Origin of the sequence: Micromonospora sp. GCM10011542 (genome assembly GCF_042650685.1) — a bacterium.
In the GTDB taxonomy this organism is placed as follows: domain Bacteria; phylum Actinomycetota; class Actinomycetes; order Mycobacteriales; family Micromonosporaceae; genus Micromonospora.
On record NZ_JBHSBO010000058.1, the window covers coordinates 739,170 to 795,498 of the forward strand.

At 73.0% G+C, this 56,329-nt stretch carries 53 protein-coding genes and 1 riboswitch (2 of these 54 only partly in view); of the genes, 20 read left to right on the plus strand and 33 right to left on the minus strand.

The genetic code is table 11. From position 1 onward, the window contains the following. From ACFOW4_RS24255 to ACFOW4_RS24265, 3 genes are all read left to right on the plus strand, one after another. Positions 1–721, plus strand: the 3' portion of a protein-coding gene (locus ACFOW4_RS24255) for an ABC transporter ATP-binding protein (RefSeq protein WP_377531535.1). It extends 206 nt beyond the left edge of the window; 721 of the gene's 927 nt are visible here — the last part of the coding sequence; its start codon lies off the left edge, out of view; it ends in the stop codon at positions 719–721. A gap of 13 nt (positions 722–734) precedes the next feature. Then, entirely contained in the window at positions 735–1,472 is a 738-nt protein-coding gene (locus ACFOW4_RS24260) for an ABC transporter permease (protein WP_377531537.1), read from the plus strand. A gap of 94 nt (positions 1,473–1,566) precedes the next feature. Further along, positions 1,567–2,331, plus strand: coding sequence for a VOC family protein (locus ACFOW4_RS24265; protein ID WP_377531539.1), 765 nt, complete (start codon positions 1,567–1,569; stop codon positions 2,329–2,331). 8 nt (positions 2,332–2,339) lie between these two features. Here the strand turns inward: ACFOW4_RS24265 and ACFOW4_RS24270 are convergent, their stop codons facing one another. The 4 genes from ACFOW4_RS24270 to ACFOW4_RS24285 form a co-directional block, all read right to left on the minus strand. Continuing rightward, entirely contained in the window at positions 2,340–3,149 is an 810-nt protein-coding gene (locus ACFOW4_RS24270; protein ID WP_377531540.1) for an ABC transporter ATP-binding protein, read from the minus strand. After that, the gene (locus ACFOW4_RS24275; RefSeq protein WP_377531740.1) at positions 3,146–4,207 is read right to left on the minus strand and encodes a FecCD family ABC transporter permease; all 1,062 of its coding nucleotides are present in this window, start codon (positions 4,205–4,207) and stop codon (positions 3,146–3,148) included. The genes ACFOW4_RS24270 and ACFOW4_RS24275 overlap by 4 nt, the downstream gene beginning before the upstream one ends. Before the next feature lie 94 nt (positions 4,208–4,301). Continuing rightward, positions 4,302–5,237 (minus strand): ABC transporter substrate-binding protein, encoded by a 936-nt coding sequence (locus ACFOW4_RS24280; RefSeq protein ID WP_377531542.1) that lies wholly within the window; start codon positions 5,235–5,237, stop codon positions 4,302–4,304. A gap of 110 nt (positions 5,238–5,347) precedes the next feature. Further along, a riboswitch (cobalamin riboswitch) is annotated at positions 5,348–5,431 on the minus strand. 166 nt (positions 5,432–5,597) lie between these two features. After that, positions 5,598–7,469 carry a M14 family zinc carboxypeptidase gene (locus tag ACFOW4_RS24285; protein WP_377531543.1) on the minus strand — a complete coding sequence of 624 codons (1,872 nt, stop codon included), beginning with the start codon at positions 7,467–7,469 and terminating at the stop codon, positions 5,598–5,600. Positions 7,470–7,682: 213 nt separating this feature from the next. Between ACFOW4_RS24285 and ACFOW4_RS24290 the strand changes: the two genes are divergently transcribed. After that, the gene (locus ACFOW4_RS24290; RefSeq protein WP_377531545.1) at positions 7,683–9,020 is read left to right on the plus strand and encodes a peptidase C39 family protein; all 1,338 of its coding nucleotides are present in this window, start codon (positions 7,683–7,685) and stop codon (positions 9,018–9,020) included. A 58-nt stretch (positions 9,021–9,078) separates the two neighbouring features. Here the strand turns inward: ACFOW4_RS24290 and ACFOW4_RS24295 are convergent, their stop codons facing one another. The 4 genes from ACFOW4_RS24295 to mqnE all read right to left on the minus strand — a co-directional run bounded on the left by ACFOW4_RS24295 (position 9,079) and on the right by mqnE (position 11,632). Then, a complete protein-coding gene (locus ACFOW4_RS24295; protein WP_377531547.1) occupies positions 9,079–9,555 on the minus strand; it encodes a hypothetical protein in 477 nt (158 codons plus the stop codon). A gap of 57 nt (positions 9,556–9,612) precedes the next feature. Next, a complete protein-coding gene (locus tag ACFOW4_RS24300) occupies positions 9,613–9,888 on the minus strand; it encodes a DUF4229 domain-containing protein (protein WP_377531549.1) in 276 nt (91 codons plus the stop codon). Between the two features lie 72 nt (positions 9,889–9,960). After that, entirely contained in the window at positions 9,961–10,398 is a 438-nt protein-coding gene (locus ACFOW4_RS24305) for a hypothetical protein (protein ID WP_377531551.1), read from the minus strand. Between the two features lie 64 nt (positions 10,399–10,462). Further along, complete coding sequence (gene mqnE, locus ACFOW4_RS24310) at positions 10,463–11,632, minus strand: aminofutalosine synthase MqnE (protein WP_363750427.1); 1,170 nt, start codon at positions 11,630–11,632, stop codon at positions 10,463–10,465. A 234-nt stretch (positions 11,633–11,866) separates the two neighbouring features. Here mqnE and ACFOW4_RS24315 point away from each other — a divergent pair, with 234 nt between their 5' ends. From ACFOW4_RS24315 to ACFOW4_RS24330, 4 genes are all read left to right on the plus strand, one after another. Beyond that, positions 11,867–13,486: an NlpC/P60 family protein gene (locus tag ACFOW4_RS24315; protein WP_377531554.1), complete on the plus strand. Its 1,620-nt coding sequence runs from the start codon at positions 11,867–11,869 to the stop codon at positions 13,484–13,486. A gap of 114 nt (positions 13,487–13,600) precedes the next feature. Continuing rightward, positions 13,601–14,953 (plus strand): hypothetical protein, encoded by a 1,353-nt coding sequence (locus ACFOW4_RS24320; protein WP_377531555.1) that lies wholly within the window; start codon positions 13,601–13,603, stop codon positions 14,951–14,953. A gap of 205 nt (positions 14,954–15,158) precedes the next feature. Next, positions 15,159–17,090, plus strand: a complete 1,932-nt coding sequence (locus ACFOW4_RS24325; RefSeq protein WP_377531558.1) for a DEAD/DEAH box helicase — start codon at positions 15,159–15,161, stop codon at positions 17,088–17,090. 107 nt (positions 17,091–17,197) lie between these two features. Beyond that, complete coding sequence (locus ACFOW4_RS24330; protein ID WP_377531742.1) at positions 17,198–17,818, plus strand: putative glycolipid-binding domain-containing protein; 621 nt, start codon at positions 17,198–17,200, stop codon at positions 17,816–17,818. A 10-nt stretch (positions 17,819–17,828) separates the two neighbouring features. Here the strand turns inward: ACFOW4_RS24330 and ACFOW4_RS24335 are convergent, their stop codons facing one another. From ACFOW4_RS24335 to ACFOW4_RS24345, 3 genes are all read right to left on the minus strand, one after another. Further along, entirely contained in the window at positions 17,829–18,920 is a 1,092-nt protein-coding gene (locus ACFOW4_RS24335; RefSeq protein ID WP_377531560.1) for a PLP-dependent cysteine synthase family protein, read from the minus strand. A 31-nt stretch (positions 18,921–18,951) separates the two neighbouring features. Then, the gene (locus ACFOW4_RS24340) at positions 18,952–19,782 is read right to left on the minus strand and encodes an SDR family oxidoreductase (protein WP_377531562.1); all 831 of its coding nucleotides are present in this window, start codon (positions 19,780–19,782) and stop codon (positions 18,952–18,954) included. A 61-nt stretch (positions 19,783–19,843) separates the two neighbouring features. After that, the gene (locus tag ACFOW4_RS24345) at positions 19,844–20,305 is read right to left on the minus strand and encodes an Lrp/AsnC family transcriptional regulator (protein WP_377531563.1); all 462 of its coding nucleotides are present in this window, start codon (positions 20,303–20,305) and stop codon (positions 19,844–19,846) included. Positions 20,306–20,572: 267 nt separating this feature from the next. On the opposite strand from ACFOW4_RS24345, the gene ACFOW4_RS24350 reads away from it, so the two are divergent. Then, the gene (locus ACFOW4_RS24350; protein ID WP_007454516.1) at positions 20,573–20,839 is read left to right on the plus strand and encodes a BldC family transcriptional regulator; all 267 of its coding nucleotides are present in this window, start codon (positions 20,573–20,575) and stop codon (positions 20,837–20,839) included. A 78-nt stretch (positions 20,840–20,917) separates the two neighbouring features. On the opposite strand, the gene ACFOW4_RS24355 is transcribed toward ACFOW4_RS24350, so the two are convergent. Continuing rightward, on the minus strand, positions 20,918–21,547 hold the full coding sequence (locus tag ACFOW4_RS24355) for a UbiX family flavin prenyltransferase (protein WP_377531566.1): 630 nt from the start codon (positions 21,545–21,547) through the stop codon (positions 20,918–20,920). Positions 21,548–21,708: 161 nt separating this feature from the next. On the opposite strand from ACFOW4_RS24355, the gene ACFOW4_RS24360 reads away from it, so the two are divergent. Next, positions 21,709–22,719 (plus strand): terpene synthase, encoded by a 1,011-nt coding sequence (locus tag ACFOW4_RS24360; RefSeq protein ID WP_377531567.1) that lies wholly within the window; start codon positions 21,709–21,711, stop codon positions 22,717–22,719. 42 nt (positions 22,720–22,761) lie between these two features. Here the strand turns inward: ACFOW4_RS24360 and mqnP are convergent, their stop codons facing one another. Together mqnP and ACFOW4_RS24370 are read right to left on the minus strand one after the other, a co-directional pair. Continuing rightward, complete coding sequence (gene mqnP, locus ACFOW4_RS24365; protein WP_377531569.1) at positions 22,762–23,673, minus strand: menaquinone biosynthesis prenyltransferase MqnP; 912 nt, start codon at positions 23,671–23,673, stop codon at positions 22,762–22,764. Continuing rightward, complete coding sequence (locus tag ACFOW4_RS24370; protein WP_377531571.1) at positions 23,673–25,133, minus strand: menaquinone biosynthesis decarboxylase; 1,461 nt, start codon at positions 25,131–25,133, stop codon at positions 23,673–23,675. The genes mqnP and ACFOW4_RS24370 overlap by 1 nt, the downstream gene beginning before the upstream one ends. A gap of 132 nt (positions 25,134–25,265) precedes the next feature. Here ACFOW4_RS24370 and ACFOW4_RS24375 point away from each other — a divergent pair, with 132 nt between their 5' ends. Further along, the gene (locus tag ACFOW4_RS24375; protein ID WP_377531574.1) at positions 25,266–26,141 is read left to right on the plus strand and encodes an alpha/beta fold hydrolase; all 876 of its coding nucleotides are present in this window, start codon (positions 25,266–25,268) and stop codon (positions 26,139–26,141) included. A gap of 14 nt (positions 26,142–26,155) precedes the next feature. On the opposite strand, the gene ACFOW4_RS24380 is transcribed toward ACFOW4_RS24375, so the two are convergent. After that, positions 26,156–26,710: a carboxymuconolactone decarboxylase family protein gene (locus ACFOW4_RS24380; protein WP_377531575.1), complete on the minus strand. Its 555-nt coding sequence runs from the start codon at positions 26,708–26,710 to the stop codon at positions 26,156–26,158. Positions 26,711–26,824: 114 nt separating this feature from the next. Here ACFOW4_RS24380 and ACFOW4_RS24385 point away from each other — a divergent pair, with 114 nt between their 5' ends. Together ACFOW4_RS24385 and ACFOW4_RS24390 are read left to right on the plus strand one after the other, a co-directional pair. Continuing rightward, complete coding sequence (locus ACFOW4_RS24385) at positions 26,825–27,301, plus strand: MarR family winged helix-turn-helix transcriptional regulator (RefSeq protein ID WP_377531577.1); 477 nt, start codon at positions 26,825–26,827, stop codon at positions 27,299–27,301. 52 nt (positions 27,302–27,353) lie between these two features. Further along, positions 27,354–27,557: a hypothetical protein gene (locus ACFOW4_RS24390; RefSeq protein WP_377531579.1), complete on the plus strand. Its 204-nt coding sequence runs from the start codon at positions 27,354–27,356 to the stop codon at positions 27,555–27,557. Between the two features lie 16 nt (positions 27,558–27,573). On the opposite strand, the gene ccsB is transcribed toward ACFOW4_RS24390, so the two are convergent. From ccsB to hemL, 6 genes are read right to left on the minus strand one after another with little or no spacing between them, the layout of a single operon-like run. Further along, a complete protein-coding gene (gene ccsB, locus ACFOW4_RS24395) occupies positions 27,574–28,554 on the minus strand; it encodes a c-type cytochrome biogenesis protein CcsB (RefSeq protein ID WP_377531582.1) in 981 nt (326 codons plus the stop codon). Beyond that, the gene (locus tag ACFOW4_RS24400) at positions 28,554–30,209 is read right to left on the minus strand and encodes a cytochrome c biogenesis protein ResB (RefSeq protein WP_377531583.1); all 1,656 of its coding nucleotides are present in this window, start codon (positions 30,207–30,209) and stop codon (positions 28,554–28,556) included. The genes ccsB and ACFOW4_RS24400 overlap by 1 nt, the downstream gene beginning before the upstream one ends. Then, positions 30,206–31,072, minus strand: coding sequence for a cytochrome c biogenesis CcdA family protein (locus ACFOW4_RS24405; RefSeq protein WP_377531586.1), 867 nt, complete (start codon positions 31,070–31,072; stop codon positions 30,206–30,208). The genes ACFOW4_RS24400 and ACFOW4_RS24405 overlap by 4 nt, the downstream gene beginning before the upstream one ends. After that, the gene (locus tag ACFOW4_RS24410) at positions 31,072–31,638 is read right to left on the minus strand and encodes a TlpA family protein disulfide reductase (protein ID WP_377531587.1); all 567 of its coding nucleotides are present in this window, start codon (positions 31,636–31,638) and stop codon (positions 31,072–31,074) included. Before ACFOW4_RS24410 ends, ACFOW4_RS24405 begins: the two co-directional genes overlap by 1 nt. Further along, positions 31,638–32,285, minus strand: coding sequence for a histidine phosphatase family protein (locus tag ACFOW4_RS24415; RefSeq protein WP_377531589.1), 648 nt, complete (start codon positions 32,283–32,285; stop codon positions 31,638–31,640). The genes ACFOW4_RS24410 and ACFOW4_RS24415 overlap by 1 nt, the downstream gene beginning before the upstream one ends. A gap of 6 nt (positions 32,286–32,291) precedes the next feature. Continuing rightward, entirely contained in the window at positions 32,292–33,629 is a 1,338-nt protein-coding gene (hemL, locus tag ACFOW4_RS24420) for a glutamate-1-semialdehyde 2,1-aminomutase (RefSeq protein ID WP_377531590.1), read from the minus strand. 142 nt (positions 33,630–33,771) lie between these two features. Here hemL and ACFOW4_RS24425 point away from each other — a divergent pair, with 142 nt between their 5' ends. After that, positions 33,772–34,107: an STAS domain-containing protein gene (locus tag ACFOW4_RS24425; RefSeq protein WP_377531593.1), complete on the plus strand. Its 336-nt coding sequence runs from the start codon at positions 33,772–33,774 to the stop codon at positions 34,105–34,107. Between the two features lie 21 nt (positions 34,108–34,128). On the opposite strand, the gene ACFOW4_RS24430 is transcribed toward ACFOW4_RS24425, so the two are convergent. Together ACFOW4_RS24430 and ACFOW4_RS24435 are read right to left on the minus strand one after the other, a co-directional pair. Then, the gene (locus tag ACFOW4_RS24430; protein WP_377531594.1) at positions 34,129–35,733 is read right to left on the minus strand and encodes an ABC transporter permease; all 1,605 of its coding nucleotides are present in this window, start codon (positions 35,731–35,733) and stop codon (positions 34,129–34,131) included. Beyond that, a complete protein-coding gene (locus ACFOW4_RS24435) occupies positions 35,730–36,632 on the minus strand; it encodes an ATP-binding cassette domain-containing protein (protein ID WP_377531597.1) in 903 nt (300 codons plus the stop codon). The genes ACFOW4_RS24430 and ACFOW4_RS24435 overlap by 4 nt, the downstream gene beginning before the upstream one ends. Before the next feature lie 90 nt (positions 36,633–36,722). Here ACFOW4_RS24435 and ACFOW4_RS24440 point away from each other — a divergent pair, with 90 nt between their 5' ends. Beyond that, complete coding sequence (locus ACFOW4_RS24440; protein ID WP_377531598.1) at positions 36,723–37,232, plus strand: GbsR/MarR family transcriptional regulator; 510 nt, start codon at positions 36,723–36,725, stop codon at positions 37,230–37,232. Positions 37,233–37,246: 14 nt separating this feature from the next. Here ACFOW4_RS24440 and ACFOW4_RS24445 read toward each other — a convergent pair whose 3' ends face one another. Both ACFOW4_RS24445 and ACFOW4_RS24450 read right to left on the minus strand, forming a co-directional pair. Continuing rightward, the gene (locus ACFOW4_RS24445; protein WP_377531600.1) at positions 37,247–37,801 is read right to left on the minus strand and encodes a two-component system response regulator; all 555 of its coding nucleotides are present in this window, start codon (positions 37,799–37,801) and stop codon (positions 37,247–37,249) included. Then, positions 37,798–42,165: a HAMP domain-containing protein gene (locus ACFOW4_RS24450; RefSeq protein WP_377531602.1), complete on the minus strand. Its 4,368-nt coding sequence runs from the start codon at positions 42,163–42,165 to the stop codon at positions 37,798–37,800. The genes ACFOW4_RS24445 and ACFOW4_RS24450 overlap by 4 nt, the downstream gene beginning before the upstream one ends. A 257-nt stretch (positions 42,166–42,422) precedes the next feature. Here ACFOW4_RS24450 and ACFOW4_RS24455 point away from each other — a divergent pair, with 257 nt between their 5' ends. After that, positions 42,423–44,495: a SpoIIE family protein phosphatase gene (locus tag ACFOW4_RS24455; RefSeq protein WP_377531604.1), complete on the plus strand. Its 2,073-nt coding sequence runs from the start codon at positions 42,423–42,425 to the stop codon at positions 44,493–44,495. Between the two features lie 55 nt (positions 44,496–44,550). Next, the gene (locus ACFOW4_RS24460; RefSeq protein WP_377531605.1) at positions 44,551–44,982 is read left to right on the plus strand and encodes a hypothetical protein; all 432 of its coding nucleotides are present in this window, start codon (positions 44,551–44,553) and stop codon (positions 44,980–44,982) included. 34 nt (positions 44,983–45,016) lie between these two features. Here the strand turns inward: ACFOW4_RS24460 and ACFOW4_RS24465 are convergent, their stop codons facing one another. After that, complete coding sequence (locus ACFOW4_RS24465; protein ID WP_377531608.1) at positions 45,017–46,375, minus strand: FAD-binding oxidoreductase; 1,359 nt, start codon at positions 46,373–46,375, stop codon at positions 45,017–45,019. Between the two features lie 95 nt (positions 46,376–46,470). On the opposite strand from ACFOW4_RS24465, the gene ACFOW4_RS24470 reads away from it, so the two are divergent. Continuing rightward, positions 46,471–48,567, plus strand: a complete 2,097-nt coding sequence (locus ACFOW4_RS24470) for a S9 family peptidase (protein WP_377531610.1) — start codon at positions 46,471–46,473, stop codon at positions 48,565–48,567. Between the two features lie 118 nt (positions 48,568–48,685). Continuing rightward, on the plus strand, positions 48,686–48,859 hold the full coding sequence (locus tag ACFOW4_RS24475; protein ID WP_377531613.1) for a hypothetical protein: 174 nt from the start codon (positions 48,686–48,688) through the stop codon (positions 48,857–48,859). A gap of 13 nt (positions 48,860–48,872) precedes the next feature. Here ACFOW4_RS24475 and ACFOW4_RS24480 read toward each other — a convergent pair whose 3' ends face one another. From ACFOW4_RS24480 to ACFOW4_RS24505, 6 genes are all read right to left on the minus strand, one after another. Continuing rightward, entirely contained in the window at positions 48,873–51,029 is a 2,157-nt protein-coding gene (locus ACFOW4_RS24480; RefSeq protein WP_377531615.1) for a bifunctional polysaccharide deacetylase/glycosyltransferase family 2 protein, read from the minus strand. Positions 51,030–51,031: 2 nt separating this feature from the next. After that, a complete protein-coding gene (locus ACFOW4_RS24485) occupies positions 51,032–51,457 on the minus strand; it encodes a hypothetical protein (protein WP_377531618.1) in 426 nt (141 codons plus the stop codon). Positions 51,458–51,569: 112 nt separating this feature from the next. Next, positions 51,570–53,093 (minus strand): FtsX-like permease family protein, encoded by a 1,524-nt coding sequence (locus tag ACFOW4_RS24490; RefSeq protein ID WP_377531620.1) that lies wholly within the window; start codon positions 53,091–53,093, stop codon positions 51,570–51,572. Next, positions 53,090–53,791: an ABC transporter ATP-binding protein gene (locus tag ACFOW4_RS24495; RefSeq protein ID WP_377531623.1), complete on the minus strand. Its 702-nt coding sequence runs from the start codon at positions 53,789–53,791 to the stop codon at positions 53,090–53,092. Before ACFOW4_RS24495 ends, ACFOW4_RS24490 begins: the two co-directional genes overlap by 4 nt. Further along, positions 53,788–54,324 carry a PadR family transcriptional regulator gene (locus tag ACFOW4_RS24500; protein WP_377531625.1) on the minus strand — a complete coding sequence of 179 codons (537 nt, stop codon included), beginning with the start codon at positions 54,322–54,324 and terminating at the stop codon, positions 53,788–53,790. The genes ACFOW4_RS24495 and ACFOW4_RS24500 overlap by 4 nt, the downstream gene beginning before the upstream one ends. Before the next feature lie 49 nt (positions 54,325–54,373). After that, complete coding sequence (locus ACFOW4_RS24505; RefSeq protein ID WP_377531627.1) at positions 54,374–54,943, minus strand: TIGR03086 family metal-binding protein; 570 nt, start codon at positions 54,941–54,943, stop codon at positions 54,374–54,376. 31 nt (positions 54,944–54,974) lie between these two features. Between ACFOW4_RS24505 and ACFOW4_RS24510 the strand changes: the two genes are divergently transcribed. Then, entirely contained in the window at positions 54,975–55,772 is a 798-nt protein-coding gene (locus ACFOW4_RS24510; protein WP_377531629.1) for a DUF6597 domain-containing transcriptional factor, read from the plus strand. Positions 55,773–55,786: 14 nt separating this feature from the next. On the opposite strand, the gene ACFOW4_RS24515 is transcribed toward ACFOW4_RS24510, so the two are convergent. Then, positions 55,787–56,329, minus strand: the final stretch of a protein-coding gene (locus tag ACFOW4_RS24515; protein WP_377531632.1) for a SpoIIE family protein phosphatase. 996 nt of this gene lie beyond the right edge of the window; 543 of the gene's 1,539 nt are visible here — the last part of the coding sequence; its start codon lies off the right edge, out of view; it ends in the stop codon at positions 55,787–55,789.

The window sequence follows — 56,329 nt, forward strand, 5'->3', positions numbered from 1 at the left end:
CCCGGCGTCCCGGCGACAGGTCGGGGTCACTCCACAGGAGACCGGCCTGCCGGGCACCCTGCGCGTCGGCGAGGTCGTCGACTTCGTCTCGGCGCACTACCCGGACCCGGCGCCCCGGGGAGAACTGCTTGACCGCTTCGGCCTGGGCGATCTCGCCCGGCGGCAGACCGGCGGCCTCTCCGGCGGGCAGCGCCGTCGGCTGGCAGTGGCGCTGGCGTTCGTCGGCCGGCCCCGCCTGGTCCTGCTCGACGAGCCGACCACCGGCCTGGACGTGGCCGCCCGGCGCACGTTGTGGGACGCGATCCGGGCGTTCCACGACGACGGCGGAACGGTTCTGCTGAGCAGCCACTACCTGGAGGAGCTGGAGGCGCTGGCCCGCCGGGTGGTGGTGATCGGGCGCGGTCGGGTGCTCGCCGACGACACCGTGGACGCGGTGCGCGGCATCGTCGGCGTACGCCGGGTCAGCCTGGTCGCCGACCAGCTGCCCGAGCTGCCCGGCGTGGTCCGTACGGAACGGATCGACGGCCGGCTGCACCTGCTCACCACCGACGCCGACCAGCTGGTCCGGGCGCTGGTCAACGCCGGGACCGCCTTCGCCGATCTGGAGGTCCGGCCCACCTCGCTGGAGGAGGCGTTCCTCGCCATCACGACCGGGGAGCCGCCCGTCACCGGGGAGCAACCCGTCACCGCCACCGCCGGCGACCGACCCACCACCGTCTGAGGAGGCGACCCCCGTGCAGCTCGCCCTGGTCCACGCGCGCTACCAGCTCCTGGAGATCATCCGGATTCCGGTGGCCGTGTTCGGAAGCGCCTTCTTCCCGGCCGCCGCCATGATCTTTTTCGTGGTGCCGTTCGCCGGTGACGACCCGGCCGGCGCCACCCTCGCCACCGCGTCGATGGTCACCTTCTCGGTCATGAGCGCCAACATCTTCCAGTACGGCGTCGGCGTCGCCGAGGACCGCGACCAGCCGTGGAGCCCGTACACCCGGACCCTGCCGGCCGGGCCCGCGCCCCGGTTCGCCGGCCGGGTGCTGGCCGGCCTCGCGCTGACCTACCTCTCGCTGATCCCGGTCGTGGTGATCGGCGCGACGCTGACCGCAGCCCGGCTCAGCCCGGCGGCGTTCCTGCTGGCCGCCGGCACGGTGGCCGTCATCTCGGTGCCGTTCACGCTGATGGGGCTCGCCATCGGCTACTCGCTGCCGAGCAAGGCGGCGATCGTGGTGGCGCAGGTGGTCTTCCTACCGCTCGCCTTCGGTGGCGGCCTGCTCTCCGCACCGGGTCAGGCGCCCGGGTTCATCGAGACGATCGCACCGTTCCTGCCCACGCGGGGCGCGGCCGAACTGATCTGGGCAGCGGTCGGTGACTACCCGGTCCAGCCGCTGTCGCTGATCATGCTCGGCGTCTGGGTCGTGCTGCTCGCCGCGCTCGCCGGCTGGGCGTACCGGCGCGACGAGGGTCGCCGGTTCAGCTGACGATTCGTCCGTTTCCGCCCCGGGCCGCGGCCGGACGGTGCCAGGATTCCGGCAGGGGGCCGTGGTGGCCGCCCCGGCCGAGAGGGGTCTTGACGTGAGCACCGTCCCGCCGGGCACGCCCTGCTGGGCCGACCTGGCCACCCCGGACCTGGCCGACGCGCGGCGCTTCTACCCGGAGCTGTTCGGCTGGACCGGCCGGGTGGCGCCCGAGCCGGAGGCCGGCGGCTACACCGTCTTCCTCCTCGACGGCCGGTCGGTGGCCGGCGTCGGGCCGCCGGCCATCCCGGACCAGGTGCCGATCTGGTCGACGTACGTCGCCACCGACGACGCGGACCTGGTCGCCAGGCGGGTCGATCGGGCCGGCGGGCAGGTCGTGGTGCCGCCGTTCGAGGTTTTCGACCAGGGCCGGATGGCGGTCTTCGCCGACCCGGCGGGTGCCACGTTCAGCGTCTGGCAGCCGATGGCGATGCCCGGGGCCGAGGTGTTCAACGTGCCGGGCGCGATGAGCTGGAACGAGCTGGTCACTCCGGACCCGGAGGGCGCGAAGGTCTTCTACGAGCTGGTCTTCGGCTGGCAGCCGGACGACCAGCCGGTCGGCGGGATGACCTACACCGGCTGGCGGCTCGGGGAGCGGATCGTCGCCGGGATGATGCCGCCGCTGGCCGACGACTTCCCGGCGGACCTGCCGGCGTACTGGACGGTCTACTTCGCGGTGGCCGACGCGGACGCCGCCGCGGCCCGTGCCACCGAGCTGGGCGGGACCATCCTGGTGCCGCCTCGGAACATCCCCGCCGGCCGGTTCGCCTCGTTGCGCGATCCGCAGGGCGCGCTGTTCTCCATCATCGACCTCCCGGACTGAGCCGCCGGTCAGCGGGGGCGGACCGGGACGACCAGGGGACCGTGCTCGCCGTCGACCACCCGGACGCTGGCCCGGTAGTGGGTGGCCAGCAGGTGTTCGGTGAGCACCTCGCGGGGGGTCCCGGCGGCCACCACCCGGCCCTCGGCGAGCAGCACCATCCGGTCGGCGTACTCGCCGGCGACGGAGAGGTCGTGCATGGTGGCCAGCACGGTCAGCCCGTGCTCGCGGCGCAACTGGTCGACCAGCTCCAGCACCTCCTGCTGGTGGCCGATGTCCAGCGCGCTGGTCGGCTCGTCCAGCAGCAGCAGGGTGGCGCCCTGGGCGAGCGCCCGGGCGAGGAACACGCGCTGCCGTTCGCCGCCGGAGAGGGTGGCCAGCTCGCGCCGGTGGAACCCGGTGAGGTCCAGCCGGGTCAGCACCTCGTGCACCGCCTCCACGTCGGCGGCGGACTCCCGGCCGAGCGGCGCGATGTACGGGGTACGGCCGAGCAGCACGTAGTCCAGCACCGACATGCCGGGCGGCACCACCGGGGACTGTGCCACCGTGGCCACCACCCGGGCCCGGTCGCGGCGGCGCAGTGCGGCGCTCGGCGTACCGAACAGGGAGATGGCTCCCGGCGCGGGCAGCAGGCCACCGACGGCGCGCAACAGGGTCGACTTGCCGGCGCCGTTCGGGCCGATCACGGTAACCCACTCGCCGGCGGCGACGGTGAGGTCGACGCCGGTGAGGATCGGCGCGCCGTCCAGGCGGACGTGCAGCCCCCGGACCTCGACGGCGGGTCCGGCGGTGCGGTCCGGGTGAGCGGCGGCGGGGCTCACGTGAGCACCCGGCGGGCGGTACGCAGCACCAGCACGAAGAACGGGCCGCCGAGCAGCGCGGTGACCACGCCGATCGGGATCTCGGCCGGGGCGGCGGCGGTCCGGGCCACCACGTCGGTCAGCGCCAGGAACGCGGCGCCGAAGAGCAGCGACAGCGGCAGGATGACCCGGTAGCTCGACCCGGCGAGCAGCCGGACGGTGTGCGGCACGATGATGCCCACGAAGCCGATCAGGCCGGTGGCGGAGACCGCCGCGGCGGTGCCCAGCGAGGCGGCGGCGATCAGCAGATAGCGGGACCGCTGCGGGTGCAGGCCGAGGCTGGTTGCCTCGTCGTCGCCGACGGCGAGCACGTCCAACTCGCGGCGGTGCAGCAGCACCACCACGGTGGTCACCGCGGCGTACGGCAGCACCAGCAGCACGTCGTGCCAGCCGGCGGTGGCCAGCCGGCCGAGCAGCCACGAGTAGACCGGCTGGATGCTGTCCGAGTGCCGTTGCAGCAGGTACGTCTGGCCGGCGGAGAGGAACGCGGAGACCGCCACCCCGGCCAGGATCAGCATCGCCGGGGAGCGGCTCCGGCCGCCGGCGGCGCCGAGCAGGTAGGTCATCGTCACGGCGAGCAGCGAACCGGCGAAGGCCGCCAGCGGGATGGTCAGCGGTAGCCCGCTGATCGCGCCCGCCACGCCGACGCCGCCGAGGGCGATGACCGCGGTGACCGCGAGGCCCGCGCCGGCCGCCACGCCGAGCAGGTACGGGTCGGCCAGCGGGTTGCGGAACACCCCCTGATAGCAGCCTCCGGCCAGGGCCAGCAGCCCGCCGACCAGCAGGCCGAGCACCACCCGGGGCAGTCGCAGCTCGGTGACGATGGCGGTCTCCCGCTCGGTCAGCCCGCTGTCCAGGTGCACGCCGGGGATGAGGTTGAGCAGCTCGGCGGCGACACTGCCCGGGGGCAGGCTGACCGGGCCGAGGGACACCCCGGCGATCAGCGCGACGAACACGGCGAGCACGCCGGCGACGAGCCAGCGCTTGCGCAGCCCGGCGGGCCGGGCTGGGGACGGCAGCCCGCCGGCCCGGGCCGCCGATGGCGTCCCGGCCGGACGGGTGGCTGGTGCCGGGGCGGCCACGTGCGGCACCCCGGTCACCGACGGCCGATCGTCACGCCGGCACCTTGGCGACGGCGTCCACGATGGCCCGGAGCAGGTCGACAACGCGCGGGCCCCAGCGGGAGGCGATGTCGTCGTCCAGCGCGACCACCTGGTTGTTCTTCACCGCGGTCAGGCCGGCCCAGCCGCTGCGCGCCTTGACCGAGTCGGCGCTCTGCTGGCAGCACTTGGTGTCGGCCAGGAAGACGAAGTCCGGGTCGGCCTTGACGATGACCTCCTGGGACAGCTGCGGGTAGCCGCCGTTCTTGCCGTCCGCGTCGGCCGGGTCGGCGATGTTGGTGAGACCGACCTGGCCGTAGAGCGAGCCGATGAAGGTCCTGCTGGTCGCGCTGTACAGCTCCGGGCCCAGCTCGTGGTAGTAGGTGAGCTTCTCGGCGCGCTGCGGCAGGTCCTTGACCAGCTTGGCGATTTCGTCCTTCATCCGGGTGGTGACGTCGGTCGCCTGGTCGGCGTGTCCGGTCAGCGTGCCCAGCTCGGTGATCTGCCGGTACGAGTCGTCCAGCGTGGTGGCCGCCGGAGTCAGGTAGACCGGGATCTTGAGCTTGCCGAGCTGGTCGACGATCTTGTTGGTGTCGTTGGAGAGCACCACCAGGTCCGGGCTCTTGGCGGCGATCGCCTCGGCGTTCGGCTGGAAGCCGGAGAGGTCGCTCTTGGGCGCCTCGGCGGGGTAGTTGGAGTTGTCGTCGGCCGCGGTCACCTGCGGGCCGGCGCCGATCGAGAAGAGCATCTCGGTCGCCGTGGGCGAGAGGGAGACGATCTTCTCGGGGCGCTTGTCGAGGGTGAGCTTGCCGACCGTGACCGGGTAGGCGGCGGCCGCCGAGCTGGCGCCGGCGGTCGGCTGGTCGGCGCTCTTCTCGGCGCAGGCGCCGAGGGCGAGCGCGGCGACCGCGAGGGTCGCGGCGAAGAGCCGGGGAGTACGTCTGGACATGGGTCCTCCTGTCGGTCGAGGAGTGTGGTGCTTCGCCGACAGGATCTGGGTGCGCCCGCCCGCGAGGCGCCCTTCCTCGAGAGCGCGTGTCGCGACCGCGCCGCAGGCGACCTGGCTCGTCCCCACCCGTCACGCCGGCAGGCGCTCGTCGGTGGGGCATCACAGTTGCGGGACAGCGCCGGTTTCGCACCGGCTTCGCTGCGGAGTGGTCGGTAAGACGGTAGCGCACCCCTCGCGACCACCTCGTTGATCAAGGACACATCGCCGCACGACGATCGTCGGGTACGGCGATATGCCCCGGATCGACGCGGACTGGTAGGTGGTGGGGCCCCGTCGGGGGCGGGACGGGGCCCCACCCGATCAGGAGGCGGTGATGGTGACGTTGTCCACAGCGGCCTCCACCAGGCTCGCGCCGGAGGCGTCCGCCGCCTCGACGAGAATGCGGACCGACTGGCCGGCGTACGGGGTGAGGTTGAGGTTCGCCAGCGCCCAACCGCCGTTGCGGTTGGTCGCCGCGCCGGCCTGCGTGAGCAGGGCGGTGGTACCGCCGTTGTGCACCACGCTGACCCGCAGGTAGTCGGCGGACGAGGCGTTCGAGCCGTGCGCCAGGTACCAGGCCAGCGAGAGGGTGAGCGTGCCGGCCGACGGCAGGGTCACCGCCGGGGACCGTGCGCTGGTCACGCCGCCGTCGACGTCGTGGTCACCGGCCGCGGAGCCGGCGAGCCGGCCGGTGACCAGGTCGTTGGCGCCGGCGTACGGGGTGAGCTGCTTGGCGCCGGAGGACGTGGTCGCCTGGGCGGCACCCCGCTCCCACGCGCCGAGGGTAGCGGTGTCGGTGCCGGCCGGGTTGGTGGTCCAGCCGGTGGCGGTCTCGAAGGTGTCCGACCAGACCGTGGTGCCGCCACCGCCGCCGCAGTACTGCGCCTGCTTGCCGATGGCCCGGTACGGGCAGTCGGCGTACTCGCTGAGCAGCAGCACGGCTTCGCGGTTGCGGGTGGTCTGCGCGGGGATCACCTCGTCGGGCGGGTAGAAGCCGCCGCCGGTCGCCGAGCCCGGGTACATCTCGAAGGTGTACGCCCAGATGCCGTGGGTGGCCCACATCCAGTCGATGCTGGTGCCGTCGGCGACGTAGAGGTCGCTGGACTGCTCCGGCGTGTAGTTGTTGGTGGCCGCCATCTGCTGCCCGATGGTGGCGAAGGTGCTGTACTGGTCGGCGCTCATCCCGGCGGGGTTGTTCGCGGTGGTGTAGCCGAACGGCCAGAGCACCAGCTGCGAGTACGTGTGGAAGTCGATGTTCGCCTTGATCTGCTGGGCGCCGCCGACCACGCGACTGTTGACGAAGGTGCGCAACGCCTGCGTCTCCGGCGCGGAGAAGGCCGACGGGCCGCGGTAGGTGTCCGATGAGGTGGTGCCGGACGAGCCGCCGCAGCAGCCCCACTGGTAGGACCAGTTGCGGTTGAGGTCGGTGCCGACCGCCGACGAGCCGCTGTTGGGCTGCCGGTTCTTGCGCCAGGAGCGGTAGGAGCCCGTGGCGATGTCGTACTCGCTGCCGTCCGGGTTGACGGTCGGCACGATCCAGATCTCCCGGCTGTTGACGATGTTGGTGATCCGGGAGTCGCTGCCGTAGCTGTCGGTGAAGAGGTTGAGCAGGTAGATCGCCATCTCGACGGTCAGGTGCTCGCGGGCGTGCTGCTGGGCGTTGAACAGGATCTCCGGCTCGCTCTCGTCGGTGCCGACGTTGTCGGAGATCTTCACCGCCATCAGGTCACGGCCCTCGTACGACGTACCGATGCTGAGCTTGCGGGCGATCCCCGGGTGGTCGGCCACGGCCTGGTTCACCACGGCGGTCAGCTCCGCGTAGTCGTGGTAGTTGGAGTCGACCGGCGGGAAGGCGAGGGTGCCGACGTCGCCGGTGTCCGGCGCGGCCGGCGGGGTGAGCGGCTCCAGCCGGAAGCCGAGCCGGGTGATCGCGGCCGCCTCGGCCCGGGTGGCCGACACGTGCAGGACGCCGTGCTCCGAATAGTCGATGGCGGCCCCCGTCCGGGCCACCGCGCTGCGGTCGGTGGAGGTCCGGGGTCCGAGCACCCGGTAGCCGGCGGCGGCCGGCTCGGCGTTGCGGTCCGGTGCCGGTCGGGCGGAGACCGGACCGGTGGCGACGGTGAGGAGCCCCAACCCGGTGATAACGGCGAGCACCAGGACGCGGCGGAGAGGGGTGAGCGTGCGGAGGGCCATGGACAACCTCCTCGATGGGCGGGAGATCCCGCTCGGTGGGGGACACTTCACCATCCGTCACATGGTCATATCAACATTAATCGCTGCATTCTCCATCCCAGGTGGACCATCACTCCGGCAACGATTTTCCATGCGTGAACATCTGGCGAAATTTCCTTCCGGGCGCGACACTGACCAGCGACGATGCCTCCCCTTCGACACCGCGGAGCACCCATGGCCAGATCCCGCCTGCGCGCGGCCGCCCTCGCCGGCGTCACCGCGCTCACCCTGCTCGCCACCGCCCACCCCGTCGTCGCCGCACCGGCCCTCGCCACCGCGACGGTCGTCCACGACGAACAGATCACCTTCCACGACTGGGCCGGCGCGACCGACTGGCAGTCCGGCGCCGCCGCCGGCACCGTGGTCACCCCCGCCGGCCTGACCCTCGGCACGCCGGTCGGCACCACCGCCTACAAGGACCCGTACAACAAGACCAAGCGGACCTGGGCGTACGGCACCTGGACCTCGCCGGTCACCAACGTCGGCTTCGACGCCAGCGAGCTGATCGCGTCCTGGAACGCCGACACCCCCGCCGGCACCTGGATCCAGGTCGAGATGCAGGGCAGCTACACCTCCGGTCAGCAGACCCCCTGGTACGTCATGAGTCGCTGGGCCTCCGGCGACGGCGACATCAAGCGCACCAGCGTCAACAAGCAGGGCGACAAGTGGTCGACCATCTGGACCGACACCTTCTCGATCAACGACGCGACGGCCGGCGTACTGCTGCAGGCGTACCAGCTCCGGGTGACCCTCTACCGCGACCCGGCGCAGACCGCGTCGCCGGTCCTCCGGATGCTCGGGGCGATGTCCTCGAACGTTCCGGACCGGTTCACCGTCCCGGCCAGCACCGGCGGAATCGCCTGGGGCACCGAACTCGCCGTTCCGCGCCACTCGCAGAACATCCACGCCGGCCACTACCCGGAGTACGACGGCGGAGGCCAGGCCTGGTGCTCGCCCACCTCGACGACGATGGTGATCGAGTACTGGGGACGGCAGCCGTCCGCGGAGGACACCGCCTGGGTGGACCCGACCTACCCGGATCCGACGGTCAACCACGCCGCCCGGATGGTCTACGACTACGCGTACGAAGGTGCCGGGAACTGGCCGTTCAACACCGCGTACGCGGCCAGCTTCCCCGGGCTGGAGGCGCGGGTGACCCGGCTGCACTCGCTCGACGAGGTGGAGCGCTTCATCGCCGCCGGCATTCCCGTGGTGACCAGCCAGTCGTTCCTCGCCAGCGAGTTGGACGGCGCGAACTACGGCACCTCGGGGCACCTGTTCGTGGTGGTCGGCTTCACCGCCGACGGCGACGTGATCGTCAACGATCCCGCCACGTCCAGCAACGACGTGGTGCGCAACGTCTACCCGCGTGAGCAGTTCGAGCAGATCTGGTTGCGCACCAAGCGGATCACCGCCAGCGGTGGTACCGCCAGCGGCCCCGGCGGTGTCGTCTACCTGATCAAGCCCACCGACGTCGCCTGGCCTCAGGTCGCCGGCTCCACCAACTGGTGACAGCGGACGAGCCCGGCGCGGTCGAGATCGACCGTGCCGGGCTCGTCGGTGGATGGATTCAGCTCGCGAGCGATGCGGAGGAGAGCTCGTCCGAGTTCTCCTCGCGACGCCGGCGGACCGTTCGCAGGATGACGGCCACCCAGGCCACCCCGGCGATCACGCCGGCGAGGGTGAGCGCGGTGACGAGCAGCCAGGTCTTCCCACCGGCGGCGGAGAAGACCCCCTTGCGGGCGCCGGTGTCCCGGGCCGCAGCCGTGTCGCCCTCGGAGAGGCTGCGCGGCGCGTCGTAGAGGATCACGTCGGTCCGCTTGGCGCCGTCGTCGGCCACGAAGTTCCCGTGCCAGGTGCAGTTGCGCCGGGAGCACTCCTCGGACACGGCCGTGAAGGTGCCCGCCGTGCCGCCGCCACCCTTGGCCTGCCAGGCCGGCACGAGATCGCCGACGCCCAGCATCAACCCGATGCCGGCGATGACAGGCAGACCGATCCAGACGAACACCTTCGCGCGCCAGTCGCTGATCTTGCTCAAGATTCCCACGGCGGCAGACCATAACGGCCGAACGCCGATCCCGCTGCCCCGCTCGTGGCGTGCCCCTCAGGGCTCCCGTCGCTCACCCTCACCGGGCTGGTCCTCGCCGGCCAGGGCGGAACGGAGGCGCTCCTTCTCGGCCCGGCGGCGCTCGGCCGCGCCGGCCATCTCCTCGGCCATCTCGTCCCGCCAGCCCTTGAGCAGGAAGAACGAGAGCGCCGCGGAGAAGACCAGCGCCAGCATCAGCTTCAAGAACGGGTTCATGTCGATCAGCCAGAGGGCCGCCAGCACGGCGACGAACAGCCCGATCCGGCCCAGCGTGTACTTGACCGCCGCGCTCACCCGCACCACTCCGTTCTTTCCGTCACCCGCCGGTGCCGGCGGAAGGTTGACCCGCCCGACGGGCGGTCGGGGTCAGCCGGTCCGGCGGGCCAGCCAGCGCACGCCGGGAAACCACACCGTCGCGTACCCGACGGTGAACGCCGCCGCCCCCAACGCGCCGGAGAGCAGCGGCGGCAGCCCGGTGCCCAGGCCGGACACCAGCAGCCCCACGAACACCCCGACGGCGGCCGCGACCAGCGCCGCCACCACCCGGGCGGCGCCGAACTCCCAGGCCTTGAAGTCGTCCCAGAACAGCCAGGCCGGCAGGATCACCGCCAACCAGCCGTTGGTGTGCCCGAAGTCCCCGGCGCCGATCGAGGCGAACGCCCAGTCGAAGAGCACCAGCGCGAGCACGCCGATGACCAGGCCGGCCAGGCTCACGCCGAGCAGGTCGCCCAGGGTACGGATGCGCCCCTCGGCGTCCCGACGGGGAAAGCCGTTCGGCTGCTCGGACCCACGCTGCTCGGTCATCGACTACGAGGGTACGTGCCGGCAGAGCGGGTGTCGGGAGGCCCCGGGGCCTCCCGACCGCGGCTCAGGCCCAGACCTGCTGCGGCTCGGCGCGCCGCTCGGCCAGCGACGGCGCCTTGTCGTACTCCCGGACCACGTTGTAGCGGGTGTCCCGCTCGACCGGCTGGAAACCGGCGTCCCAGATCAGGTGCAGCAGGTCGTCGCGGTGCATGGTGTTCGGGGTGCCGTACGAGTCGGCGTCGTGGGTGATCTTGTATTCGACCACCGAGCCGTCCAGGTCGTCCACGCCGAAGTTCAGCGAGAGCTGGGCCACCGACAGCCCGTGCATCACCCAGAAGTTCTTCAGGTGCGGGATGTTGTCGAAGAGCAGCCGGGAGACGGCGAAGGTCTTCAGCGACTCGGCCGGCGAGGCCATCGTGGTGCGCGCCTGGATCCGGTTACGGATCTTGCCGTCCGCCGAGTCGACGAAGTCGTGCTGGTAGCGCAGCGGGATGAAGACCGCGAAGCCGCCGGTCTCGTCCTGCAGCTCGCGCAGCCGCAACACGTGGTCCACCCGGTGCCGGGGCTCCTCGATGTGGCCGTACAGCATCGTCGCCGGGGTCTTCATGCCCTTGCTGTGCGCCAGGGCGTGGATCCGCGACCAGTCCTCCCAGTGGCAGGCGTGGTCGACGATGTGCTGGCGGACCTCCCAGTCGAAGATCTCCGCGCCGCCACCGGTCAGCGACTCCAGGCCCGCGTCCATCAGCTCGTCGAGGATCTCGTCGGCGCTCAGGCCGCTGATCTTCTCGAACCACTGCACCTCGGTCGCCGTGAAGCACTTGAGCTTGACGTTCGGCAGCGCCGCCTTCAGCTCGCGCAGCACCTTCGGGTAGTAGCGCCAGGGCAGCGTCGGGTGCAGGCCGTTGACGATGTGCAGCTCGGTGAGCTGCTCGTCCTCCATCTCCTTGGCCTTGCGGACCGCCTCGTCGATGCGCATCGTGTACGCGTCCTTCTCGCCGGGCTTGCGCTGGAAGGAGCAGTACGCGCAGGACGCCGAGCAGACGTTGGTCAGGTTGAGGTGCCGGTTGACGTTGAACATCACCCGGTCCCCGTTGAGCTCGGTGCGCTTGTGGTGGGCCAACCGCCCCAGCCAGGCCAGGTCGTCGCTGTCGTAGAGGGCGATCCCGTCCTCCCGGGTCAGCCGCTCACCGGCGTACACCTTCGCTTCGAGCTCACGCTTGAGTCCGGCGTCCATGGCACGTCCCTTCCACCTGCGGTCCCGGTCGAGCGTACGTCGGTGGGCCGACGCGTCGGGCGGCACGGTCGGCGGCAGCGACCCACTTCACCGGACTCTCAGCCTCCTGTTACCCGACGACACATCGACATCGCTGTCCGCGTGCGGTAAGACAGGGTGGGGCGGAACACACACTGGTACCGTCCGCACGGCCGCGCCCACCAAGCGCGGCGACGGCAACGGGTGGGGAGCAACATGGTCCACAGCGGGCGCGGGCGACGGCAGCGACGACGGAGCCCGGTGATCTCGCCGGTGCTGCGTCCGAGGCTCTGGGCCGCCCTGCTCGGCGCGGTCGCCGCCGCGGTGCTGGCCACCCCCGCGTACGCCGAGCCCGGGCTGCCCAACACGGTGCCGGACGCCGGGCTGCGCCCCGCGGTGGCCGGTGCGCTCCACCTGCCCGGCGGTGCGCCCGTCACCGGTCTCCCGGGCACGCCCGGCGCGCCGGTGGCGAACCTCGGCACCGGCCCGCTGGCCGCCCAGATCGCCGCCGGCGAAACGCAGGTCGGCACGCTCGGCGAGACGCTGCTCCAGCTCCGCCAGAAACGCACCGATGCGCAGACCCGGCTCGACGCGGCCGGCAAGGCTCTCGCGACCGCACGGGACACACTGCTCCGGGCCCAGCAGGGCGCGGACGTGGCCGCCGCCGACGCGATCAAGGCGGCCGCCGCGCTGCCGCCCGGCGAGTTCGCCGACGACCTCGAGGGGCTGAGCCGCCTCCAGCGATTCACCCGCGGCGAGAAGGTCGAGGGGGCCACCACCGGGGTGGCCGGCGACCTGGCCCGGGCCCGCGCCGGGGAGCAGGCGGCCTATCAGGAGTACGCCGACGCCAAGACCGCTGTCGACACCGTCGGTGCCGAGTTCACCGCCGGCGAGAAGGCGCTGCGTACGGCCGAGGCCAGCCTGCTCAAGCTGCGCCAGGACAACGCCGCCCAGCTGATCGAGATCGAGCGCCAGCAGGAGGCCGTCGAGCAGCAGCTCGGCGCCGGCTACGTGGCCGGCCAGGACGTCACCGGGATGAGCGCGCACCCGCGGGCGCTGGCCGCGGTGCGGTATGCGCTGGCCCAGCTCGGCGACCCGTACAAGTGGTCCGAGGAGGGCCCCGACGAGTTCGACTGCTCGGGCCTGATGTGGGCCGCGTACCGGTCGAAGGGCGCCGACTACTTCGAGCTGCCCCGGGTCTCCCGCGACCAGTACTACGCCACCCGGCAACGGACCGTGTCGCGTGCCGCGCTGCTCCCCGGCGACCTGCTCTTCTTCGCCTCCGGCGCGAGCTGGACGTCGATCCACCACGTCGGGATGTACATCGGCAACGGCAAGATGGTGCAGGCGCCCACCACCGGCGACGTCGTCAAGGTCTCGACGGTCGCGTGGTCCCGGCTGTACGCCGCCACCCGGGTGATCGGCGCGGTGCCCGCCCCGGCCCTGCCCACCCCGACCGTGCCCGCTCCGCCGACCAGTCCCACGCCGAAGCCGACCGGATCGGCCACCCCGAAGCCCACCGGCAGCGCGACGCCGACGCCGACCGGCAGCGCGACGCCCAAGCCGACGGGCACCGCGACACCGACGCCGACGGGCACCGCGACACCGACGCCGACGGGCACCGCGACACCGACGCCGACCGCCAGCGCGACGCCCAGCCCGACGGCCAGCCCCAGCAAGACGCCGAGCACCCAGCCCGCGCCGCCCACCACCGCGCCGAGCACCTCGGCGCCGAACACCTCGGCGCCGGCCACCACGTCGAAGGCGAGCGAGAGCGGCGCGGCCAGCACCAGCCCGACGGGGAGCACGTCGGCCAGCCCGAGCACCGACGGTTGAGCGGCCAGCATCCACTCCGGCTGTGCGGCCGGGCCGGAATGTGGCACCGTGACATCCAGGCACATCCGGTCCGACGTCACGGATCCGGGTGCGAGCGTGGCGCGGAGGGCGGACATGGCCGAGCAGAGAGATCCGGCGGAGAAAATCGATTCCGTCGCCGCCGACCCGCCGGCGCCCGGCACCGCTGAGCCGGCATCGACCGCCGGCTCCACGAGCGCCCCCGCCGGCGCCCGCGGCACCGCCGACCCCGGCCCCGAGGACGCCGCCTGCGCTGACGGCGCCGATCCGGCGAGCGGCCGGCAGCCAGCAGTGGACGACGCCCGTCCGGAAGCGGACCCGGCACCGGTACGCGCCCGGGCGAGTGTGGCCACCGCCGCCGCTCCGCCCGGCTCGGTGCCCTCCACCGGTCCGGCCGCCGCCACCACGTACCGGGCGACCGGCTCGGCCAGCCCGCACCTGCCGGTGCAGCGGGACGGTGCGGTGTCCTCGGCCCGGGCCAGTGCCGCGGTGCCCGGAAGCAGCCGGGTTGCGGCCGGCAGCCCGCTGTCCCGGGCGAGCGCACCCGGCGTCTACCGCTCGGGCCCGGTCAACCCGGAGCCACCCGACCCGGCGCAGCCGCCGGAGCCGATGCAGCCCCCCACACCGCCGACCCCCGAGCCCGAACCGGCGCCGTCCCCCACCCCACCGCTGCCCGGCCCGCCGGCGCCCGAGCCGACGCCGAGCCCCGGGCCCTACCCGCCCGGGCCGATGCCGCCGCCGGATCCCGGACCCACGCCGCCACCCGGGCCGATGCCGCCGGTGCCCGGCCCACCCACGCCGCCCCCCTCGCCGGTGCCGCCCGTCCCGGGCCCGCCCGCACCGCCGCCCGGGCCGCCGCTGCCCGGGCCGCCGCCCGGCCCGGTGCCGAGCCCGCCGTTCCCGCCTCCGCCGGCGACGCCCACGGCGTCCGTACGCGCCTCCGCCTCCGTCTCCGCACCGCCCGCCGGCCGGGTCGACCCGCCGGCGGTGTTGCCCGCGCCGGCACTGCCCGGCTGGCCGCCGTCCACGACAACGGGCGGCCCACCGTCGAGTGAGGGTCCCGCCGGGAGTGTCTGGTCGGCCGGCGGCACGCCGGCGGGCGCCAGGTCGCGGCGCGACACGCCGGGGATCCCTCCGGCCGCGACGGCCGGAGGCCGGGCCGGCCGGTACGACGGCGGCCCCGACCTCGCCGGCACCGTCTACGGCGGGACGGGCGGGGACGGGCCGGGCTTCGCCACCGTCGCGCTTCCCGCGAACCCGGTGGAGACCTCCGGCTCGCTGACCGGGCACATCCTGGCCCAAGGGTGGGCGGACGGCCCGGCGGAGCGCTCCCGCAACACCCGGGTGGTGATCGTCCTGGCCGCTGCCCTGGGGCTGCTGGTGGCGATCAGCGTGCTCGTCGTCCTGCTCGCCAACGACGCGTTGGACGGCCTCATGGGCGGCGCGTGAACGGCTGAACCGGGCCGCCGGGTCGAGGGTGAGCCCGCCCACTACCGTCGCGCACTTCGGTGGCGGGTTCGCCCGTTCGCCGTACACTTGTTGAGATCACTGACCTGGCGCGCGTGGTGCGCGCCCATGGGCGATCTTGCGGGCGATCCGGCGGCACAGCCGCGGCAGGCCATCGCGAAGATGCGCCCCGCTCGAAAGGCATTTGTTGACCATCTCTGCTGACTCCAGCACCATTTCGTCCGTTTTCGACTCCGCTCCGGAGCAGTCCGGCGTGGCCGCGCCGCGCTCCGACGCCGCCCCGGTGGAGCCGGGCACCGCGCCGGCAGCGACCGATCAGGTCGAGGCCACCGCCGCGCCGGCCGAGCCGGCCGTGACCTTCGGCGACCTCGGGCTGCCCGAGCCGCTGGTCCGCGCTCTGGCCCGGCAGGACATCACCCTTCCGTTCGAGATCCAGCGGGCCACCGTCCCCGACGCGCTCGCCGGGCGGGACGTGCTCGGCCGCGGCCAGACCGGCTCCGGCAAGACGCTCGCCTTCGGTCTGCCGCTGATCGCTCGGCTGGCCGACCGCAACCGGGCCCGTCCGCTGCACCCCCGCGCCCTGGTGCTGGTCCCGACCCGGGAACTCGCCATGCAGGTAAACGACGCCCTGATGCCGCTCGGCAAGGCCGTCGGCATCTTCCTCAAGACCGCCGTCGGCGGGGTGCCGTACGACCGGCAGATCGACGCGCTACGCCGCGGCGTGGAGATCATCGTGGCCACCCCGGGCCGACTCGGCGACCTGATCGAGCGGGGCGTCTGCCGGCTCGACGACGTCGAGGTGACCGTGCTCGACGAGGCCGACCAGATGGCCGACATGGGCTTCCTGCCCGAGGTCACCCAACTGCTGGCGAAGACGCCCGCGGGCGGTCAGCGGCTGCTCTTCTCGGCCACGCTGGACGGTGACGTCGACGCGCTGGTCAAGCGGTTCATGACCGACCCGGTGACCCACTCCACGGCGCCGTCGACCGCCTCGGTGTCGACGATGGACCACCACATGCTGCTGATCCCACCGCACGACAAGTTCCCGGTGGCCGCCTCGATCGCGGCGCGCGACGGCCGGACCATGGTCTTCGCCCGCACCCAGCTGGGCGTGGACCGGCTGGTCGAGCAGCTCGCCGCGGTCGGCGTACGGGCCGGTGGGCTGCACGGCGGCAAGACGCAGCGGATGCGCACCAAGACGCTCGCCGAGTTCCGCGAGGGCCGGATGAACGTCCTGGTCGCCACGGACGTGGCGGCCCGGGGCATCCACGTCGACGGGGTCACCCTGGTGCTGCACGTCGACCCGCCGAAGGACCCGAAGGACTACCTGCACCGCGCCGGGCGTACCGCCCGGGCCGGTGAGTCGGGCGCCGTGGCGACGCTGGTGCTGCCGAAGCAGCGGCGTACCACCCTGGCGATGCTGGAGAAGGCCGGCGTGGCTCCGGCGGAGGCCCGCGTCCGCGCCGGCGACCCGGTGCTGGCCGAGCTGACCGGCGCCCGCGAGCCGAGCGGCGTCCCTGTTCGGGAGGAGCCGGAGCCGCGCCGCTTCGGCGACCGCTCCGGTGGCTCGCGGCGCTTCGACGACCGCTCCGGCGGCCCCCGCCGCTTCGGCGACCGCGAGGAGCGGGGCCGCTACGGCGACCGCCCGACCGGCGAGCGGCGCTACGGCGACCGCCCGCAGGGCGACCGGCAGTACGGCGACCGTCCGACCGGCGAGCGGCGCTTCGGCGACCGGCCGCAGGGCGAGCGGCGCTACGGCGACCGCCCGCAGACCGACCGGCAGTACGGCGACCGCCCGACCGGCGAGCGGCGCTTCGAGGACCGCTCCGCGCGGCCCGAGCGGCGCACGGAGGACCGGCCGCAGGGCGAGCGGCGCTACGGCGACCGGGACGACCGGCGCTTCGGTGACCGGCCGACCGGTGCCGAGCGGTTCGGCGACCGACCGCAGGGCGAGCGCCGGTTCGGCGACCGACCGCAGGGCGACCGACCGCAGGGCGAGCGCCGCTACGCCGACCGGGACGGCCGGGGTGGCTTCCGATCCGAGGGACGCGGTCGCGACGACCGGCCGCGCGACGAGCAGCGCGGCTTCGGCGGGCGACCGCCGGCGCGTACCCACTGATCCGACCGCTGGAACGGACGCCGCCGCGGAGCCCACGCTCCGCGGCGGCGTTTCCGCATGCGCTGTCCGCGTAGGCCGGTTCGCGTAACGTCCGGCTCATGCCGACGATGCCGAAGTCGCTCTTCTGGTCCCGGACGGACACCGCCGGCGGCGAGCACGTGGTGCTCGACGACGGCAACGGGCTGACCGCCCGGGGCACCCTGCTCGCCGTGGATCCCATCCCCTGGACCGCCCGCTACCAGGTCACCACCGCCCCGGACTGGAGCACCGGCCGGGTCGAGGTGGAGGTCGAGGGAGCGGGCTGGCTGCGCAGCGTACGGCTGGAACGGAAGGCGGACCGGTGGCGGGTGACCACCGCCGAGCAGGGTGACCTCGACGCGGCGCTGGTCGCCGCCGGGCATCCGCGGGCGGGCCTGCCCGGCACCGACGACCCCGACCGGCTGGCCGACGCGCTCGACGTCGACGTCAGCGGCTCACCGCTGTTCAATGCCCTGCCGGTACGCCGGCTCGGGCTGGCCGCCGAACCGGCCGACCTGCCGCACCGGATCACCGTGGCGTGGGTGCTGCTGCCCAGCCTGGAGGTGGTGGCGGCGGAGCAGGTCTACAGCGGGCAGGGCCCGGGGCGGGTGCGGTTCGCCAGCGGCACCTTCACCGCCGACATCGACCTGGACGCCGACGGCTACGTGGTGCGCTATCCCGGGCTGGCCGAACGCATCGACCCACGCTGAGGCCGCCGGCTCAGGCCGGCCAGGCGCCGCTGGTGAGGAAGCGCTCGACGGTCGCCAGGTGCGGTGCCAGGTCGAGCCCCTGCGCGGCGACCCACTCGTCGGCGTAGTACGTGTCGGCGTACCGGTCGCCGGCGTCGCAGATCAGGGTGACCACCGAGCCGGCCCGGCCGGCGGCGAGCATCCCGGCGATCAGCCCGAACGCCCCCCACAGGTTGGTGCCGGTGGAGCCGCCGACCCGGCGGCCGAGCACGGCCGAGCCGGCCCGCATCGCGGCCAGCGACGCCGCGTCCGGCACCTGCATCATCCGGTCCACGACCGAGGGCAGGAAGGACGGCTCCACGCTCGGGCGGCCGATGCCCTCGATGCGCGACCCCCGCCCGGTGCGTACCGACCAGTCGGCGGCCAGCCAGGCCGGATAGAACGCCGAGTTCTCCGGGTCGACCACGCAGAGCTTGGTGGGCAGCCGGCGGTAGCGGGCGTACCGGCCGATGGTGGCGCTGGTGCCGCCGGTGCCGGCGCCCACCACGATCCAGGCCGGGATGGGGTGCCGCTCCAGGGAGAGCTGCGCGTAGATCGACTCGGCGATGTTGTTGTTGCCCCGCCAGTCGGTGGCCCGCTCCGCGTAGGTGAACTGGTCCATGTAGTGGCCGCCGGAGTCCTCGGCCAGCCAGCGGGCCTCGATGACCACCTTCGCCGGGTCGTCCACCAGGTGGCACCGGCCGCCCTGGAACTCGATCTGGGCGATCTTCTCAGGCGACGTGGAGGCCGGCATCACGGCGATGAACGGCAACCCCAGCATCCGGGCGAAGTACGCCTCGGAGACCGCGGTGGAGCCGGAGGACGCCTCGACGATCGTGGTCTGCGGCCCGATCCAGCCGTTGCAGAGCCCGTAGAGGAACAGCGACCGGGCCAGCCGGTGTTTGAGCGAGCCGGTCGGGTGCACCGACTCGTCCTTGAGGTAGAGGTCGATCCCCCATTCCCGGGGCAGCGGGAACGGCAGCAGGTGGGTGTCGGCCGAGCGGTTCGCGTCGGCCTCGACGGTGGCGATCGCCTCGGTCACCCAGAGTCGGCTGGCCTCGTCGCACCGGTCGAGATGAGTCACGCCGGAAACGTAGCAAGCGGGCCCGCGGGCCTCAGCCCCGGTCCGCTCGGGCGGCCCGACGCCGCTGGCGGCGCTGCCCGGCCCGGCCGACGGCGCGGACCAGCGGCGTCAGTCCGATGGCCAGCCGGGGCAGGGTGTCCAGCAGCCGCACCTGCGCGCCACGCCAGCGGGGCAGGCTGACCACCGGGCGCGGTCGGCGGGCCAGCCGGACCGCCCGGGCGGCCACCCGCTCGGGGGTGAGCATCGACCCGGTGAACGAGGCGAGCGCCCCGGGGTCGTCGAGCCGGTCGTGCAGCATCGGGGTCCAGATGCCGTCCGGGCAGAGGCAGGAGACGTGCACCCCACGCTGCCCGGCCATCCGCAGGTCGGACAGGGTGCCGAGGCTGAACGCCAGCAGCGCGTGCTTACTGGCCGCGTAGACCGTCTCGCCGGGCGCGGCGACCAGCCCGGCCAGCGAGACGACGTTCAGCACGTGGCCGTACCCCTGGTCGCGCATCACGGCCAGCGCGGCGAGGGTGCCGTTCATCGCGCCGAGCGTGTTCACGTCGAGCACCCGGCGGCGGATCGGCCCGTCGTGCTCCCAGGCCGGACCGGTGACCAGGATGCCGGCGTTGTTGACCCACAGGCCGAGGCCACCCGAGGCGGCGGCGGTCGCGGCCACCTCGGCGCAGGCGTCCTCGTCCCGCACGTCCAGCGTCCTGGACCAGCCGCCCAGCGGTGCCGCGGCGGCCGCCACGGCCTCCGCGTCGAGGTCGGTGAGCAGCACCGGCCAGCCGTCGGCGTGCAGCGCGGCGGCGATGGCCCGGCCCAGGCCGCCGGCGGCCCCGGTCACCACGGCCACTCCGCGTCCCGGCGAGGTCATCGGCGCACGTTACCGCCGCCCGTCCGGTCGGCACCAGGGCCGGACGGTTGGCCGACGACGGTCAGGCCGGCGGCGTCGGGGCGATCGGCTGCGGGCGGTTCTCCCACCGGGTCGACAGCGCGATGGCGGTCCGGGTGGAGGCGACGCCCGGCGTACGGTTCAGCCGCACGATCAGCTGCTCCAACTCGGCGATGGTGCCGACCCGCACCTTGAGCAGGAACGACTCGACGCCGGCCATGAAGTAGCAGGACTCGATCTCGGGCAGCACGCGCAGCGATTCGAGCATGTCGTCGGTGTCCGCACCGGAGTCCTCGACGATGCCGATCAGCGCGGTGACGCCGAGCCCGACCGCCTCGGGCGCCACGTCGGCCCGGTAGGCGCGGACCACGCCGCTGGTCTCCAGCTTGCCGACCCGCTCGTGTACGGCGGGGGCGGAGAGGCCGACCTGCCGGGCCAGCTCGGCGTAGGAGAGGCGGGCATTGCCGCGCAGCAGCTCCAGGAGGCTCAGGTCGATCGCGTCCACGAAGTGTGACCCTAGCCGGTAGGGCGTAACGTCCCGCCTTCGGTATCCGTTGAGCATGACAGTGAGTAGTGGTCCATAAACCCACAGTCAAGGAGTGCGGCGCCAGTATCATTTACTAACTTCCCACTCAGTGCGTTTTTCGCGTTTGGCGGACAGGCCAGGTCCCTGGTGCTGTAATTGCCATACGTCCCTCATGACGGCTCTGGGCTCGCACCAGCCGGGGGCAGTGTGTTCAGCCAGGGGCTTCGTCGACGCGAGGAGGGGGCTGTGGACACTGGAGATCGCCTGCTGACACCGGGTGAGGTCGCCGCGCTGTTTCGGGTGGACCCGAAGACTGTGACGAGATGGGCGGCGGCCGGCCGGATAGGAAGCATCCGGACTCCAGGCGGGCATCGCCGGTTTCGGGAATCCGAGGTGCGAGCCCTGCTTGAGGGGGAGGGCATGCTGGACGAGGTGGACGAGGTCGGAAAGCCCCGCAACGTGGGCCCGGCCGCTTCCACCGGGCCGGGTCCGGCCAACGCCGGCATGTACTGACGGTGCAGACGTGACACGCGGACCGGGCACCAGGTCCGGTCCGCGTCGCTGTGCGGTGACCCGCCAGGGGTACGGGGTTCAGCCGCGGGTCGCGCCGAGCTGACCGGACCAGCGCCGGAACAGCGTGTGCGGAACGCCGAGCGCGTCCAGCACCTTGCCGGCCACGAAGTCGACCAACTGTTGGGCGCTGGCCGCCGCGCCCGCGCCGTAGAAGCCGGGGCTGGCCGGCAGCACCACCGCGCCGGCGTCGTGCAGCGCGATCAGGTGCTCCAGGTGGCTGCGGGTCACGGGTGTCTCCCGGGGCACCACCACCACCGGCCGCCGTTCCTTGAGGTTGACCTCGGCCGCGCGCTGCAACAGGTCCTTGGAGAGGCCGATCGCGATGCCCGCGCAGGCGGCCGTGCTGGCCGGGACCACCGCCATGCCGCGGACCCGATAGGAGCCGCTGCTCGGACCGGCCGCCAGGTCACCGGCCGGCCAGTGCCGCACGTCGGCGTCGGCCAGGTCCCGGTCGAGCCAGGCGGCGAGGTCCTCGGCCCAGTGCCCGTCCCGGAACGGACGGCCGGTCTCGTCGAGGACGGTGAGCCGGGCCGCCCGGGAGACGATGAGGTCCACCGGCTCGCCCGCGTCGAGCAGCCCGCGGACGACCGCCGCCGCGTACGGCGTGCCGGACGCTCCAGACACCCCGACCACCCATGGTTCGCGCATGCCTCCAGACTGCCTGGTCGGGGCCGCCGGCCGGCGGGCACCCCCGCCACCGCCCCCGGGAGCGGTCGCCCGGAATGTCCTGGCGGGCTCGTGCGAGTCGCATCGACCTGAGATGCTGCCGGGGGCGATTCGCACGTGAGCAGATCGCGCGGGAGGCATCGGTGACAACCGGCGAGGTCCTCTGGACGCTGCGCTCCGAATGCCCTGTCCCGGCCAGACTCTCACCGCACGCCGACCGGGTCCAGGCGTGGCTCACCGACCGGCTGCCCGAACTGGGCCTGCCGTTGGACGACGCCGCGCTGCACCGGCTGACCCGCAGCGCCTTCGCCCGGTACGCCGGCCGCCTCTACCCCGGCGCGACCGAGGCGGACCTGCGGGTGCTGACGGCACTGTTCACCTGGTTCTTCCTGGTCGACGACGCCTGCGACGGGCCCGGCCGGCTCAGCCCGGCGCAGATCCAGGCGCTGCGCGCCGGCACGCTGACGCTGCTGCGCGACGGCCCGCGCCCACGGCACGCCGGGCTGACCGGTCCGCTGCGGCGGTTGCTGGTGCAGGCGTGGCGGGAGCCCCGGCGCCGGATGCCGGCCCGCTGGCGGCTGCGCTTCGCCGAGGCGGTGGCCCGGCACCTGGACGGCACCTGGCGGGAGGCGGTCAACAAGGACGCCGGCCGGCGACCGGGCGTGGCCGAGTACGTCGAACTGCGCCGGGCCACCTCCGCGGCCGAGGTGTCGTACCCGCTGGTGGAGTTCGTCTCGGGCCGGCCGCTGCCGGACGCCGTCTACCGGCACCCGCTGCTGCGACACATCGCGCACACCGGCAACGACCTGCTCTCCTGGTACAACGACCTGGCCTCGCTGGAACGGGACCGGGCCACCTCGGGCGGGCACAACCTGGTGCTGGCGGTGGAGGCCGAGTACGGCGTGTCGCCGGCCGAGGCGGTCGAGCGGGTGGCCGAGCGCTGGCGGGAGTCGATGCGGCGCTTCGTCGCGCTCCGCGCCGCGGTGCCGTCGTTCGGGCCGGCGCTGGACGCGGCGGTCACCGACCACCTCGACGGGGTTGCCGACGCGGTACGCGGCACCATCGAGTGGACGCTGGAGAGCGGCCGCTACCCCACCGGCGATGAGGGGCACCTCGTCGACGCCTCCCGTGGCGCACCGGCGACACCCTCCTGAGGGGCTCGGCGGGCGCGATCGGCGCCGCCGCGACGACCCGCCTCAGGGGCGCAGGCCGAGCCGGATCACCAGGTCGAGCAGGGCGAAGACGAAGAGCGCCATGCCGACGAAGCCGTTGGCGGTGAAGAACGCCCGGTTGACCCGGCTCAGGTCGGTCGGGGTGACCACCACGTGCTGGTAGCCGAACGCGACCGCGGTCAGCGCCAGGCCGACCCACCAGAGCCAGCCCAGGCCGACCAGCGCCCCGAACCAGACGAACAGCCCGAAGGTCACCACGTGCGCCACGGTGGAGGCGTGCAGCGCGAAGCGCCGCCCGTACCGGGCCGGCACGCTGTGTACGCCGATCTCCCGGTCGATCTCGGAGTCCTGGCAGGCGTAGATCAGGTCGAAGCCGCCGATCCACAGGCCCACGGCCGCGCCGAGCAGCCAGGCCGGCCAGGAGCCGTCGAGGGTGCCGGTGACGGCGAGCCAGGCGCCGACCGGGCCCACCGCCTGGGCGATCGCGAGGATGGCGTGCGGCCAGTTGGTGAACCGCTTGCCGTACGGGTAGACCACGAGCGGCACCACGGCGAGCGGGGCCAGTACCAGGCAGAGCGGGTTGAGCAGGGCGGCGGCGGCCAGGAAGACCACCAGCGCCACGACCGCGCCGGTCCAGGCCGTACGCACGCTCACCGCCCCGGTGACCAGTTCCCGCCCGGCGGTACGCGGGTTCCGCGCGTCGATCCGCCGGTCCAGGATCCGGTTGGCGGCCATCGCGAACGTCCGCGCGCCGACCATCGCCACCGTGATCAGCAGCAGGTCGAGCCAGCGTACGTGCCCTCCGTTCACCTGCATCGCGGTGAACGCGGACAGGTACGCGAAGGGCAGCGCGAACACCGAGTGCTCGATCACGACCAGCTTGAGGAAGGACTTCACCCGGCCCGGCTTCTCGGCCGGGGCGTCGAGGACCGCCATCAGATGCCGTACTCCTTCCAGCGCTTGTCGACCAGGGAGACCACCTCGGGCGCCATGGTCATCTCCTCCGGCCAACCGCGGGTGTAGCCCTCGGTGGGCAGCTTGCGGGTCGCGTCGACGCCCACCTTGCCGCCCCAGAACTGCTGGTACGAGGCATGGTCGAGGTGGTCCACCGGGCCCTCGGTGAGCAGCAGGTCGCGGGCGTAGTCGACGTTGCCGAAGGCGCGGAAGGCGACCTCGTTGTAGTCGTGCACGTCGCAGTCCTCGTCGACGATCACGATCAGCTTGGTCAGCGACATGAGGTGGGCGCCCCAGATCGCGTTCATCACCTTCTGCGCGTGCTTCGGGTAGCGCTTGCGGATCGACACGATCGCGCAGTTGTGGAAGACCCCGGCGGCCGGCAGGTCGTAGTCGACGATGTCCGGGATCAGCAGCTTGAGCAGCGGCTGGAAGATCCGCTCGGTGGCCTTGCCCAGGCCGTGGTCCTCCTGCGGCGGCTTGGAGGTGATGATCGAGTGGTAGACCGGCTCGCGCTGCATGGTCATCGCCTCGACGTGCAGCACCGGGAACGGCTCGACCGGCGTGTAGAAGCCGGTGTGGTCGCCGAACGGCCCCTCGGGCAGCCGCTCACCGGGCTCCAGGTAGCCCTCCAGCACGATCTGCGCGTGCGCCGGCACCTGCAACGGCACGGTGAGGCAGTCGACCATCTCCACCCGCTCGCCCCGCAGGAACCCGGCGAACAGGTACTCGTCGATGTCGCCGGGCAGGGGCGCGCTGGCCGCGTACGACACGACCGGGTCGCAGCCGATCGCGACCGCGACGGGCAGGCGCTGGCCGAGCCGCTCGGCGACCGCGTGGTGGGCGGTGGAGTCCTTGTGGATCTGCCAGTGCATGCCCAGGGTGTTGCGGGAGTGCTGCTGGAGCCGGTAGAGGCCGAGGTTGCGCTTGCCGGTCTCCGGGTGCTTGGTGTGGGTCAGCCCGTAGTTGTGGAAGATCCCGCCATCGCCGGGCCACACCTGCAGGCCGGGCAGCCGGCCCAGGTCGACGTCGTCGCCGCGGTACACCACCTGCTGGCAGGGCGCGGTCTTCACCTTGCGCGGCGGCACGGACTTGAGCTGCATGACCTTGCCCAGGCCCTCGCGGATGCCGGACCAGCCGACCGGCAGCTCCGGCTTGATGAGCGCGCCGATGCGGGCGCCGATCTCGTCGAGCGAGTCGACGCCGAGCGCCATCGCCATGCGCTTCTCGGTGCCGAACAGGTTGATGGCCACCGGCATCTCGCCCCGGGTCGGGCGCTCGAAGAGCAGCGCGGGCCCGCCGGCGCGGACCGTCCGGGTGACCACCTCGCTGATCTCCAGGGTGGGGTCCACCGGGACGTCGATCCGCCGCAGCTCCCCCGCGCGCTCCAGCGCGGCGAGGAAGTCCTTGAGATCGGTGTAGGGGAAGCCACGAGCCGCCATGCCGCCAGTCTCCCGCACCGGGTCCGGCGCCGACCAAGCCGGGTGCTGTGACGTCTGCCAGAACGGGCGCGGCGCCGGCATGTGCGCGGACCGGCCGGGTAGTCGAGCGGTCCGCCGAGCGGAGGAGTCGCGATGGGTGACGGACGGGTTCCCGACGGGTTCACCGAGCAACAGGCCCGGGTCGGCGACGTGACGCTCAACTACGTCCGGGGTGGTCACGGTCCGACCCTGGTGTTGTTGCACGGCTATCCGCAGTGCTGGTACATGTGGCGACCCCTCCTGCCCGAGCTGGCCCGGCACTTCGAGGTGGTCGCGCCCGACCTGCGGGGCTTCGGCGGCAGCGACGCACCGGACGGCGGCTACGACAAGAAGACCGTCGCCGCCGACGTGCACGGGCTGCTCGATCAGCTCGGCCTGACCGGTGACCTCCGACTGGTCGGGCACGACCTGGGGACGATGGTGGCGTACGCGTACGCCGCCGCCCACCCGCGGCGGGTGACCCGGTTGGTGCTCAGCGAGGCCCCGATCCCCGACGAGACGATCTACGAGTTCCCCGCGCTCACCCCGGCCGGCCCGGGCGTGTGGAACTTCGGCTTCTTCTCGCTCGGCAACGGGCTGCCGGAGCAGTTGGTCAGCGGGCGAGAGGCGCTCTGGGTGGACCGGTTCACCGACGCCCTGATGATTCGCAAGGGCAGCATCGCGGCACCGGACGTCGAGGAGTACGCCAGCCACCTGCGCGACCCGGCACGGCTGCGGGCCAGCTTCGCCTACTTCCAGGCGTTCGATCAGGACATCGCCGACAACGCGGCTCACCGCGCCACGAAGCTCCCCATGCCGGTGCTGGCGATCGGCGCCCGGGCCAGTCTCGCAGAGAAGGTCGCCGAGCAGGCTGGGCGGTACGCCGACGCCGTCCGCGGCGAGGTGGTCGAGGACTGCGGGCACTGGCTCTACGAGGAGCAGCCGGACCAGATGCTCGCCCTGCTGCGCGGCTTCCTCGCACCAGCCTGAGCGGGCCGGCCCGGTCACGCGGCGGGCGCCCAGGCATGGGCGGTCAGTGGCGGGTCGAGCGGCGCCCGGGTGAGCCGGTTGGCGAAGGTGGAGATGGTGTACGTGCCGATGCCGAGCACCACGTCCAGGGCGTGTCGGGGCTGGTAGCCCGCGGCCAGGAAGGCGTCGAGCACGTCGTCGGGCACCGCGCCCCGGTGCTCCAGCACGGCCAGGGTGAACCGGCGCAGCGTCTCCAGCCGCGGCTCGGGCAACGTCGTACCGTCGCGCAGCGCCGTGATCAGCTCGGCGGTCGCGCCGAGTTGGGTGAGCGTGCCGGTGTGCAGGGCGACGCAGACGTGGCACTCGTTGCTGGTGGCGACGGCGAAGACCACCACCTCGCGTTCCAGCGGCTCCAGGGCGGTCTTCTCGAAGCCGGCGTTGGCGGTGAGGAAGCCGGCCAGCAGTTCGGGTGACTCAGCCATCAGGGCCACCGGGCTCGGCAGCCAGCCGAACCTGCGGCGTACCGCCGTCATGGTCGGGCGGACGGCGGCGGGTGCGGTGTCGACGGTGTGCAGGGGAAAGACGGACACGGTTTCCTGCCTTCGGTCGTGGCGGCACGCACGTCGGCCGGCGCGCGGCTTCCGGTACCGCGTCCCGTAGGATCGTCAACGTGGTTGTCGAAATAGTAAACGTGGTTGTCGAACGTGGCAACCACTGATCCCGCCCGTCCCGGCTTCGCGCTGCCGCTGCTGCTGCTGGCCGGCTTCCGTACGCTCATCGACGAACTGCACGCCGAGCTGGCCCGGCAGGGGCATCCGGAGCTGCGGCCGTTGCACGGCTTCGTGCTCCAGGCCGTGGGGGTGGACGGCACCACCGCCACCGAGCTGGGCCAGCGGCTGGGCATCTCCAAACAGGCCGCCGGCAAGACGGTCGACCGGCTGGTTGCGGTCGGCTACCTGGAGCGGGTCGACGATCCCAGGGACGCCCGCCGCCGGCTGGTCCGGGTGACCCCGCGCGGGGCCGACGGGCTGCGCCGCTCGGCGGAGATCTTCGACCGACTGCGCGAGCGGTGGGCCGCGACCCTCGGCCCGGACCGGGTCGCCGCCTTGGAGGACGACCTGCGCACCATGTCCTCCGTCAACTTCTTCCGCCTCGACATGCCGGGCTGGTTCGGCGGCTGACAAATCTCACCGGCACTGGCGGGCCGCGCCCGGCCAGGGGCAGCCTGGACGCATGTCGGACGCCTACGTCGTCGGCGACCCGGACGGGTTGTCGCCCCTGCTGGTCGCGCTGCGCGACGCCATCGCCCGGGAACTGCACGCCCAACTGGCGTTGCGCGCCGAACGCATCGAACTCGCCGACGTACCGGAGGTGTCCTACCAGGTCACCGTCCAGGTGGACCGCACGCTGCGCGGCTGGCGGCCCCCACCCGGTTGACCCGGGCGGCTACCGCTCAGTCCAGGCCGCCGTACGAGTGCAGGCCGGTGAAGAAGATGTTCACGCCGAACAGGTTCATCAGCATGGTGAGGAAGCCGAGCACCGCGATCCAGGTGGCCACGTTGCGCTTGACGCTGGGGGTGGCCCGGGCGTGCAGGTAGCCGGCGTAGACCACCCAGGAGATGAACGCCCAGGTCTCCTTCGGGTCCCAGCCCCACGGCCGCCCCCAGGCCGCCTCGGCCCAGATCGCCCCGGCGATCACCGCGAACGTGAAGATCGGGAAGGCGAAGGCGTGCAGCGCGAAGGTCAGCCGCTCCAGGCCGACCGCCCCGGGCAACCGCTTGGCCAGCGTGTACGGGAAGCTCCGCTTGCCCTGCTCGTAGCCGGAGCGCATCAGGTAGCCCACCGCCGGCACCACGCCGAGCAGGAAGATGCCCGAGGCGAACACGATGGTCGAGACATGGATGACGAACCAGTACGAGTTCAACGCCGGCACCAGCGGCACGATCGGCACGTAGAGCACCAGCTCGGCGGTGGCCACCAGCAGCACCATCACCAGGGTGAGGAACAGCCCCAGCTTGCGCAGCGACGGCCGCTTCCAGAGCACCACGAGCCAGGCCGCGACCCCGATGAACGTCACCGTGAGCACGAACTCGTACATGTTGCCCCAGGGCATCCGGTCGGCCGCGATGCCGCGGGTGACCAGCGCCGCGAGGTGCAGCACGGCGGCGAGGACGGTGGCGCCGACGGCGACCAGGCCGCCGAGCCGGGCACGTCGCGCCGAACGCTCGGCGGCGGCCGACGGCGGCACCGGTGCGGCGGGCGGGGCAGAGACGCCACCGGCGCCGCCGACGCCGGCGCCCACCAGCTCCCGGGCGGGCGCGGCGGCGACCCGGGTACGGGCGTTGCCCAGCGCGTACTCCACCGCGTGGCTGATCATCGCGACCAGGTACGCCAGGATCGCGAACGTCACCAGATTGTCGGAGAGTGCGGACATCACTCGGTCCCTTCTCGCGCACCGGCCCGGTCGCTTCCGTCGCGACCCGTGCCAGCCCGCTCGGCCGCCCGGTCGTCGCCGCTGACCGCGGCCACGAGCTGGGCGAACTCGTCGGCGAACCCTGGATAGTCGGTGCGCGGCAACCCACCGGCCTCAACCAAGCTACTACCGCCCGTCGGAGATCCTTCCGTCGGGTCGGCCGGTGACACCCGGAAGAACACCCGTCGACGCCGCCCGAACAGCGAACCCATCAACCCGACCAGCAGGAATCCGCAGCTGACCAGCAGCAGCGTCGAGCCCGGATCATGGCGTACGGAGAGGGTGACGTACCGCTGGGTGCCCAGGAACTCGACAGTCGTGCCGTCGTCCAGCGTCCAGGTCTCACCCATGCGCAGCAGCTTGGTGCCGACCTCCTTGACCTTGCCGGTCCGTACCTGCCGCTGGTCGAGCTGGTAGATCGAGCCGGGGATGCCGGCGTCCAGGCCGAGGTTGCCGCGGTAGGCGACCAGGTTCAGCGCCGGGTTGCGCTCGGTGGGGTACTCCGAGCGGGCGAACGGCGCCTGCTGCGGCGCGGTGGGCAGGTAGAGCCCGCTGAAGGCCATCTGCAGCCCGGGTGCCCGCTCGCCGGTACGCGGGTCGACATTGGCGTCCGGGAAGGCGGCCAGCCCCTCGCTGGTCAGGCCGGTGTCGCCGGTCGTGAGGAACGGGGTGGTGCTGGTCTGGCTGCGGCCGAACCGGTCGGTGTAGCGGATCACCGGGGCGTAGCCGTGGCCGAGCAGGTAGACGCTCGCCCCGTTCAGCCGCAGCGGCGAGTTCACCGAGAAGTCCGCGCTGCGGGTCGCCTCGTCCGGCCCGTCGACGGTCACCGTGGCCTTGAAGAACTCGGGCTGGCCGGAGGCCAGGAAGCGGGCCTGGAAGTCGTCCAGCCGCAGGCAGAAGCCAGGCAGTTCGGCGCTGTCGACCCGGGGGCCGAGCTTGGCCTCGGCGTACTGCTGCCGGGTGTTGCAGAACGCGTTGTCCGCGCCGGCGACCAGCAGCCGGTTGCCGCTCCAGCCGTACCACGAGCCCAGCGCCACACCGATCAGCACCGCGATCAGCGAGGTGTGGAAGAGCAGGTTGCCGGTCTCCTTGAGGTAGCCCTTCTCGGCGGAGACCTCGTCGCCGCGGACCTCGACCCGCCAGCGCCGCTTGCGCAGCACCTCGGCGATGGCCGCCACGCCGCCGGCCGGGACGGCCAGCACGGTGTGCTGCGGCAGCCGGTCCAGCCGCTTCGGGGCGGCCGGCGGCCGGGAGCGCAGCGCCCGGAAATGGTCACGCAGCCGGGGCGTGATGCAGCCGATCAGGGACGTGAACAGCAGCAGGTAGATCGCGGAGAACCAGACCGAGCCGAACACCTCGAAGGCGCCGATCCGGTCCAGCCGGGGGGCCAGGTCGGGGTGGTCGGTGAAGTATTCGTTGACCTTCTCCGGGCTGATCCCGCGCTGCGGCAGCACCGAGCCGGGGATCGCCGCGACCGCGAGCAGGAAGAGCAGGATCAGCGCGGTACGCATGCTGGTGAGCTGCCGCCACGAGTTGCGCAGCAGGGCGAGCAGCCGGTTGGGTCGACGCCGGGGTGCGGGGGCCGCGGTCTCCGGCCGGTCGTCGAGGACCGTCATATGCTCACCTCGCCCACGCCGACGCTGGTCTGCAACCAGATCACGAAGCTCTGCCATCCGCCGGTGACCAGCGCCAAGCCGATCAGGATGAGCAGGGCGCCGCCGACCCGGGTGACCCAGCGGCTGTTGCGCCGGACGGCGCGGAAGACCCCGAGCAGGCGTTGGAAGCCCAGCCCGAAGACGACGAACGGTACCCCCAGCCCCAGGCAGTACGCCACGGCGAGCACCACGGCCCGGTCGGTCTGGCCGGTCGCGGTGGCCATCCCCATCACCGCGCCCAGTGTGGGGCCGGTGCACGGCACCCAGCTCAGGGCGAAGACCGCGCCGAACACCGGTGCGCCGAGCAGCCCGGCCGACGGCAGCCGGGAGATCCGGAACTCCCGTTGCAGGGCCGGGATCAGCCCGAGGTAGCCCAGCCCGAGCACGATGATGAGCGCACCGACGACGATCTCCAGCGTGCGCTGGTGGTCGAAGAAGACCCGACCGATGCTGGCGAACAGGATCGCGGTGGCCACGAAGACCACGGTGAAGCCGCCGATGAAGAGCAGCGTCCCGGCGAGCACCCGGCCCTTGACCGTCCCGGCCGCGGCCCGCTCCCGCACGGCGACAGCGCCCCCGCCGTCACCGCGCTGGGCGCCGGTGTTGGCAGGGGGCCCCTGCTCTACCCCAGGCGTTGACAGGGGGCCCTTCCTTGCACGGCCCTCGAGGTCGGCGCCGGCCAGGCCGGTGACGTAGGAGAGGTAGCCGGGGACCAGCGGGAGCACGCACGGGGAGAGGAAGCTGACCAGGCCGGCCAGTGCCGCCGCGCCGATGGCGAGCAGCAGCGGCCCGCTCTGGGCCAGCTCACGGAAGGTCTCGCCCATCAGCCCGACGCCGGCTTCTCGGCGGCCACCCGCTCGACGATGGGTTGCAGGCCCTCCTGCTTGACCGCGGCCCGGACGACCGCGGCGATCCGGCCCTCCCGGTCGAGCACGACGGTCGCCGGGATGGTGTTCGGTGGGATGTCCAGGGCGAGCGCCATCTTGCTCGGCGGGTCGAACAGGCTCGGGTAGGTGACCCGGCCCTCCTCGAACGCCTTGGCCTTGTCCCGCTGGTCCTGGATGTTGATGCCCAGGAACGTCACGCCGGAGCCCTTGGTGGCCTGGTAGGTCGCCTCCAGGTCGTCCGCCTCGGCACGGCAGGGCGCGCACCAGGAACCCCAGAAGTTGAGCACCACCACCTGGCCGCGGGCCTCGGTGACGTCGTACCTGCCGCCGGTGAGCAGCTCACCGGCGATCGTCGGTGGTGCCGACCGCTCATCCGGCGCGCACTCGATGACCCCGTCGGAGGTTGTGGCGCAGGTCTTCTCCGGGCTCTGCGACGTGCAGCCGGCCAGCGCCACCGCGGCGACGGTGGCGAGCAGACCCGCGGTCCACCTCCGGGCGTTCATCAGGCCCCCTTGGCCGTCCGCGCGGTCGAGGAGAGAGCGATCAGGTGCGCGGCCGGCTCGCTGTAGCCGATGCCGACCACCTTGGCGCCGTCGAAGTGGAACGAGGTGAGGCTGGCCAGCCCGCACTGGCGCTTGCGCGGGTCGTGCCAGAGCCGCTTGCGCTCCACGTACCGGCGCAGCGTCCAGATCGGCAACTGGTGCGACACGAGCACCGCCTCGCGGCCCTCGGCGGCCACGCGCGCGGCGTGCAGCGCCGCGAACATCCGCTCGGCGATGACCCGGTACGCCTCTCCCCAGGAGGGGGTGACCGGGTCGCGCAGCACCCACCAGTTGCGCGGGTCGCGGAACGACCCGTCGCCGGGGGACACCTTCTTGCCCTCGAACCAGTTGGCGCTCTCGATCAGCCGCTCGTCCACACCGACCGGCAGCCCGAACTGGGCGGCGATCGGTTCGGCGGTCTGCTGGGCGCGCTCCAGCGGGCTGGCCACCACGTGCACTATCTCCCGCTCGGCCAGCCCCTGCGCGGCGGCCTTGGCCATCTGCACGCCCAGCTCGGAGAGGCGGAAACCGGGCAGCCGGCCGTAGAGGATCTGGTCCGGGTTGTGCACCTCGCCGTGGCGCAGCACGTGGACCACCGTCTTGCTCACCGCTCGTTACCCCCCGTGACCCGCGGCTGCCGCCGCGTTCGCCGCCGTCGGCAGGGCGGAGGCGATCTGCTCCAGAGCGGCATCGTCGATCGCCGCCGACACGAACCACGACTCGAACGCGCTCGGCGGCAGGTAGACCCCGGCGGCGAGCATCGCGTGGAAGAACGCCTTGAACGCCGGCACCTGCTGGGTCCGGGCGCTGTCGTAGTCGACCACGTCGGCGTCGGTGAAGAAGATGGAGAACATGCTGCCCGCGTACGACAGCCGGTGCGGGACCCCGGCGGCGGCCAGCGCGTCGGCGGCGAGCTTGCCCACGACGGCGGCCGTGTCGTCCAGCCTGCGGTAGAGCGCGTCGTCGGCCAGCCGCAGGGTGGCCAGGCCGGCGGCGCACGCGAGGGGGTTACCGGAGAGGGTGCCGGCCTGGTAGACCGGGCCGGCCGGGGCCAACCGAGACATGATCTTCGTGCGCCCGCCGAAGGCCGCGGCGGGCAGGCCACCACCCATGACCTTGCCGTACGTCCAGAGGTCGGCGTCGGAGGGGTCGAGGCCGTGCCAGCCGGCGCGGGAGACCCGGAACCCGGTCATCACCTCGTCGACGATCAGCAGTGCGCCGTGCGCGTGCGCGATCCCGGCGAGCTGCTGGTTGAAGTTGTCACGGGGGGCGACCACGCCCATGTTGCCGGCGGCGGCCTCGGTGATGATCGCCGCGATGTGCTGGCCCTCGGCGGCGAACGCCTCCTCGACCGCGGTGATGTCGTTGTACGGCAGCACGATGGTGTCGCCCGCCGCCGCGCCGGTGACGCCGGGCGAGTCGGGCAGGCCGAGGGTGGCCACGCCGGAGCCGGCGGCGGCGAGCAGCGCGTCGGAGTGACCGTGGTAGCAGCCGGAGAACTTAATGATCTTGGCGCGGCCGGTGAAGCCGCGGGCCAGCCGGATCGCCGACATGGTGGCCTCGGTGCCGGAGTTGACCAGCCGGACCTGCTCGACCGGGGTCCGAGCCACGATCTCGGCGGCGAGCTCCACCTCGCCCGGCGTCGGAGTGCCGAAGCTGGTGCCCAGCGTGGCCGCCTCCCGGATCGCCTCGACCACCTCGGGGTGGGCGTGGCCCAGGATCAGCGGGCCCCACGAGCAGACGAGGTCGACGTAGCGCCGCCCGTCGGCGTCGAACAGGTACGGGCCCTCGCCGCGGACCATGAAGCGGGGCGTGCCGCCGACCGCCCGGAAGGCGCGCACGGGGGAGTTCACCCCGCCGGGCACGATGGCCTTGGCGCGGTCGAACAGGGCCTCGGAGGCCGGTGCGTCGGCCGGGTAGCGGCCGGATCCGGCAGAAAGGGTGTCGGTCACGATGCCGCCATTGTGTCAGCGCCGGGGGGTGGATCGGCAGCCACCCCGGCCCGGGGTTACCGGGCTCACCCGACATCGGCGGCCGGGACGGGGCTCCACGCCTCGACAGGCCGGGCGGTGCGGTTCGCGCTAGGCTGACCGGGTGGATCGTGCCGAACTGTCCATCACGCTACACCGGACGGGCGACGAAGCAGTGCTTCGCCTGGCCGGTGAGATCGACATGCTCACGGCCGCCCAGCTCTCGACGGTGGTCAACGAGGTGCTCGCCGATCCACCGCCGAAGATCGTGCTCGACCTCGGCGGTGTGACCTTCTGCGACTCGCAGGGCCTGGGCACCCTGGTCGTGCTCAGCCGCAAGGCCAGTCACGCGCAGAGCCTGCTGATGCTCACCCACGTGGGCGACTTCCTGCTCCGTGTCCTGGACATCACCGGCCTCCGCAGCGCCCTGATGATCCGCAACGACCAACCCACCGGCTGACCCCACCCCGCCGGGGCGGGGTCAGGGGGTGGGGATGTCGCGGGTCTGGAAGGTGCGCAGAGAGAGGGCCGTGAGGGCGGCCGCGATGGTCGTCAGGGCGGCCAGTGGGGTTGCCGTCCAGTGCGGGGCGAGGACCTGCGGGGTGTGGGTGAACGGGGAGATGTCCAGGGCCCACTGGTCCAGCTTCAGCACCGCTCCGAGCTGACCGAGCAGCAGGCAACCGGCGAGCGCGGCCCAGGCCGCCGCCGAGAACCGGGGCAGCAGGCCGACCAGCAGCGCCGCCAGCGCGGCCAGCACCCAGGCCGCCGGCACCTGGGCCAGGCCGGCACCGAGCAGGCGGGGCAGTTGCCCGCCCACGTCGCCGATGCTGAGGCCGTACGCGAGCCCGGTGGTCAGCCCGGCGACGGCCAGCACCACCGCCGGCCCCAGCAGCGCGAAGAACAGGTGCGCCGCCAGCCAGCGGGTCCGGCTCACCGCCGTGGCGAGCAGCGGCTCGGCCCTCCCGGCGATCTCCTCCGCCCGGGCCCGCAGCGCGGCCTGGATGCCGTACCCGGCAGCGGCCAGACCGGTGATGCTCAACGTCCCACCGAGGTACGCCTCGGCCAGCGCGGAGCTGCCGCCGAGCCGGGCCAGGATCTCGGCGACCTGCTGATTGCCCCGCACCGCGTCACCGGCGGCGTCCGCCGCCCCGCCCAGCACGAGCCCGAGCAGGCCGAAGCCGACCGTCCAGCCGAGCAGTTGGCCCCGGTGCAGCCGCCAGGCCAGCCCGATCGGACCGGTCAGGCGCGCGCCGGCCGTGGCCGGACCGAGCCGGGGCGGGAACACCCCGGCGCCGAGGTCCCGGCGCACCGATACCGGGTACGTGACCGCCGCCACCAGCGCGGTCAGCAGCACCGGTAGCAGCAGCACCCACCAGCGCTCGCCGGCGAAGGCCCGACCGCGGGCCGCCCACCCCAGCGGGGAGAGCCAGCTCAGCCACTCCGCGCCGCCGCCGGATCCGCCGGCGTCGCCGGCCAGCCGGAGCACGAAGGCCAGCCCGAGCACGCCCAGACCGATCCCCCGGGCGCCCCCGGCGCTCTCGGTGAGCTGCGCGGCCAGGCCGCCGACCGTGGCGAAGACGATGCCGGTCAGCGCCACACCGGCGCCGAAGAGCAGCGACCCCGCGCCGGGTAGGCCGGCCGCGGCCAGTCCGCCGGCGGTCAGGAGGCCGAGCAGCAGATTCGCGGTGTACGCCACCAGCAGCGCGGCGGTCAGCCCGGCGTACCGCCCGAGCACGGTGGCGCCGAGCAGCTCGCGCCGGCCGGCTTCCTCCTCGGTGCGGGTGTGCCGGACCACGGTGAGCACGCTGACCAGCGCGACGATCAGCGCCAGCAGGCCGGCCCGCTGCACGGCGAGCGCGCCGACGCTGTCGCCGTACACCGGGCCGAGCAGGGCGACGATCGACGGGTTGCTCGCCGTGCCGGCCAGGTACGCGGCCCGCTCGGGGGCCGTCGGGTACAGCTCGGCGTAGGTGCCGGCGTAGCTGGCCGGCAGCACGGCCAGCAGCAGCACCCAGATGGGCAGGACGACCCGGTCGCGGCGCAGGATCAGCCGCAGCAGGTGCCGGGTGCCGGTGAACGCGCTCATGAGTCCACCCGAACCGAGTCGTCCTGGTAGTGCCGCAGGAACAGCTCCTCGAGTGTCGGCGGTTGGCTGACCAGGCTGCGTACGCCGATCTCGGTGAGCCGGCGCAGCGCGGCGTCCAGGGCGGCGTTCTCCACGTCGAAGCGCACCCGGGCGCCGTCGACCCGCAGGTCGTGCACGCCGGGCAGCCGACCCAGCCCGTCCGGCGGGCCGGTCAGCTCCGCGTCGATCGCGGTCCGCCGGAGATGACGCAGCTCGGCCAGCGTGCCGGTCTCCACGTCCTGACCGTTGCGGATGATCGTCACCCGGTCGCAGAGCGCCTCGACCTCGGCCAGGATGTGGCTGGAGAGCAGCACCGTGCGGCCGTCGTCCTTGGCCCGGCGTACCCAGTGCTGGAAGACCTCCTCCATCAGCGGGTCCAGGCCGGAGGTCGGCTCGTCCAGGATGAGCAGTTCGGCGTCCGAGGCGAGGGCGGCGACCAGGCCGACCTTCTGCCGGTTGCCCTTGGAGTACGCCCGGCCCTTCTTGCGCGGGTCCAGCTCGAAGGACTCCAGCAGCTCGGCCCGGCGGGCCGGGTCGAGGCCACCGCGCATCCGGCCGAGCAGGTCGATGACCTCGCCACCGGAGAGGTTGGGCCAGAGCGTCACGTCACCCGGCACGTACGCCAGTCGCCGGTGCAGGGCCACCGCGTCCCGCCATGGATCGCCGCCCAGCAGGCGGGCGGTCCCCGCGTCCGTCCGCAGGAGGCCGAGCAGCGCCCGGATGGTCGTCGACTTGCCGGCACCGTTCGGGCCGAGGAAGCCGTGCACCTCGCCGGCGCGGACGGTCAGGTCGAGACCGTCGAGCGCCCGGGTCCGGCCGAAGGTCTTGACCAGGCCGGCCACCTCGATGGGATTTTCCATGTATCGGAAGCTACACTCGTTTCACAAAGTTGTGAAGACTGTGAGACCTCGGGCACCATCGGAGCCCACGAGCACGAGGGAGAGACCGCCATGGCAGCCGCCGACCGGCCCGCGCCGGCCCACGACCCGGTGCACCTCTTCGTCGAGCGGATGGCGTTGACCTTCGCCGAGGTCGGGTTCCCCCGGATGGCCGCCCGGGTGCTGTTCACCGTGATGAGCGCCGACGATCCGCTCACCGCCGCCGAGATCGGCGAGCGACTCGGGGTCAGCGCGGCGGCGGTCAGCGGCGCCGTCCGCTATGTCACCCAGTTCGGCATGCTGATCCGCGAGCCCGTCCCCCGCTCGCGCCGGGACCGCTACCGAATGCCGGACAACCCGTGGTACGAGGCGACCGTCACCAAGACGGCGCTCTACAAGACCTTCATCGAGGCGGCCGACGCCGGGGTGGCGGCCCTCGACGGCCCGGACACCCCGGCCGGCGAACGGGTCGCCGAGATGCGCGACTTCTTCATCTTCGTGCAGGAAGAGATCGACTCGCTGGGCGAGCGCTGGCGCGCCCGCCGGGCCGCCACCGGCCACCGCCGCCCGGGCGAGGCGTGACGACGCCGGTCAGCTCAGCTCACGTTGCCCCAGCGGGCCTGCTCCAACAGCTCCACCGCGCGGTCACGGGACTCCGGCTCGTCCCTGCGGAGCAGGGCGGTCGCCTCGTCCACCGCGTCGGTGAGCACCCGCCACTGCGCGTCCCGCTCCCGGACCAGGTCGGACTGGGCGGCCAGCTGCCGGGTCTTGACCCACAGCTCCACGAAGACCGACACCTTGGCCCGCAGCACCCACGGGTCGAACGGCTTGGTCAGGTAGTCCACCGCCCCTACCTGGTACCCGCGCAGGGCCAGTTGGGCGTCCCGGTCCGCGGCGGTGAGGAAGATGATCGGCACGTGCCGGGTCCGCTCCCGCCGCTTGATGTGGCTGGCCGTCTCGAAGCCGTCCATGTCGGGCATCTGCGCGTCCAGCAGGATCACCGCGAAGTCGTCCACCAGCAACTGCTTGAGCGCAGCCTCACCGCTCTCCACGGCGACCGACTGGACCGGCAGCCCCTGGAGGATCGCCTCCAGGGCCATCAGGTTCTCCCGGCGGTCGTCCACGAGCAGCGCCTTGGCCATCTGGGTCACGAGTTCTCCTTGGTCCGGCTGCCGCTGATCCAGGACGACATCAGCTCGATCAACTCGTCGAGGTCGACCGGCTTGGTGATGTAGTCGCTGCCCCCGGCGGCGAGCGCGGATTCGCGGTCGCCCGGCATCGCCTTCGCGGTCAGGAAGACGATCGGCAGGTCCGCGAACCGGTGGTTGCGGCGGATCTGGCGGGTGGTCTCGTACCCGTCCTGGTCCGGCATCATCGCGTCCATCAGCACGATGTCCACCTCCGGATGCTCGGCCAGCAGGCGGACGCCGTCCGCCCCGTTGTCCGAGTACAGCACGGTCATCCCGTGCAGTTCCAATGCGCTGGTCAGGGCGAAGACGTTACGCACGTCGTCGTCGACGATCAGCACGGTGGACCCGTCGAGCTGGCGGGTGGCGGGCGCCTCCGGCCGCTCCGGCAGCAGCTCCAGCGGCGGCATCAGCAGCGACGACGGCAGCCCGGCGCGTTGCGGCGAGGGCGGCTGCGGCGACACCACGGCGTCCGGCGCCAGCACGGCCGGCACGAACAGGGTGAAGGTGGAGCCCTGCCCGGGCGCCGACGACACGGTGATCGAGCCGCCGATCAGCCGGGCCAGGTCGCGGCTGATCGACAGACCCAGTCCGGTGCCGCCGTAGCGGCGACTGGTCGTGCCGTCGGCCTGCTGGAACGCCTCGAAGATGATCGACAGTTTGTCGTCGGAGATGCCGATGCCGGTGTCGATCACGGTGAACGCGATCACCTGCCGGGCGTTGGTCAGCGCCGGCACGTCGTACACCGCGTTCTCCGCCGCCGGGGCGATCCGCAGCGTCACCGCGCCGGTGTCGGTGAACTTCACCGCGTTGGAGAGCAGGTTGCGCAGGATCTGCTGCAACCGCTGGGCGTCCGTGATCAGCGCCGGCGGCAGCTCCTTGCTGACCCGTACCTGGAAGTCCAGGCCCTTCTCCTCGGCCTGCGGCGCGAACGCCTGCTCGACGTAGCCGCGGATCTCGTCGAACCGGATCTCGGTCGGCTCGACGTCCATCCGACCCGCCTCGATCTTGGACAGGTCCAGGATGTCGTCGATCAGCGAGAGCAGGTCCGAGCCGGCGCTGTGGATGGTCCGCGCGAACTCGATCTGCTTCGGGTTGAGGTTCTTCTCCGAGTTCTCGGCCAGCAGCCGGGCCAGCAGCAGCAGCGAGTTCAGCGGCGTCCGCAGCTCGTGGCTCATGTTGGCCAGGAACTCCGACTTGTACGCCGAGGCGCGCGTGAGCTGCTGCGCCTTCTCCTCCAGGCCGAGCCGGGCCAGCTCGATCTCCCGGTTCTTGGTCTCGATGTTGCCCTTCTGCTCCGACAGCAGCGTGGCCTTCTCCTCCAGCTCGGCGTTGGTGCGCTGCAACTCCGCCGACTGCTCCTGCAACTCGTGCGCCAGCCGCTGCGACTGGGCCAGCAGCTCCTCCGTACGCCGGTTGGCCTGGATGGTGTTGACCGCGATGCCGATGGTGAGCACCAGTCGCTCCAGGAACGACAGGTGCAGCTCGGAGAAGGTCTTCACGCTGGCGAACTCGATCACCCCGAGCAGCTCGCCCTCGAACAGCACCGGGAGCACCACCAGGTCGGACGGGGGCGTGTCGGCCAGGCCGGAGCGCAGGGTCAGCCTGCCGTCCGGCAGCGCGCTGACCCGGATGGTCCGGCGAGAGAGCGCGGTCTGCCCGACCAGCCCCTCCCCCGGACCGAAGGTGACGTCGTGCCCGCGGGCCACGTAGCCGTAGGAGGAGGTCAGCCGCAGCCGCATGCTGCCGTCGGTGGTGTCGGCCAGGAAGAACGCGCCGAGCTGGGCGTCGACCAGCGGCGTCACCTCCTGCATGATCATGCGGCAGACCTCGCCGAGGTCCCGCTGGCCCTGCAACAGGCCGCCGATCCGGGCCAGGTTGGAGTCCAACCAGCCCTGCTCGGCGTTCTTCTTGGTCGTCTCCCGCAGGGTGACGATCATCTGGTTGATGTTGTCCTTCAGCTCGGCGACCTCGCCCTGCGCCTTGACCGCGATCCGCTGGGTCAGGTCGCCGCGGGTCACCGACGTCGACACCTGGGCGATCGCGCGCAGCTGGGTGGTCAGCGTGGAGGCGAGCTGGTTGACGTTCTCGGTGAGGTCCCGCCAGGTGCCGGAGACGCCCTTGACCTGCGCCTGACCACCCAGCTTGCCCTCGATGCCGACCTCGCGGGCCACCCGCGTCACCTCGTCGGCGAACGACGACAGCTGGTCCACCATCGTGTTCACCGTGGACTTCAGCTCCAAGATCTCGCCCTGCGCGTCCACCGTGATCTTCTGCGACAGGTCGCCCTTCGCCACCGCCGTGGTCACCGAGGCGATGTTGCGGACCTGGCTGGTCAGGTTCGACGCCATCGAGTTCACGTTGTCGGTCAGATCCCGCCACGTACCGCTGACGCCCTTGACCTGCGCCTGACCACCCAGCTTGCCCTCGGTGCCGACCTCGCGGGCCACCCGCGTCACCTCATCGGCGAACGACGACAACTGGTCCACCATCGTGTTCACCGTGGACTTCAGCTCCAGGATCTCGCCCTGCGCGTCAACAGTGATCTTCTGCGACAGGTCACCCTTCGCCACCGCCGTGGAGACCTGCGCGATGTTGCGTACCTGGGCCGTCAGGTTCGACGCCATCGAGTTCACGTTGTCGGTCAGGTCGCGCCAGGTGCCGGCGACGCCGCGCACCTGGGCCTGACCGCCCAGCTTGCCCTCGGTGCCGACCTCGCGGGCCACCCGCGTCACCTCGTCGGCGAACGACGACAACTGGTCCACCATCGTGTTCACCGTGGACTTCAGCTCCAAGATCTCGCCCCGGGCGTCGACGGTGATCTTCTGCGACAGGTCACCCTTCGCCACCGCCGTAGTCACCGAGGCGATGTTGCGGACCTGACTGGTCAGGTTCGACGCCATCGAGTTCACGTTGTCGGTCAGGTCCCGCCACGTACCGCTGACGCCCTTGACCTGCGCCTGACCACCCAGCTTGCCCTCGGTGCCCACCTCGCGGGCCACCCGCGTCACCTCGTCGGCGAACGACGACAACTGGTCCACCATCGTGTTGACGGTGTTCTTCAGCTCCAGGATCTCGCCCTGCGCGTCAACAGTGATCTTCTGCGACAGGTCACCCTTCGCCACGGCGGTGGAGACCTGCGAGATGTTGCGGACCTGGCTGGTCAGGTTGCCGGCCAACTGGTTGACGTTCTCCGTCAGGTCCCGCCAGGTGCCGGAGACGCCACGGACCTGGGCCTGACCGCCCAGCTTGCCCTCGATGCCGACCTCGCGGGCCACCCGCGTCACCTCGTCGGCGAACGACGACAACTGGTCCACCATCGTGTTGACGGTGTCCTTGAGCTCCAGGATCTCGCCCTGCGCGGCCACGGTGATCTTCTGCGACAGGTCACCACGAGCCACCGCGGTGGAGACCTGGGCGATGTTCCGTACCTGGGCGGTCAGGTTCGACGCCATCGAGTTGACGCTGTCGGTGAGGTCCTTCCAGGTGCCCGCGACGTTCGGCACCTCCGCCTGGCCGCCGAGCTTGCCCTCGGTGCCCACCTCGCGGGCCACCCGGGTCACCTGCTCGGCGAAGAGGCGGAGCGTGTCGGTCAGGTAGTTGATCGTGTGCGCCAGCTCGGCGACCTCACCCTTCGCCGACACGGTGATCTTCTGGGACAGGTCGCCCTTGGCCACGGCCGTGGACACCTGTGAGATCGACCGCACCTGGTAGGTCAGGTTCGACGCCATCGTGTTCACCGAGTCGGTGAGGTCCTTCCAGGTGCCGGCGACGCCCCGGACGTCGGCCTGGCCACCCAGCTTGCCCTCGGTGCCCACCTCGCGGGCCACCCGCGTCACCTCGTTGGAGAACGAGGAGAGCTGGTCGACCATCGTGTTGACCGTGCGCCCGATGCGCAGGTACTCACCGCGCAGCGGCCGGCCGTCGATCTCCAACGCCATCTGCTGGGACAGGTCACCGTCGGCGACCGCCACGATCACCCGGGCGATCTCCGTGGTCGGCCGGCCCAGGTCGTCGATCAGCGAGTTGATCGCCCGCTGCCCCTCCGCCCACGAGCCGTCCAGCCCCTCGTCGTCCAGCCGCTCGGTGAGCCGGCCGTCGCGACCGACGATCCGGCTGATCCGCCGCAGGTCCAGGTACTGCCGTTCCTGGAGGGACACCACCTCGTTGAAGGCGTCCGCCACCTCGCCGGCCCTACCGGCCCGACGGGGCAGCCGGACCTTCAGGTCGCCGTGGCCGACCCGCCGCAGCGCCTCGGTCAACTCGCCGAGGAGCGCCTCGTGGTCGGGCGCGGACGGATCCGCCACCGACTGCTTCGCCGTGGTCATCATTCCCTCGCTCAACTCGGGGGCACCGGTCCGTGCGACACACCGGCCTTCCATATTGTGCCCGTGCGCGCCGCGCTGCCAGGTTGCGCGACCCGCGCCACGCCCATCAGCCCGTCGATCGGCCGGATCCGGCGCGAAACGCCCCGGACGGTCGCGGACCGGACGGCCGCCCCGAATCTCGCAGGTCGGCGCCGACCGGGCCGCGCCGATCGCCGATCGGCTTGGCACCCGGCGGGGGAACGGTGGAGGATACGGGGGTGTCAGCCGAGGCGGGGCCCGCGACGGCCGGGGGTCCGGACGGGCCGGCCCGGCGTGTCCGCCTTCCCGCCGACCGCCGTACGCCGGCCGCGGCCCGCGCGTTGGTGCGGTCGGTGTTGAGCGAGGCGCACCTGGACGAACTGCTCAACGAGGCGTTGCTGCTCACCACCGAGTTGACCACCAACGCGGTGGAGCACGCCCGCACCGAATTGGACGTCGAGGTCGTCGCGGACGATGTCGGGCTGACCGTGACCGTCTCCGACTTCGCCCCCGGGCCGGGCGACGAACTGACCGTGGGCACCCGCAACGACGCCACCGAGATCGACGAGGTGTCCGAGCGGGGGCGCGGGCTGCTGCTGGTCGACCACTTCGCCAGCCGGTGGGGCACCACGTACCTGCCCACCGGCAAGGGGGTCTGGTTCCGGCTGGACCGTGCCGGCGCCGCGGCGAACGGCGGGCGCGTCGGCGGTGCCGAGCACGGGTCGACCGCCACCGGGTCGGCCCCGGTCGACGGCTCCGCGCCGAGCGCCGGCGCGATGAGCGAGCTCATGCAGACCAGCCCCGACCCGTACGCGGACGACCCCCTGCCCGACTTCGCCGCCAGCGTGCTCTCCCGGGTCGCCGACATGGTCGGCGCGGCCGGCGGCACGATCCGGCTGGACCGGGGCGACGGGCAGGGGTCCCAGGTGCTGGCCCGGTACGGCCGCCAGCCCCGGCCCGGCAACGAACTGCTCCGGGTGCCGCTGTCGGTGCACCGCCCGTACGCCGGTGAGCTGGAGCTGGATGCCGCGCCGTCGGCGTACGCCCAGCCACTGGCGGTGCTGACCGCCGAGCGGCTGTCGCTGCACCTGGAGAACGACCGGCTGCGCCGCGCCGATGTCCGCCGGCGGGCGTGGCTGACCTTCCTGGCCGAGGCGAGCGAACTGCTGGCCCAGTCGCTGGACGTCGAGTTGACCATGGCGCTCATCCCGCAGCTGGTGGTGCCGCGGCTCGGCCAGTGGTGCGCGGTGCACACCGCCGACGAGTGGGGCCGCCTCCGGCTCGCCGCGGCCAGCCACGCGGACGAGTCGGTGCTGCCCCAACTGCACAAGGTGCTGGACGAGACCGGTCCGGACTCGATCCAGGCCCGACTGCGGGAGGCGTCCCGCAGCGCGGCGCAGATCCCGCTCGGCGGGCCCATGGAGGGCTTCGCGGTTCCGCTGATCGCGCGGGGCCAGCGGCTCGGCACCCTGGCCGTCGGGCGGCACCAGCGGCACCGGCACGACCCGGACGAGGTTGCCGTGCTGGAGGACGTGGCCCGGCGGGCCGCGCTGGCCATCGAGAACGCCCGCATCCACGCCGAACGGCGCCGGATCGCGCAGACGCTGCAACAGTCGCTGCTGCCGCCGGTGCTGCCGGTGGTGGAGGGGATCGGCTTCGCCGCCGAGTACGTCCCGACCGGTGACGACGCGGAGGTGGGCGGCGACTTCTACGACGTGGTGCCGCTGCCGGACGGGCGCTGGCTGGTGGTGATCGGCGACGTGTCGGGCAAGGGCGTCCAGGCGGCGGCGGTGACCGGCCTGGTCCGGGACGTGATCCGGGTGTTGGTGGGCGACGGCAAGCCGCTGCCGGAGGCGCTGGCCCGGCTCAACGAGACGCTGGTCGAGCGGGGCGGCGGGCGTTACTGCACGCTGGCCCTGGCGGCGGTCGGTCCGGGTGAAGGCGACCGGCTCGACGTCTCGCTGCACCTGGCCGGGCACGACCGGCCGCTGCTGCTGGCCGGTACCGGCGGCGCCGAGTTCGTCGGCACCGGGGGCACCGCGCTCGGTCTGCTGGACACGATCACCTCGCCGACCGCGGAGATCACGCTCGCTCCCGGCGACGCGCTGATCTTCTACACCGACGGGGTCACCGAGCGGCGCCGCGGGCGGGAACTCTTCGGTACCGACCGGCTGCGTGACGCCGCCGCACCGCTGGCCGGTTACTCGGCCGACGTGGTGGCCGCCCGGCTGCGTGCCACCGCGATCAACTTCTCGGCCGAACCGCCCCGGGACGACATCGCCGTTCTGGTGCTGCGCAACGACGCCACCTGACCGCCGGGCCAACGCGGGGCCGCGCGGGATGGGCGCGCTCGGTAGATTGACGGCCATGCTCAGCGTCGCGCCGGCCTCGCCGTTCTCCCGGCCGCTGGTCCGTGCCCTGATCGTCGGGCAGTTGGCCACCATCGGCGCGTTCGTCGCCGTGCTGCTGCTCTACCTGGGCCGGATGGCGGCCGCCGGTGTCGGTCCGGCCGACATGGTCACCGGGGCGTACGACCCCAAGGAACTGGTGCCGTTCGGCCTGCACGCGGCGAACCCGTTCTTCTGGCTCTACGGCCTCGTCTCGGTGCTGTACCTGGTCGGTGCGGTGCTCGGCCCGGGGCTCGCGCTCGTCGCGGTGCCGCTGGCCGCCCGAGAGCGGGGCACCATGCCCCGTCGCACCCGCGCGCTGCTGCTGACCGGCGCGGTGGGCGTGTCGCTGGTGCTGGTGGCCCGGTTCACCCCACCGCTGCTGGACGTGCATCGGTGGTGGCTGGACTGATCGTCAGCCAGCCCGGGCGGCGAGACCGGCCGGGTCACAGGCCGCCGGGGAGGCGGCCGGGGGCGAGCCGGTGGTGCGGGTCGAGATGTTCCTTGGCGGCCCGCAGCCGGGCCAGGCCGGCCAGCTCGCCCCACAGGTCGACGGCCTGCCGCACCGCCGCCGGCGCCGACACCACCACGCATCGGCCCTGCCGGGCCAGCAACACTCCCCGGACGGCGGCCAGGATGGACGCCACCCGCTCGGGGGGCAGGGCGCCGGGCAGCGCCGCGTGCACCACGCCCAGCCCGGCGGAGCCGCGGACCGGCACCGGGGTGCCGGCCGCGTCGCGCAGCGCGTAGACGGCGGCGTGCAGGTCGCTGATCGGCACCTCCAGGCGCAGCGCGGTGTCGCCGGGCCCGAACGGGTAGCGGCGCCACCACTCGGGCGCGGAGTGTGCCACGGTGGCCTCGCCGTGCAGCAGCCCGACCAGGCGCTCGGCCCGCTCGGTGACGTCGGCCGGGCCGCCCTCGAGCAGCACCACGAGGCTGCCGGCCCGCGACGGGGCACCGGACCGGCCGGACATCGAGGGGTGGCGCTCCCGAGCGGTCGCGGCCGGGTGGCCCGGCGGCCAGGGCGTGCGGGGCCGGGGCGGGCCGCCCGGCAGATCCAGCTCGATGGCCGCCGGCTCCAGCCGGGCGGCGAGGATCGTGCGGACCAGGTCGTGCACCTCCAGCGGGGTCCACACCGGCCGGGACACCCAGAGCCGGCTGGCCGGCACCGGCTGCACCCGCAGACTGGCCGAGACCAGCACGCCGAGCGCACCCTGCGAACCGCACAGCAGCCGGGCCAGGTCGAGCCCGGGCGCACCGCCGCCGGCGCTGGCCAGCTCGCCGTCGGCCGCCAGGTAACGAACGCCGAGAAGCTGGTCGCACGGGCTGCCGTGCCGGTGCCGCAGCGGGCCGGCCTCCCCGGCGGCGAGCACCCCGCCCAGGGTCGCCCCGGGCGACGGGACGTCCATCGCGAGCCGCTGCCCGGTGCGCTCCAGAGTGGCCTGCACCGCACGCAGCGGCGTGCCGGCGCCCACCTCGGCCACCGACGCGCCGACCGGTTGGTGACCGATGCCGGCCAGCCGGCCAGTGTCCAGCATGATGTCGACCTTCGCCGGCGCCGCACCCCAGTCGATCTTCGTGCCCGCGCCCCGGGGCACCACCGTCAGGTCGTGCACCGCCGCCAGCCGCAGCACCTCGGCCGCGGCGTGCGGACCGCCCGGCACGGCGACCCAGCGGGCGGCGCGGCCGGCAACCTCGTCGGCCGGGCCGGCCAGCCGGGCGAACGGCGGACCGCAGATCGCCGCCAACCGCCGGGTGATCTCGAGGGCTCCGGACCGGCCGAGGGAACTCGCTGCTGCCGCCATGCGGGTCATCGTACATGTGTTCGAAAGACGTGGTGGTGAGTATCGGGATGCGGCGGGTCCGGCGTACGGCGCGGATCGGCCGGTAACGTGGCGCCGTGACCACCGAGAACGCACCGCCCGTGGCCAAGCGGGTGCCCACCGAGCGCACCCACCACGGCGACACCGTCGTCGACGAGTACGCCTGGCTGGCCGCCAAGGACGATCCCGAGACGATCGCCTACCTGACCGCCGAGAACGCGTACACCGAGGAGCGCACCGCGCACCTGGCCGGGCTGCGCGCGGAGCTTTTCGAGGAGACCCGCCGGCGCACCCGCGAAACCGACCTGTCGGTGCCCACCCGCAAGGGCGGGCACTGGTACTACACCCGCACGGTCGAGGGGCAGCAGTACGGCGTGCACTGCCGCCGCGCGGTCCGCGACTCCGAGACCGAGCCGCCGGTCAGCGCCGACGGGGCGCCGCTGGACGGCGAAGAGGTGCTGCTCGACGGCAACCTGCTGGCTGAGGGGCACGACTTCTTCTCGCTCGGCGCCTTCGACGTCAGCCCGGACGGGCGCTGGCTGGCCTACTCCACCGACTTCTCGGGCGACGAGCGGTTCACGCTGCGGATCAAGGACCTGACCACCGGCGAACTGCTGCCGGACGAGGTGCCCGGCACCTTCTACGGCACCGCCTGGTCGACCGACGCGTCGGCGCTCTTCTACGTGACCGTCGACGACGCGTGGCGGCCCAACCGGGTCTGGCGGCACACCGTGGGCTCGGCCGCCGCCGACGACGTGGTGGTCCACCAGGAGGACGACGAGCGGTTCTGGGTCGGCGTGGAGCTGACCCGGTCGGAGAAGTTCATCCTGATCGACATCCACAGCAAGATCACCAGCGAGGTGCTGGTCATCCCGGCCGGCAACCCGACCGGCGCGCCCGCCGTGATCGCGCCGCGCCGGCAGGGCGTCGAGTACACCGTCGAGCACCACGGCCACCGCTTCCTGATCCTGCACAACGACGGCGCGGAGGACTTCGCGCTGGCGTACACCTCGGCGGACGCGCCGGGCGACTGGGTGCCGCTGATCGAGCACTCCCCGGGCACCCGGCTGGAGGCGGTGGACGCCTTCGCCGACCACCTGGTGGTCTCGCTGCGCGCCGACGGCCTCACCGGGCTGCGGGTGCTGCCGATCGGCGGCGGCGACGCCTACGACATCGACTTCCCCGAGCCGCTCTACAGCGTGGGGCTGGACGCCAACCCGGAGTACCGCACCGGCCAGGTCCGGCTGCGCTACTCCTCGCTGGTCACCCCCGACTCGGTGTACGACTACGACCTGGTCACCCGCCAGATGGTGCTGCGCAAGCAGAAGCCGGTGCTGCCCGGTCCGGACGGGCGCCCGTACGACCCGGCCGAGTACGAGCAGCACCGCGACTGGGCGCTCGCCGACGACGGCACCCGGGTGCCGATCTCGCTGGTCTGCCGCGTGGGCACGCCCCGGGACGGCTCCGCCCCCTGCGAGCTGTACGGCTACGGCTCGTACGAGGCCAGCATGGACCCGTGGTTCTCGGTGGCGCGGCTGTCCCTGCTGGACCGGGGCGTGGTCTTCGCCGTGGCGCACACCCGCGGCGGCGGCGAGTTGGGCCGGCGCTGGTACGACCAGGGCAAGATGCTGGCCAAGAAGAACACCTTCACCGACTTCGTGGCCTGCGCCCGGCACCTGGTCAAGGCCGGCTGGACGGCCAGCGACCGGCTGGTGGCGCGGGGCGCCTCGGCCGGCGGCCTGCTGATGGGCGCGGTGGCCAACCTCGCCCCGGATGCGTTCGCCGGGATCGTCGCGCAGGTGCCCTTCGTGGACGCGCTCACCTCGATCCTCGATCCGTCGCTGCCGCTCACCGTCACCGAGTGGGAGGAGTGGGGCAACCCGCTGGACGACCCCGAGGTGTACGCGTATATGAAGTCCTACACCCCGTACGAGAACGTGGCGCCGGTCGACTATCCCGCCATCCTCGCGGTGACCAGCCTCAACGACACCCGGGTGCTCTACTCGGAGCCGGCGAAGTGGATCGCCCGGCTGCGGGCGGTCGCCCCGGCCGGCGACTACCTGCTCAAGACCGAGATGGGCGCGGGGCACGGCGGCCCGAGCGGCCGCTACGACGCGTGGCGCGAGGAGGCGTTCATCAACGCCTGGATCCTCGACCGCCTCCACCGCGCCTGAGGTGCAAGGAGGGGCCCCTTCTTAACGCCTGGAGTAGAGCAGGGGCCCCCTCCTAACAGTTAGGGCGAGTGTGGCCGGCACCGCCGGCGGCCCGCGGCCGACACCTAGACTGCCTCGGATGAGCCAGGACCAGCAGCGCGTACGGCCGACGGGACCCGGACCGGGTGCGGCCCGGCGCGGGCCGACCTGGGTGATCCTCGCGGTAGTGGCCACCGCCCTGCTGGTCTGCTGCTGCTCGGCCGTGACCGGCCTGGTCGTCTCCTGGTCCGCCGGCCTGTTCGACGGTCGCTGACCCGGCCTCGGCGTCAGGAGGCGGCCCGGCCTCCACCGGAGGCGTTGACAGGGGCCCCTCCTGGCGCGCCGATCAGCGCCGCCGCCTCGCCGGTCCGGATCATGCGCTGCCAGCGCAGCCGATTGCCGATCATCGCGGTGACGACCGACTGCACCACCACCAGGTACATCAGCTGTCGGTAGACCAACTGCTGGAACGGCAGTGCCCACAGCGGCCCGTACCGCTCCCGGTCCAGCCGCAGCGCGTAGCCGGCGGTGGCCGCCTGGAGCAGCAGCAGCCCGGCCCAGGCCAGGGCGAGGCTGGACCACGGCAGGAAGATCAGGCCGTAGACGGCGAAGACGTCGACGGCCGGCGCGGTCAACGGCAGCACGATCTGGAACACCGTGAGGTACGGCAACCCGCGCCGGCCGAGCTTGCCGCCGGCACCGGACTCGCGCAGTGCGTGCCGGTGCTTCCACATCGCCTGCATCGTGCCGTAGCACCAGCGGTAGCGCTGCCGCCAGAGCTGGCGCAGCGACGAGGGCGCCTCGGTCCAGGCGATGGCCGACTCCTCGTAGACCACCCGCCAGCCGTCCCGGAGCACCTTCATGGTCAGGTCGGTGTCCTCGGCCAGCGTGTCCGAGGGCACCCCGCCCACCCGCAGCAGCACCTCCCGGCGGAACGCGCCGATCGCGCCGGGGATGGTCGGCATGCACTCCAGCACGTCGTACATCCGCCGGTCGAGGTTGAAACCGATCACGTACTCCAGGTGCTGCCACCGGCCGAGCAGCCGACGTCGGTTGGCGACCTTGGTGTTGCCGCTGATCGCGCCGACCGACGGGTCGGCGAAGCCCTGCACCAGCCGGTGCACGGTGTCCGGCTGGAACACGGTGTCGCCGTCCACCAGCACCAGCAGGTTCGCCCGCGCGGCCCGGATGCCGGTGTTCAACGCGGCCGGCTTGCCGGCGTTGGCCTGCCGGATCACGCGTACCCCACGCAGCCGCATCCGCTCGACGATGTCGGCGGTACCGTCGTCCGACCCGTCGTCCACCACGATCACCTCCAGCGCCGGGTACGCGCTGGCCACCAGGGAACGCACCGTCGCGGCGATGTTGGCGGCCTCGTTGTACGCCGGCACGATCACCGACACCGGCGCGCGCACCTCGGGCCGGTCCCGCACGGGGCGGCGGACCCGGCGCACGTGCCGGTGGGCGCAGAACACCTGCACCGCGAGCCGCACCACGCCGAGCACCAGGGCGACGGCGAGCAGCAGGTTCATCGCCCCGGTCGACCAGCGGGCGCCGGTCTGGGTCCAGCGCAACGCGGTGCCGCTCAGCCGGCTGCCGCCGCCCGCCGGGACCATCGACGGCGGGGCGTCGACGCCGGTGGAGACGGTGGTGAACCGGTAGCCCTGGCCGGTCAGCGCGGGCAGCAGCCGGTCCAGGGCGGCCACCGTCTGCGCCCGGTCGCCGCCGCCGTCGTGCATCAGCACGACGGCGCCCTTCCCCCGCTTCGGGGTGGCCGCCTGCACGATCCGGTCGACACCGGGGCGTTGCCAGTCTCTGGTGTCCCGGTCGGCGAGCACCGCGACGTGCCCGGTCCCGGCGGCGGCGCGCAGCGCGGTGTACTCGGGCCCGGTCAGCGCCGTCGGCACCGAGGAGAACGGCGGCCGGAGCAGGGTGACCTCCCGGCCGGTGGCCGCGGCGATCGCCTTGCGGGTCAGGGAGAGTTCGAGGTCGCGCCGCCACGGCGGCAGGGCGCCGAGATCGGCGTGGGTGAAGGTGTGCGACCCAATCTCGTGGCCCTCGGCGAGGATCCGCCGGACCAGGTCGGGGTGCTCGTTGACCCGGGCACCGACCACGAAGAAGGTGGCGTGCGCGCCGTGGCGGCGCAGCACGTCGAGCACCTGGGGGGTCCAGCGCGGGTCTGGCCCGTCGTCGAAGGTCAGCGCGATGGTCCGGGCCGGCAGGGCCCGGCTGACCGGCTCGGCCCGGTCCAGCCGCAGCACCGGCCCGCCCGTGCCGACCTGGGCCGGCACACCGGCCGGGTCGGAGGCGGCGGCGGCCCCGGAGCCGCCGGCCAGGCCGGTCACCAGGCCGTTGACGGTGAGAGCCGCGAGCAGCAGGAGCAGGCCGAGCAGGAACAGCAGCCAGTGCGCTCGGGGATCACGCCGGGCCACGTGTCGCGCCATCGTCACCGCGGCTTACCGGGCGACCTGCTGGGCTTCGCGGTGTTGCGGCGCTCGGCGCCCCGACCCGGCTGGTCGGTCGCGGACGGTGCCGCGGTGGCCCCGGCGCTCGGACCGGAACGACCGGCGCGAACGGTCGAGGTGGGGCTCGGCAGGGGTGCCGAGGTGCTGGTCACCGGGGACGGGTTCGGCGCGTCGTCCACCTCCGGCTGACCGATCCCTTCCACGCCCGCCTCCACGGGTTCGGGCCTGCGGGGGTCGGACCACCCGGGCAGCGGCACCGAGGTGTCCAGGAACAGCCCGGCGGCGATCAGCCCGAGGCTGGTGAGCAGGCCGAGACCCATCGCGGTCCCGGCGATGACGGTCAGCCGACGGCGGCGGCCGGTCCCGTCGACGAACACCGGCGGACCGTTGCCCGGCTGGCTGTGCATCTGGTGGCTCCCACTGTTGCTGCGCCGGGATCCGTCCGGTCCGGCGCCGGGACCCGACGGTCCGGGTCTCCGGTGCAGACAGCGTCACCCTCACCAGCGGTGTTACATCGAGTCAGGTCGTGCGCAGTTCCTCCACGGTGGTGCTGACCCGTAGGAAGAGCAGGCCGACGCCGATCGTCACCAGTACCGCGGCCAGGGCGGCCGCACCGAGCCAGGCCAGCTGTTCCAGTGGCAGGTCGGGCACGCGCTCGACCCTGGGGATCTCCACGATCCGGGTGTACCGCTCGCGGGTGGTCGGGTCGGCGCAGAGCTGGGCCGTCGCGTCGCAGACCTCGATGGACGAGCCGCTCGACGTCACCCGGCCGAACAGTCCCCGGCCGAGCAGCACGCCCACAGTGAGGGCGAGCAGGATCGCCGGCACCGCGGGGGCGAACGCCTGCCAGGCCACCGAGCGACTCAGCGCGGCGCGCGGCACTCCGGTGGCGACCAGGGCCGCGTAGGCGCGGCGGCGGGCGACGATCCCCTCGACCAGCGCCACGATCAGCCCACCTGCGGCGATCAGCACGGCCACCCCCACCGCCGCGTCGACCAGGTCCATGGTCGACAGGTAGAACGGGTCGGTGCCGCCGTCGTAGCCGGCCAGGCGGTTCTGCTCGCGCTCGAGCTGGTCCTGCAGCTCGAAGTAGGCGCGCAGTGCGGCCGTTCCGGCGCCGAAGATGAGGGCCGCCAGGAGCGCGGCGAACGTGCGACTGCCGGCCCACGGGTCGGCCATCAGCCGGCCGGCGGCGAGCAGCGCCGGTGCGCGGCGTGCGTACCGGCGCAGCAACCGCCCGCAGGTGTACGAGATCCACCCGGTGCCGACCACGACGCCGATCATGGCCGCGAGGCCACCCGCCAGGAACAGCAGCGGCACCAGCCAGCGCAGCAGCTGATCGTTACCGTTCACGCCGTGCAGGACCGGCCGGACCGCCGCGAAGCACCCCAGCCCCAGCGCGATCAGGACCCCGGCCCACGGCCCGGGCCCTCGTTCCCGGGGCGCCCTGCGGGTCACCCCGAGCGGCGTGGTGGTCACGGTCCGCAGCATCAGGGCGGTGGCGAGCGCCGCGACCACCGGCAGGCCGAGCACCACCGCCGCGAGCGCGCCGGTCGACGGCAGCACGTCGGTGGGCAGGGCCAACCGGCCCCGCTCATCGGGCCGGTGCAGCAGGTCCCGCCCGACGAGGTAGGCGCCCAGCCCGACGAGCGTACCGAGCAGGCTGGCCAGGCCGGTCTCCAGCACCGCCAGCCGGGTGACCTGGCCCGGGGTGGCGCCGGCCAGCCGGAGCGCCGCCAGCCGGCGGTCGCGGGCCGGCGCGCCGAGTCGGGCGCACTGCCCGGCCAGTGCCAGCACCGGGACGGCCAGCAGCAGGAGCGCGAACGCCGTTCCGCCGCGCAGCCCCGGCTCGGCGAGCAGGGCGCTGCGGTACTGCTCGGACTCCGTCCGAGGGTGGCCGGGCGGTCTCGGGATCGCCAGCACGGTGAGCGCGGCCAGCCCGGTCAGCGTGGCCAGCAGCGCGCTCAGCGCCGTGAGCACCACCCGGGCGGTGTCGGTGCGGGTGCCGGCCAGTGCGAGCCGGACCAGGGTGGCCGGCCTCACCGGGTGCCGCCGGCCAGCGGCGCGTCGAGCCCCAGGCCGGTGTGGTCCACCATGCCGTCGCGCAGCACGATCTCGCGGTCGGCGTACGCGGCGATCCGTGGTTCGTGGGTGACCAGCACGACGGTGGTGCGCTGCTCACGGGCCAGTCGGACGAGCCGGGTGAGCACCTGCTCGCCGGTGAGCGTGTCCAGCGCGCCGGTGGGCTCGTCGGCGAAGAGCACCCGCGGCTCGGTGACCAGTGCCCGCGCGGTGGCGCACCGCTGTTGCTGGCCGCCGGACATCTCCCCGGGCCGGACGTCGGCCAGCTCGGCCACCCCGAACCGGTCCAGCCACGTCACTGCTGCCGTCCGTGCTTCTCGCCGCCCCGTGCCGGCGAGAAGCAGGGGCAGCGCGACGTTCTCCGCCGCGGTCAGCTCGGCGACGAGCTGGCCGAACTGGAACAGCACCCCGAACTCGGTGCGCCGCAGCCGGGACCGCGCCGCCTCGGACCAGGTGTCGATGCGGTGGCCGCGCCAGGTGACCTCGCCGGCGTCCGGACGGAGGATCCCGGCGAGGCAGTGCAGCAGGGTGGACTTGCCGCAGCCGCTCGGGCCGGTGACAGCCACGATCTCACCCTCGGCCACGTCGAGCGTCACGCCGCGCAGCGCGGGCGTCGGGCCGTACGCCCGGACCACGCCGCGAGCCTGGAGTTGCGTCACGGATGCACCTCCCGGTGCCAGTCGGCGACCCGGTCCAGCGTGGTGTGCAACCACCGCAGGTCGGCGTCGAGATGGGCGATCGCGAAGTCGGCGGCGACCACGTCGTTGAGGCTGGCTGTCGGGTCGGTCTTGACCGCGGTCAGCTCCCGCAGCCGCGCGGTGTGCGCGGTGCGCTGGGCGACCAGGTAGGACCGGGCCCGGTCGACGTCGGCGACCAGCAGCGCCACCACGACCTTGGCGAAGAGCGTGCTGGCCACGTACGGCATCGGTGGTTCCACCGCGGAGAGCCAGCGGTCCAGTGCCGCCCGCCCCTCGCCGGTCAGCGCGTACGCCGTCCGGTCCGGACCGGCCTCCCGCTCCTGGCCGGCGGTGGCCACCAGGCCGTCGCGCTGCAACCGACCCAGGGTGGCGTAGACCTGCCCGAAGGCCAGCGGGCGGGCGCGGGGCAGCCGCTCGTCGTGTGCACGCTTCAGCTCGTACCCGTGCCGACTGCCGGCGGCGAGCAACCCGAGCAGAACATGGGGCGTGGACACCGCCCCACTATTCACTCAGCGAATAGGTCCTGTCAACGACCCGTCCCGATCAGGGCCAGGTGGGGTTGCGGCCGGTCCGGGCGAGGAGCCGAGCCAGGTCGGGAAGGGGAGCCGTGGCGGGGACTGGGACCGGGTCGGCGAAGACGCCCATCTTGCGGGCCGTCGGGCCCAGCTGCTCGACCAGCTCGTGCAGCTCCGCGGTCGCCTCGGGCGCGGGCTGGTAGGGCTGGTCGGTGGCGACCGCGAGGTCCCAGCCGTGCACGGTCAGGTCCAGCAGCGCCATGCCGCCGAGGGTGGTCTGCGGCATGCCCATGCCGGAGGACACCCCCTCCAACGCCGACGGGTCGGACCAGGCGGCGATCAGTCGCCCGGTCTCCGCCTCGAACCGGTCCCGCCAGCCGTCGACGAGGTGGTCGGGCTTGTCCGCCCACTGCACCGGCCGCTTCGCCGCCAGCTCCTGGAAGTTCACCACCACCTCGAACAGGTGGTTGAGCAGATCGCGGACCGTGAAGTCGCGACAGGGCGTGGGCAGGTCGAGCTGGTCGTCGGCGATGCCGCGGACCACGGTTACGGTTCGCGGTGCGGCCGCCGCCAGCAAATCGCTAGTCTTTGTGGACATAGGACCAGCGTATGAGGGTGGTCTTGAAGAAATGCGACAGCGACCACGCGACGACAGCCGGGGGATCCTGGATCCAGGCCGGCTGCTGCGCGAGGTCCACTTCCGCCGGCACCTGCCGGCCCCGGCGCTGCGTCCCTGGGTCGAGCACTACTGGCTGATCGACTGGACGCTGAGTACGCCGTTCGAGCAGCGGATCGTGCCGCACCCGGCGGTCAACGTGGTGTTCCGGCGGGACGGCGACGGACCGGAGGGCGGCGAGGTGGCCGGGGTGGGGCTCGACCTCTTCCGGATCACGCTGACCGGCACCGGCCGGGTCTGCGGGGTGCAGTTCCGGCCGGGCGGCTTCCGCCCGTTCTGGCGCCGCCCGGTCGCCGAGCTGACCGGCCGTCGCCTGCCCCTGCCCGTCCGCCGGTTGGGGCGACCGCGCGGCCGGGTGTGCGCGGACGACGACGCCGAGCGCTGCCGCGCCCTGGACACGCTCCTGACGGGCTGGGCGCCCGAGCCGGACCCGGCGGCGCGGGAGGCGGTCCGGCTGGCCGAGGCGATCCGGGTCGACCGGACGGTGCTGCGGGTCGACGACTTCGCCGCCCGGCACGGCGTCCCGGTCCGCCGGTTGCAACGGCTCTTCACCGAGTACGTGGGGGTCGGCCCGAAGTGGGTGATCCGCCGCTACCGGCTCCAGGAGGCCGTGGAGCAGGCCGCGGGCGGGCCGCTGGACTGGGCCGGGCTCGCCGCCGACCTCGGCTACAGCGACCAGGCGCACCTGGTCCGCGACTTCACCGCCGTGGCCGGCGTGTCACCCGCCGCCTACGCCCGCTCGGTGCACTGAACGCACGCGCCGCCTCAGCGCCGGCGCAGGGCGACCACGGCCACGTCGTCGTGGATCTCCGGCGGTGCCAGCTCCACCAGCAGTCGCTCGCAGAACTGGTCCAGGTCGTGGTCGACGGTGCCGGCCACGCCGGCCAGCGCTGCCAGCCCCTCGTCGATGGTGGCGTCCCGCCGCTCGATCAGCCCGTCGGTGTAGAAGACGAGCGTGGCGCCCGCCGGCAGCACGAACTCCAGGTCGGCGGGGCGCTCCGCGCGGACGCCGAGCAGCGGCGCCGAGTGCTGCACGAACTCCACCTTGCCGTCGAGGCTGAGCACCGGCGGCAGGTGACCCGCGCTGGCCAGCCGGACCCGCCCGGACGGCGGGTGCAGCAACAGCACGCAGATCGTGGCCAGCTCGTTGGGCAGCAGGGTGCGCATCAGCTCGTTGACCCGGTGCAGGATCTCGCCGGGCTGGTGCCCCTCCACCGCGTACGCCCGCACCGCGTGGCGCAGCTCGGCCATCACCGTCGCCGCGTGCAGCGAGTGGCCGGCCACGTCGCCGATGGCCAGCAGCAGGTG

Bases quoted from the DNA above. Each gene is read 5' to 3' on its own strand.
- ACFOW4_RS24280 (WP_377531542.1), bottom strand. From the start codon at position 5,237: ATGTCCAGACGTACTCCCCGGCTCTTCGCCGCGACCCTCGCGGTCGCC.
- ACFOW4_RS24285 (WP_377531543.1), bottom strand. From the start codon at position 7,469: ATGGCCCTCCGCACGCTCACCCCTCTCCGCCGCGTCCTGGTGCTCGCC.
- ACFOW4_RS24290 (WP_377531545.1), top strand. From the start codon at position 7,683: ATGGCCAGATCCCGCCTGCGCGCGGCCGCCCTCGCCGGCGTCACCGCG.
- ACFOW4_RS24305 (WP_377531551.1), bottom strand. From the start codon at position 10,398: ATGACCGAGCAGCGTGGGTCCGAGCAGCCGAACGGCTTTCCCCGTCGG.
- mqnE (WP_363750427.1), bottom strand. From the start codon at position 11,632: ATGGACGCCGGACTCAAGCGTGAGCTCGAAGCGAAGGTGTACGCCGGT.
- ACFOW4_RS24315 (WP_377531554.1), top strand. From the start codon at position 11,867: ATGGTCCACAGCGGGCGCGGGCGACGGCAGCGACGACGGAGCCCGGTG.
- ACFOW4_RS24320 (WP_377531555.1), top strand. From the start codon at position 13,601: ATGGCCGAGCAGAGAGATCCGGCGGAGAAAATCGATTCCGTCGCCGCC.
- ACFOW4_RS24330 (WP_377531742.1), top strand. From the start codon at position 17,198: ATGCCGAAGTCGCTCTTCTGGTCCCGGACGGACACCGCCGGCGGCGAG.
- ACFOW4_RS24340 (WP_377531562.1), bottom strand. From the start codon at position 19,782: ATGACCTCGCCGGGACGCGGAGTGGCCGTGGTGACCGGGGCCGCCGGC.
- ACFOW4_RS24355 (WP_377531566.1), bottom strand. From the start codon at position 21,547: ATGCGCGAACCATGGGTGGTCGGGGTGTCTGGAGCGTCCGGCACGCCG.
- mqnP (WP_377531569.1), bottom strand. From the start codon at position 23,673: ATGGCGGTCCTCGACGCCCCGGCCGAGAAGCCGGGCCGGGTGAAGTCC.
- ACFOW4_RS24370 (WP_377531571.1), bottom strand. From the start codon at position 25,133: ATGGCGGCTCGTGGCTTCCCCTACACCGATCTCAAGGACTTCCTCGCC.
- ACFOW4_RS24375 (WP_377531574.1), top strand. From the start codon at position 25,266: ATGGGTGACGGACGGGTTCCCGACGGGTTCACCGAGCAACAGGCCCGG.
- ACFOW4_RS24390 (WP_377531579.1), top strand. From the start codon at position 27,354: ATGTCGGACGCCTACGTCGTCGGCGACCCGGACGGGTTGTCGCCCCTG.
- ccsB (WP_377531582.1), bottom strand. From the start codon at position 28,554: ATGTCCGCACTCTCCGACAATCTGGTGACGTTCGCGATCCTGGCGTAC.
- ACFOW4_RS24400 (WP_377531583.1), bottom strand. From the start codon at position 30,209: ATGACGGTCCTCGACGACCGGCCGGAGACCGCGGCCCCCGCACCCCGG.
- ACFOW4_RS24405 (WP_377531586.1), bottom strand. From the start codon at position 31,072: ATGGGCGAGACCTTCCGTGAGCTGGCCCAGAGCGGGCCGCTGCTGCTC.
- ACFOW4_RS24410 (WP_377531587.1), bottom strand. From the start codon at position 31,638: ATGAACGCCCGGAGGTGGACCGCGGGTCTGCTCGCCACCGTCGCCGCG.
- ACFOW4_RS24430 (WP_377531594.1), bottom strand. From the start codon at position 35,733: ATGAGCGCGTTCACCGGCACCCGGCACCTGCTGCGGCTGATCCTGCGC.
- ACFOW4_RS24435 (WP_377531597.1), bottom strand. From the start codon at position 36,632: ATGGAAAATCCCATCGAGGTGGCCGGCCTGGTCAAGACCTTCGGCCGG.
- ACFOW4_RS24440 (WP_377531598.1), top strand. From the start codon at position 36,723: ATGGCAGCCGCCGACCGGCCCGCGCCGGCCCACGACCCGGTGCACCTC.
- ACFOW4_RS24450 (WP_377531602.1), bottom strand. From the start codon at position 42,165: ATGACCACGGCGAAGCAGTCGGTGGCGGATCCGTCCGCGCCCGACCAC.
- ACFOW4_RS24460 (WP_377531605.1), top strand. From the start codon at position 44,551: ATGCTCAGCGTCGCGCCGGCCTCGCCGTTCTCCCGGCCGCTGGTCCGT.
- ACFOW4_RS24465 (WP_377531608.1), bottom strand. From the start codon at position 46,375: ATGGCGGCAGCAGCGAGTTCCCTCGGCCGGTCCGGAGCCCTCGAGATC.
- ACFOW4_RS24475 (WP_377531613.1), top strand. From the start codon at position 48,686: ATGAGCCAGGACCAGCAGCGCGTACGGCCGACGGGACCCGGACCGGGT.
- ACFOW4_RS24480 (WP_377531615.1), bottom strand. From the start codon at position 51,029: ATGGCGCGACACGTGGCCCGGCGTGATCCCCGAGCGCACTGGCTGCTG.
- ACFOW4_RS24485 (WP_377531618.1), bottom strand. From the start codon at position 51,457: ATGCACAGCCAGCCGGGCAACGGTCCGCCGGTGTTCGTCGACGGGACC.
- ACFOW4_RS24505 (WP_377531627.1), bottom strand. From the start codon at position 54,943: ATGTCCACAAAGACTAGCGATTTGCTGGCGGCGGCCGCACCGCGAACC.
- ACFOW4_RS24510 (WP_377531629.1), top strand. From the start codon at position 54,975: ATGCGACAGCGACCACGCGACGACAGCCGGGGGATCCTGGATCCAGGC.